We start from the raw sequence: 56,740 nt of genomic DNA, 5'->3' as shown, positions 1-56,740 counted from the left end.
CGCTACTCCGGCTTTGGTAGCGATGATGGAAGAAGCCGCAGTGAGTGCGCTGACATTGTCAGAAGAGCAAAGCAGTGTCGGTGTATCCCTGGATATTAAACATACGGCAGCCACTCCTTTGGGCATGAAAGTGTGGGCTAATGCCGAGCTGGTCGAAGTCGATCGTCGTCGCTTGGTCTTTAAACTGGAAGCATACGATGATAAAGAACTTATCGGTTCCGGAACCCATGAGCGTTTTATCATCGATGTGGAAAAATTCATGATCAAGACCCAAGCCAAAAGCGGAGAACGGGAGTAATTGACGTGGAAAGCTATGTTACAGTCTTCGAAAGTTCAACATGGGAGCAAGTCATTGAGAAATCCCGTTTCATTGGGGTTGTTCACCCGGTACAGAACCTGGAAGAGGTGGAGCAAAGACTTCATGATATCCGTCAAAATTACCCTAATGCCCGGCACTATGTTTATGCCTATCGCTTGCATCAAGGAAAACTGGAAAAATCCACTGACGACGGAGAACCTCAGGGCACCGGCGGCCGACCAGTGCTTGACGTTCTGCAATATCGTCAGATCTGGGATGTACTCATTGTGGTCATTCGGTATTTTGGAGGCGTTCTCCTTGGCGCGGGCGGATTGACACGAGCCTATGGAGGGACGGCACGCCAACTGATGGATAAGGCCTCCATAGGGCGGCTGGTACCCCATCTTATCTACGAGATTGAAGCAGGCTATGATTGGTATGAGCCGTTGAAATATTGGTTTAAACAGTTTTCCTGGGCCACCGGCGAGGAAGAATTTCTGGCTACCGTCAAGCTTCAAGTTTACATTCCCTGGGAGGAGAATCAGCGCTTTCGAGAGTGGCTGGCTGATTTTGCCGATCAGAAAATTGTTCCCCGGGAAATAGGGAACACCTTGTGTCCGCTGTCCAATGAACTTTAAGGTTCATGGGGCTGCGGTCTTTTTTTCTCAAATTCCCAAACGTTTGGGAATTTGAGGCTGTACAAATCGTCAGACTATTTTTAATATAAGAAAAAAATAACTTTCACTTGTCAATGCATTTGTTTTCACATATAATATAACTAAAGTTAGTGCATTAAATAACGAAGTTTATATAGAACACCTTGTCACTACTTAAATAACCAAGTGGAGGAGGCTGAAATTATGTTAGGTTGGATTGCCATGTTCATTCTGGGTGCGTTTTTATTAAGCTGCGGAGTGGCTGTTTTTGCATCTTGTCGTCAGATCTTTAATGTGACTTTTAATTCCTTTAATACTCCAAAAAGAACCAAAAAGTTTGTTAAGCCCGCACAAGCTTAACTATCAACTGAAAAAATAGGCATAGGCCGTCCTCCCAAAGGACGGTCTATTTTTGTTGCCCGCTCTCTGTCCTTTGACGCATACTTCCTTTAGCCAAGTGGTACATTAAGGGGATAAGGAGGAGAGCCATGCTTACTTTAGCTCATTGGGTATTCCTTTTCTTTATTCTGATGATTATCGTAACCTTATTCTTTCGTAAGCCCCCGATTCTTCCGGCAGCCATCGGCTTATTTGGGGTGGGACTGGCGGAAAGCCGCAATGGGATCGAGGCGGTTCAGATATCTTTTCGAGCCCTTATCCTGGCCACAAGCAATCTTCTCGGGGTCATTGTATTGATTGGGCTGGTGGTCGCCCTTACCCAATTATTGCAAAAAACCAAAGCAGATCAAATTTTAGTGCGGCCTCTGCTGAAGATAAAATCCATGAGTTTGGCCTATTGGGCGGTGGGGATCACCATGTGGGTATTGACCCTCTTGATTTGGCCAACTCCGGCCTTAACTCTTTTAGGCGCAGTTGTGGTGCCGATTCTGGGGAGAATTGGCATTCATCCTCTGGTGCTGGCAGCAAGCTTAGCCATCTTCGGCAAAGGTATAGGACTGTCCGGTGACTTTATCATTCAAGGGGCCCCTTCCTTAGTGAGCAAAGCCACGGGAATTCCCGTAACGGTTCTGCTTTCAGCATCTTTTCCGGTGGTCATCTTGAGCGGAATCTGCGGAGCGGGTTTTGGCTATATCGCTTTAAGGTTTTTTTTAAGTGGGGAACAAGGGGCGGCAGATTACCCAAGGTCCGAACCCGGCTCTGAACCCTTACAGATTGCCCATGAACGTGGCCGGCTGTTGGCTGGAATAATGGCTTTAGGATATACAGGAACTGTCTTCATGATTCTAATGTTTAAGATTCACGGTGATGAAGCCAGTGGGTTAATTGGTGGGGTTACTCTGCTCATCTTATGCATTTGCACTGTGCTTACGGAGGGAAAGAACGCTTTCAGTCAATTTATTAATTACGTCAAGGACGGCTTGCGTTATGCTATGGGAGTCTTTGCTCCGATTGTGATGATGGCCGGTTTCTTTTTTATGGGAACAGCCGCGGGGAGTGAACAGATTTTTCTTAAGGAAGGAGCGGGTTTCTTTTATGATTATACAATCCTGCTTGCTGAATGGATCCCGCTCACTAAGTGGACGGTGGTTGGGCTGGTCACCTTTACTGCGGTCCTTGCTTCCTTGGATGGGTCCGGCTTTTCCTGTCTGCCTCTGGTGGGGGGAATGGCGATAGCCCTAAGCCAGGTTTCGCAAATACCGGCTGTTCCTTTAGCCGTTCTGGGCCAGGTGGTCGGAATCTGGACCGGTGCGGCATTAATTCCCTGGGGATTTGCAGCCGTGACATCTGCAGTCGCAGGTGTGGATGTCCAACGGCTCATGAAATATATCCTGCCAGCCTATCTTGCCGCAATTCTCACGGCTCTGGGGTGGACTCTGTTTCAACTATGATTTGAGAATTGTACAAAAGAGAAGGAGAAACTAGGTTTATGTCGAATATACGAGATAGTATAAGATAATGAGGGGGGAGCAGAAGATTTCGTTATATTGGACAACAGTAATACTTGTCAGTGCTCCCTTTATCGTAATCACGACTCGGATGGCCTACAGATTCAATTTAAAAAAATGGGAAGCTGCATTGGTGTCGTTTTTGATGATCGCTTTTGCTCTGGTTTTTCCCATTGTTCTTCGTCGTGAAAAAGTTCTTCACTGGCTCTTTGGCGCCTGCGGCCTTCTTTTGTTCACCGTGGGGATAACAGCCATCAGAAACCGCTCCCAATCTCCGCCTGAAAGCAGCATCATTGTGGATGAACCGAAAGAAGACGATATGTTCTGTCCGGACGAAGCTGCTATATCCCACCAGGAGGAAGTTGCCATATCCTATCAGGAAGAAGATACGGTATCCCTTTCCGCGGAAGACGGCCCATCTGATCCGGTGGAAGAAAAGAGAGCCGACACACCTGAGGTTCTGCTGCCGGAGCATGAGCAGGAAGCAACTGAAGAAGAAGCTGTTAAAGAAGAAGCCGGTGATGCTGAGCCTATGGAGATTTTCGTTGAAGATGAAGAATCTGTGGAAACAGAGGCGAACCGATGCGAAGAGGCGAGCTTACTTGAAGAAGTCACCAAGCTTGAAGAAATCAGGCCTGAGGAAAAGAGCATAAACCACGACATTCCCTTGGCCTCCGAGCCGGTTGAAAAAACTGAGCCCCCGCTTATACATATGAAGGAATTCAGCCTGCAAGAGTTAATTGAAAAAGGGTTTCAGGCCAAAGAACAGGAGCGTTTCCACCTGGCGGCGGAATGGTTTATATTGGCCTTAGACCAAAAGCCATCCTATGATATCGCTTTTTACCTCATTGTGGAGACCTGTGAGCATTGGAAGAATGGCTCCTCTATTTATGATGCGTTGGATAAGGTTGCCCCTTATATCAATGAGTATATTCAAAATGCACCCCCGGAGTGGAGAACCCAACTGATGGAATGGCTGGACAATGAAAATCTACCTGTTCCAGGGGAATTTAGGAAGGATTGATTAAGTAGATGAAGGCAAGTGTTGAAATCAAAGGTTTACGGATTATTAGTATATCAGAGGGCACACAAGTGGGGACAGTTAAGGACTTCATTTTAAACCCCCAAAAGGGAAGCCTGGATTTTTTTGTCGTCGATCAGCCCTCTGATTATTTTGGGGCGAAAGTCATTGCTTACGCTGATATTGTTGGTTTAGGGGAGTTTGCTTTGACTGTTCCTAATCCCGACGTGATTCAAAGTGTGGCAGGCAATAATGTGGCTCAGGAACTGATTAAACAAGGTGTAGAAGTCATCGGAACAAAAGTGCTGACCAAAAAAGGAGCATTGAGCGGCGAGGTTAAAGAGATTCTCATCGATGAAGAGACCGGAAAAATTGCCCAATGCCTGTTTACGGATAATCAAGGTGAAGAGCATCAGGTAGCCGGAGAGCAAATCATTACTTATGGTAAGGAACTTTTAATTATCGAAGGGAACCCTGGTGAAATAAAGGCAGAAGCAGTAAGCGAACCTGTAAGCACTGTAAATGTTGTAAGTCCTGTAAGTCCTGTAAGTGCTGGTCCTGTGGAAGAGCAGGTGCCTCAGGCAGTCGCTGTTCCAGTTGAAGAAACTGTGACGGAACAGCAAAATGAAGTAACGGAGTTTAACCTTTTTGAGCAGCGTCAATTACAGTATTTTGTGGGTAAAGCCGTAGTTCAGGATATTGTTTTAGATAATGGTGAACTTTTGCGCGCCGGTGAGCCTATGACTGAAGAGACAATTCGTCAGATTACCACGCGGAACAAATTAATGGAAATTACATCGTTACTCCATAAAAACTAAGTTGTGGTTATGCTATGTTAAGAAGGAAACCATGGGTCTTTCTTTTGGTAATTTTATTTAGTCAGCTTAGCTTATCTATACTTTTGGGGGCTACGGTAACCTACGGTGCGGGTTATGCGAAGGCACCCGAGGGGTTGACGGTTTGGGAAAAAGATCTGGGTGGGATGACCAAGGATGAGGCCTATGCAGTCCTTGCCGAAGTAATCCCCAAGGCAGTCGTCTATGACCGGACGGTTTATTTCTTGGAGCTAAACCAAACCGATCAAGATCTAAAGGACTATCTGGCAAGTCAATACATCATTTCCACCGGAAATGTTATTACGGATGCCTTTGAGTACCTGCACAGAATGTCAAGGACTATCCCGTCTCCTGAGTTACTCAATCAGGAGGAAGTTCTTGCTCAGCTCCGCAAGTTCGCCCTGGATATCGATCAGCCGGGTAAGGCGGCTGAAGCCTATTATGAGAATGGCGAGATCGTCATCGAAGAGGGCAGTTTGGGAGTCAGACTTGATGTGGACAAATCATGGGAACAACTGCAGCAAAGCATAGGCATGGAGACGGTGCCGCTTGTTACGGAGGTCATAGTGGTTCACCCTACTACGGCCGAATTAGAGAAGGTCAAAGATCCCTTGGGGGATTACACCACCTATTTTAACCCTTCCTTTCATGAACGGGTTACCAATGTACGGCTTGCGGCTGAAGCGATCAATGGACTTATTCTTCCGCCGGGTGGTGAATTCTCCTTTAATGATACGGTGGGAAAACGTGAGCCTGAAAGAGGGTATTTGCCGGCTTTAATGTATATGGGCAATAGAGTTGTCACAGATGATGGCGGAGGGATTTGCCAGGATTCGACCACTCTTTATCAAGCGACCAAACAGGCCAGGCTGGAAGTGCTGGAAAGATACAGCCATTCTCTGCCGGTTTCCTATGTTCCGTTGGGGCAGGATGCTACGGTTGCTTATGGAGCGCTGGATTTCCGCTTTCGGAACACGACTCAGGGTTATTTGCTGCTTAATGCAGCTACAGGCGGCAATTGGATTCGGGTAAGAATTTTCGGTGTGGCCGATTCTGAACACCCTGCCCTTGACGAACCGGACGGTTATCCTGTAAAACCCAGAGAATGGTCAAAGTAATAAGCAATATAAAAAGTTAATGATACAAAAGCCGCCCATTGTGAGCGGCTTTAATGTTTAGGTTCAATTACCTGTAGTTTTCAATCATGAGTTTCAGGGCAACCAGCAGAGACATGGTGATAAAGATGGGTTTAATCAGGGCGCTGCCTTTACGAATGGCCAGAGTGGTACCGATTCGGGAACCCAAAAACATGGATAAGGCCATCGGGATTCCGTAAGCATAAATGATCTTGCCGCTTATAGCGAAGAGAATAAGTGAAACAAGGTTGCTCACGAAATTAAGGACTTTGGCATTGGCCGAAGAGACAATGAAATTAAAGCCATAAAGAGTGATATAGCCAAAGATTAGAAAAGCGCCGGTTCCCGGACCGAAAAATCCATCATAAAACCCCAGTGCAAAAGCAAAAAGGAAGCCCCAAAACCGCTTTAAGGGAGTTACTCCTTGAAATCTATCCTCAACCCCCAGATTCTTTTGCCACAAAGTGTAAAAACCCACTAAAAGAATCAAAACCGGAACGGCTTTGGTTAATAAATCAGCAGAAAGGTGCAGGACAGACCATACCCCAAAACAGGTTCCCATTAATGTAAAAGGAATCTGCCATTTAACCACGGAAAAAAATACTTTTCCAGAGCGGGCATAGGTCATTGAGCTGGTCAGAGAACCTATGGTTGAGGCAAATTTATTGGTTCCCAAGGCATGATGAGGAGGAACACCAACCAGCAGCAAAGCGGGGAGGCTGATTAATCCTCCGCCTCCGGCAATAGCGTCGATCAGAGCGGCTATAAATCCGAGGATACAGAGCAGGATAATGTCGTCCAACATAAAAGTCCTCTTTCTTATGAGAAAATTTTGTTCCGATATACCGCTTCAGGCGATTTAAAAAAAACTGCTAATAGTGTAGGATGAATAATAAGAAGGTGTTCAAAAGGGGGAGACTTAGTGCGTCAGGTCAGTGTGAATTCCCTAAAAATCGGTGACGTTTTGGGTAAAACCATTTATTCAAGCAATGGGCGGGTCTTATTGGGAAAAGGGGTCAAACTTACACCTCTTTATATCAGTAAGATGAGAGATATGGGAATCACCATTGTTTATATTGAGGACGATCGTTTTGAGGATGTTATTCCCGAAGATGTTATTGATGAGGAGAACCGCCGGGAGGCTATGGCAATCATTGAGCAAGCTTCCCAGGCGGTCCGCCTTGGGAAAAATCTGGATGATTTTCATTTGCGCAATATCGTCAGCAAGATTGTCGAAGAGATTCTGTTTAAAAAAGATATCCTGGTGAGTATGATGGACATCCGCAGCAAAGACAATTACACCTTTGCTCATTCTGTCAACGTATGTGTCCTGGCCACGGTTCTGGGCAAGGTGATGCATCTGGATAAAGAAAAGCTGGAAACCCTGGCTATCGGCGCTTTACTTCATGACATTGGTATGGTTCACCTGCCCCAGAATATCCTGGAGAATCACGAACAACGTACAGAAGAAGAGGAAGAAGAATACAGGACCCATACCACCTTGGGGTTTGAAGAATTGAGGAAGCGCAAGGAGCTTAACCTTGTGGTTGCCCATATAGCCTTTCAGCACCATGAGTATATTGATGGAACCGGTTATCCCCGTCAGCTTAAAGGTGATGAAATTCATCCTTTGGCTCAAATTGTGGCCATCGCCGATCTTTATGATAAGCTGACCTCCGATAACAGCGGGATGAAACGAGTTATGCCTCATGAAGCTTGTGAAATCCTCATGGGTCTTGTGGGTAAACAGTTTCCCTTGGAACCGGTCCGCCTATTCCTGCGCAATATCGCCGCTTATCCTACCGGGAGCACCGTTCGGCTTAATACGGGAGAAATCGGTGTGGTGGTGGATCAGAATCCCAGCATTCCTACCCGGCCGGTGGTCCGTGTTTATGATGAGATGAATTATGAAGCCGGGCAAGGCAAAGAATATAATATGGTTGATAACCGAACCGTCTTCATTAATGAGGTTCTGGTTTAAACTGAGGTTTTGGTTTAATCCTGAAGGAAGTCCCGTTCAAGCCGGCAATAATCTGCTGGGGCATAGTGGTGACAGGGGGCATTCCGGACATTTGGGGTTGCGGGCGGCACAGATTCTCCGTCCGTGCCAAATGAGCCAATGATGGGCTTGAATCCATTGGGAACAGGGAATACAGCTCATCAACTGCTTCTCGATCAGATCAGGATTCGTCCCTGAGGCCAGCCCTAACCGGTTGGAGACTCGTAAAACATGAGTGTCTACGGCCATGGCGGGGATATGAAAAGCATTGCTGAGTACCACATTGGCTGTTTTTCTTCCCACACCGGGGAGTTGAGTCAGAGCTTCCATGGAGCCGGGGACTTCTCCGCCATAGTTCGCAACTAAGATATGGCAGGTAGCTAAAATATTTTTAGCTTTATTATGATAAAGCCCCAGCTCTTTGATAGCCTGTTCCATTTCCGCTAAAGACATGGTTAAGAACTGTTCAGGGGTTTTGTAATCTCTAAACAGTCTTGCCGTGACTTGATTTACTTTTTTATCCGTAGCCTGAGCGCTCAACATCGTGGCAATCAGCAGCTCAAATGGGGTGGAGAAATTGAGTTCACAATGGGCCTCGGGATAGGTCGCCGCTAAGATGCTGAGAATAGAGTTTACGTTGCTCATGTTAGCCTCCTATAGATAGTTGATGATCGAGAGATGGTTTGCGATCAAAAGATAGTTTATGATCAAGATTAGATCGTGTAGAAAGGAAAAGGGTGCGATGCAGTACATTAGATTTTCATATGAGGATAGAATTTGCTTTGGTCAGCTTCAGGGGGAAGCCATTGCTCTTCTTGACCGCTCTTATTTGGAAGCAGGCTGCCAAAAAACAGGTCAGATCCTCCAGGCAGATCAGGTTCGCTTGCTGGCACCTGTTGAGCCGACCAAGATCGTGTGTATTGGCTTGAATTATGCTAAGCATATTGAAGAATTGGGCCATGATTTTCATGATGACCCTGTCATCTTTCTGAAGCCCGTCACTTCCTTAGTGGGGCCGGAGGATGAAATTATCCTGCCGGCGATGAGTCAGCAGGTCGACTATGAAGCAGAGCTTGTGGTGGTTATAGGTAAAACAGCTAAAGATCTTGCTGAAGATCAGGCTGAAGACTATATTTTCGGCTTCACCTGCGGCAATGATGTTACAGCCAGGGATCTGCAAAAGAAAGATGGGCAATGGACCCGCAGTAAGGGGTTTGACACCTTTTGCCCTATTGGGCCCTGGATCGTCAGAGACCTGGACTATAGAAATGTGAAGATTCGTTCAGTGTTGAATGGGGAGGTAAAACAGTCTTCCCAAACCAGCCATTTAATTCATTCTGTTCCTAAATTGGTAAGCTATATTTCCAAGATTATGACCTTAAACCCTGGGGACTTGATCATGACTGGGACTCCCGAAGGCGTAGGGCCCATGAAAACCGGTGATGCAATTGCCATTGACATCAAAGGCATTGGCCGGCTGCACAACCTTGTCCGTTAGGAACGCCATGTACTGGGTTTATATTCTTCACTGTGCCGATCATACACTCTACACCGGATCAACGCCAAGGCTGGAACGCCGAATTCAAGAACATAATCAAGGCAGCGGAGCGAAATACACCCGGGGACGGCGGCCGGTATCCCTTAGGCAGGCCTGGATTGTGGAGAACCGGAGCCAGGCACTGCGGCTGGAAGCTTTTATAAAAAAGTTAACACGCAAGGAAAAGGAATACTTAATCGACGACCCCCAAGACCTTCTGCGCCTGGCTAAAGAGAAGGGCTATGACTTCGTCATAAAGATCGGGGATAAAAGCGATTGAACCGCTTTAGTAGATCCCGCCGCCAATAAACTCCCGCAAGATAGAATTAAAGGGGACTTTGGCTATATCCAGGATTTCAAAGTGGTAAAGCACTCTTAAGAGATGGGAGGCGGTGGCGTAATAGGGATGATCTTTAGGAATGCTGATTAAAAGCGGTTCAGCATAAGCCTTAAGAGCGTTTAATTCATAGAGCAGGCTGGAATTGAACATAACGTCCGCTTCCTCTTGATAGGGAAATATATTGTTGTTTTCCCCCCGCCGCACGCTGGACCATTGATTGAGGGTTTTTTCCGGGTTGATGCCACGATATTTGTCATCACGAACCAGGCGGCGAATCAGGCGTACGTCCGTTGTGGAGATACGATTATGAGTATCGATATTGGGTTGAAAAAGAGCGCTGATATAGATTTTGAAGAGATGGGAGCGCTCCAGGGAAGGCAAAAGCCGGGGGTTGAGGGCATGAATACCCTCCATGACCAATATTTCATCAGGCTCTAATTTCATGCGTATACCCTCGGGTTGACGACGGCCTGCCACAAAATCGAAAATAGGGCACTCAATCTCCTCGCCATGGATTAAGGCCTTGACATGCTGGTTCAGCAAGGGGAGATCGAGAGCCTCGAGAGCTTCAAAGTCATATTGTCCATACTCATCAAGAGGCGTGTGTTCCCGATCGCAGAAATAATTATCCAACGACAAAGCAATAGGGCGGATGCCATTAACCTGAAGCTGTGTGGACAGACGTTGGGCAAAGGTGGTTTTCCCGGAGGAAGAGGGACCGGAAATGAGAATAATGCGGAGGTTCCTTCGCTGTTCGAGAATGCGATCAGCGATTAAGGAAATTTTTTTCTCATGCAAGGCTTCGGCTAAAGAGATTAATTCTGTGGTCTTGCCTTTCCGGATATTAAGGTTAATAGAACCCACCTTATCCAAATGTAGGTTTTCCACCCAACGCTGGGACTCCAGGAAAGTAGCGGCTAATTTTTCCGGTGGTACAAAATTGGGCAGCTCGCAGGGATGCTCAGGATTGGAAAAGAGCAAAATAAAGCCGGGATGATAGAAGATGAGGGTAAAAGGATAATAGGTATCTGCCGGATGCATAGCGGGATAAAGAGACTTGACGAAGATATGATTGACCTTCGTGTGAAAGAAGCCATCTTCTTCCGCACAGGACATGATCTTCGGCTTAGACTCCAACCAGTGATGGAGTTTTTCCTCGATTTGCGCTACTTCCCGAGGCGAAAGAGGTGAGTTCTCTAACTCGCAATAAATACCATCCAAAATGGAGTATTGAATCTTTATTTCCTCCTGAGGAAAAAGCTCCTCCACAATCCTAATCAAGCCAAAAATAAGGGTCTGACGATATTGACGATGGGTCGTTTCCATGACGCTCATTGGGGCACCTCTTTTCTTTAGAGTCTGTCTTAAGGTTAATTCTACAGAGGAATCCTTCCTTCCTGTTACTTTTGAGAATGATTTTAAAAAGATATGGTATACTGGAGAAGGAAAAATATCCATCTCTGGCGAATACAATTCGGATAATGTCTTGGGGAGTGAATGCATGTTGTACGAAAGCACGAGAGGGAATTTCCCTGATCAAACTGGAAAAGAAGCGATTGCCTTGGGCATGGTTCCGGTAGGGGGGTTATTTGTTCCGAAAGAACTTCCGCAAATTCACTGGGAGGAAGTTCGCGGCATTTCCTATCCAGAACTGGCCCAATTGATTTTTAAACGCTATCTACCCGATTTTCCGGAGGAGAAATGTGTTGAGACTTCAAAAATATACACGGATGGAGTTTTCGATTCGGATAATCCGGCTCCCCTGGTGAATGTGGGAGATATGGGAATACTGGAGCTATGGCATGGTCCTACTGCCGCCTTCAAAGATATGGCCTTGCAGGCTTTGCCCCATCTTTTGGGAGAAAGCATGCAGGTTCTCACTCACACCGACAAGGTGCTGATTTTGGTCGCTACGTCAGGAGATACGGGAAAGGCCGCCCTGGAGGGATTTAAAAATGTTGAGGGTACAGAGATCATGGTCTTTTATCCTGAACATGGAGTGAGCACTGTTCAGGAGCAGCAAATGACCACAACTGATGGGGTCAACACTAAAGTAGTTCCCGTCGTCGGTAATTTCGATCAGTGTCAGTCCGCTGTGAAAGAGATTTTTGGCAATCCTGACTTAAGAGAAAAATTTAAAGAACAGGGCATTGCCTTTTCTTCGGCAAACTCTATTAACTGGGGAAGGCTTTTGCCGCAAATCATCTATTACTATTGGGCTTATTTACAAGGGGTGGAATCGCAACGAATTCGTCCCGGAGAAAAAATGAATGTGGTGGTACCCACAGGGAACTTCGGCAACATTCTTGCCGCTTATTATGCCAAGGAAATGGGATTGCCTATTCATCAACTCATTTGTGCCTCCAATGAGAATAATGTGCTGACAGATTTCTTCAGCCAAGGAGTGTATAACCGCAAGCGTCCTTTTTTCGTGACCTCTTCTCCTTCGATGGATATTTTAATATCCAGTAATTTTGAGCGCTTCCTTTACGAAGTTTCCGGGAGGGATGGGTCAAAGGTAGGAAAGTGGTATGACGACCTGCAGGCCCTTGGCGAATTTACTGTGGATTCGGATACTTTAGCCAAGGCCAGGAAAGCAGTCATTGCCGGATGGGCCGGTGAGGCGGATGTGCTGGCGGTCATACAATCCGTATATAAAGAGCATGCCTATGTTCTGGATCCCCATACAGCCGTAGCGGTGAAAGTATATCAAGATTATCTTCGGGAATCAGGAGACAACACCTTTACCATGATCGCCTCAACAGCCAGTCCCTTTAAATTTGCCAAAACCGTCTTAGAGGGCATTGATGCAGATGCCTTAGAAGATGATGAATGGGCGAATTTGCGGAAGCTGAGGGAGATTACCGGCTGGAGCATACCCAAAGGTCTCCAGGGGTTAGAGGATAAAGAGACTTTCGGTTTGGAGCCGGTACAACCTGAGGAGATTCCGGAACTCATCCAGAAGGTTTATATACCCAATAGATAGGCTATTGCACAGATAGGATATATCCGACTGCTTGTTGGCATTTTCGGGGTTTATCACCAGATAAGCCCTTTTTACTTTCTCTATGAAGAAAAAGTTTTCAGAAAAAAGGAGATAACCTGTTCATGCCGAACAATGAAATTTGGCAGAGGAGAAAAATCTTGACAAGGGAGAAAGTGGTGATAGCATGGGTTCAATTCTACAGTTTGTTTTAATCATCATTACTATTAATATAACTTATGTGACCTTAACGACCATCCGCTTTATTTTAATGATTAAAGGTATGCGGGTCTATGCTTCGCTGTTGTCTGTGCTGGAAGTCTTCATCTATATCATGGGACTTTCTATTATCCTGGACAACCTTGACAGCTATTGGAATATTGCGGCTTATTGCTGTGGTTATGGCGTGGGGGTCTATCTCGGCAGCCGAATCGAAGAACGGTTGGCTCTCGGCTATATTATGGCACAGGTCATCGTGGAATGCGAATACCAGGGGCTGGCAGGGGAACTGAGGGACGCCGGCTTTGGGGTGACGAGCTGGCTGGGGGAAGGAAAAACCGGGCCGCGTATGGTCATGATGGTGTTGGCCAAGCGCAACCGCCAGAAAGAGCTGTTAAACAGGATCGACAGCCTGTGCTCAAATGCCTTTGTCATTTTTGAGGAACCGAAGAATTTCCGCGGGGGATTCTGGGCGAAGAAGGTTCTGCATTAACCGGGCTATTCCTTGGCCGAAAGCTTTGCCTTAGGATAGGAGCCTAGTAGTTTAGTGCTGACTCCTTTGTCTTTCAGTGCCCATAAAGCCTCCTGGATCGATGGGGAGAAGACATACCCATCAATATCCACAAAGAACACATACTCTCCCAGCTTTTTCTTGGAAGGGCGGGATTCAATACGGCTTAAGTTAATATTGCGCAGGGCAAATTCCTGAAGGGCATGGGCTAAGGCGCCGGGGGTATCTCCGGTAATGATTAAAAGGGATGTTTTATCCTCTTCATTCATTTCGGCAAGATGATGCCCTACGAAAATAAAACGGGTGGCATTGAGCATGGAGTCCTGAATTTTTTCCGATTTACAGTGTAAATTATAGATTTCGGCGGCACGCCGGGGTCCGATAGCAGCCCAAGGCTGATCGGGATTCTGGGCTATTTTCGTAACTGCTTCAGCAGTGCTGGGAGAAGAGTGTTGTTCTGCCTGAGCCAGATGAGTTTCCAGAAAATCACGGCACTGTCCCAAGGCCTGCTCATGGGAATAGACCTGTTTTATTTGCGCTAAATGAAGGGGCTGAGCGGTGATCAGGCATTGATCCACGGGGAATATAAATTCTCTCATAATATACAGACTTTCCGTCTGGCCCAACATATCCATGGTTACTCCCACCTGGCCTTCGGTGGAATTTTCCAGAGGGACAAAGGCCCCTTCGATCTCCAGGTTTTGGCAGGCTATTAATAGTTTGGGAATCGTCGTAAAGGGAATAAGGTTCAGCGGCGGTTCCAATAAATCGGATTGAGTCGTTAAAAAGAGTTGAAGCGCTTCTTCAGAAAAGCTGCCTTTCGGTCCTAAATAGCCAATGTTCATCATCTTATCCTCCTCGTCTTGCTCTCATTGTAAATAAAAAAAGACTTACCTCACCCCCAAATAAGGGACGAGTTAAGTCACGCGGTACCACCCTTTTTGCTGTATGTACAACAGCCACTCACATGATCCTGGAATGAATCAAGGCTCTTAACGGAAGCGGCCGGCATTCCCTACTTTGAGTTCAGGAATGCAACTCCAGAGTGAATCTCTGTTACCAGCAACCACTAAAGCTTTCAGTCTCCGACTTTAGTTCCCTGAAGGTCTGGGCTAACAGATGCTCTCTTTCATCGTTGTTCGTTGATTTGGAAATTCGATTTTAACAATTATATCAAGAACTGGTGCAATTGAAAAGCAAAACTTAGTAAATTCTTGATTTTTAGATATTTGTACACTTTAAACTTGCAGAAACCTTACAAGCAAGTTAAAATAATGTTTGGAAGGTTGGGGAACCTTCCTGGGAGATAAGGTGGACGAGGTGGCAGAAACAGGCAGTGGAACGTACGCTGCCTGTTTCACTTTTTATAGGTCATTAATTTTGCTAAATTTTCCCCATCCTGTGTATAATAAGCATTAGGGTAAGTCAATAAGGAGGGAATGCTTATGGAACAAGCTAAACTAAAAACACGTTCAGAAATCCCTGAGCAATATAAATGGCATCTTGAGGATATTTTCCCCAGTGATCAAGCTTGGGAAGAGGAATTTCTTAAAGCCGAAAAGCTTTTGGAACGGGCTGAATCATTCCAGGGGCATTTGGGGGATAGTGCCGAGGCTTTGTTAACCTGCTTTGACTGGATGGATGAAGTGGGGCAAAGTGTAGGTGAAATCTACACCTATGCACGGATGCGCCGGGATGAAGACAACCGGAATGCTCATTATCAGGCTTTGACGGATCGGGCCGGTGCTCTTTCTGTCCGGGTGGGGAGTGCTTTAGCTTTTGTAGTTCCGGAAATTCTCGCTTTGCCGGAAGGAAGGCTCCAGGAATTTCGCCAAGCGAATGAAAAAATGGCCCTTTATGACCACGCCTTAGAAGATATTTTGCGTAAACGTGAACATGTACTAAGCTCTCAAGAGGAAAAGTTATTGGCTGAAATGGGCGAGATAGCTGAAGGCCCCAGCACCATCTTTGGCATGGCCAATAATGCCGATCTTAAATTTCCCAGTATTAAGAATGAGCAGGATGAGGAAGTCGAGCTCACCAAAGGAAACTATATTCAGTTCATGGAAAGCGAAAACCGAAGGGTGCGGCAAGAGGCTTTTGAAACCCTTTATGGCACCTACCAAAAACAAATTAATACCTGGGCAGCCATCCTGAACTCCAATATTAAAGGGGATGTTTTTTTTGCCAGGGCCAGGCGTTACCCTTCGGCTATTGAGGCTTCCTTACATGATGATAAAGTTCCTTTAGGAGTCTATGATGCCTTGATCGATACCGTCCGTGAGTTTTTACCGGAAATGCATCGTTATGTCAAGCTGAGAAAGAAGGCCTTGGGGCTGGACGAACTACATATGTATGATATTTATGTTCCCATTGTCTCAGAGGTCAAGATGACGATTCCTTATCAGGAAGCCGTGGCGATGTGCCGGGAGGGGCTTAAACCTTTAGGCTCCGACTATGGCAAGGTTTTGGAAGAAGGATTCACTTCCCACTGGATTGATGTCTATGAAAACCAGGGCAAAACCAGCGGTGCCTATTCCTGGGGGACCTACCGTTCCCATCCTTATGTGCTGCTCAATCATCAGGATACTTTAGATTCGATGTTTACGATTGCTCATGAGATGGGGCATTCCCTCCATACCTATTTTTCCAACCGCACTCAGCCTCATATCTATGCCGGTTACAAGATCTTTGTGGCTGAAGTGGCTTCTACCCTCAATGAAGCTTTGGTGATGGACCACTTGCTCAAAACCACGGAAGATCCCAAATTATTGGCCTATTTGCTGAATCATTATCTGGAGCAGTTCAGAGGCACTGTTTTCCGTCAGACCATGTTTGCGGAATTTGAAAAGAAAACCCATGCTCTGGTGGAACAAGGGGAGGCCCTCACTGCGGAATTGTTATCCAGCACTTATCTTAAGCTCAATGAGGACTACTACGGACCGGATGTGGTGATGGACCCGCAAATTGCTATTGAATGGGCCAGAATCCCTCATTTTTACAATGCTTTCTACGTTTACAAATACGCTACAGGGTTCTCGGCAGCCACAGCCTTAGCGAGGAAAATTCTCGACGAAGGGGAACCGGCAGTGGAGCGTTACCTTAGATTCCTATCCAGCGGCAGCTCCGACTATCCGATTGAGTTGTTGCGTGAAGCCGGTGTGGATATGGAGACGCCGGTGCCGGTAAGGGAGGCCTTGCAGGTCTTTACGAGCCTGTTGGATCGGTTGGAGGGGTTGCTTTAAGCTGAGTCTCCAAGGTAGGGGTTCTCGAGGATTCTCCGGGGTCATCCGGAATTCTCCAGGATTTTGATTTACACTGGTCGCTCCATAAGCTGCGCGGACAAAACTAACGCGAAAAGCCCCCCGCTCCGAAAGGTGCCCCGCCAAATCGCTCCTGCTCAATGGCGGGTTGGAAACGTCCTGTTTCCAACCTTTCTCCGCAGCGTGCTTTTCGCGAAGTTTTGTTTCCGCTCGCTTAAATTCGCTTCCCTTGTGTAAATCAAAATCCTTGGGCCGTTTTTCGGGTTTAGCTGAGCAGGGCGTTGTAGGATATGTGGAGTAAGTGGCTCTATTCAAGCCGCCTTTTCCGTCTTTACCGACGCCGCTTGGGCGGCAGGGTCGGCGATCTGTAAGGCTCTGAAGAAGGCTCGAGCTGATCCTGGAAATGCCTTGCAAAGCCTCGCAAAGAGTCCAGGCACTGGGGCTCCAAAGGGAAAGCTAAAAGTCCCCGCAAGCAGTAGTTTTGCGCACAAAAGCGAAACGGATTTAGCGGAGGGGCGGTCAGGTCAACGAGACTTTCTTAACGTAGCGGAGCCACGGTTCACATCAGGTATTACCCTGAGGTTTGGCGTAGCTGTTAAGAAAGCGAGTTGACCAGCCCTGGAGCTATGGAGTGAGCGTTGTGCGTAAAGCTACGCGACCCGGGCGACCCGGACAAATCGGACAGATTAGACAAACAAGCAACTGCTTCCCGTCCTCTGCCGATGCCGCCCCATTAGGCACAAACACCCGCCCTAAAATCTATGCTATAAAAGAACTCAGCCTTACACGCTGATTCTCAGAAAGAAAGGAAGAAAAGATCATGAGTGACGCCTGCGGCTCCTGCCCATCGGCAAGTTCCTGTACTACAGGAAGCTGCCCTTCTACACAACCGGAGAAAACCAAAGCCCAACAAGCTAGCAATATCAAAAATGTCATCGCGGTCATGAGCGGCAAAGGGGGCGTGGGGAAATCCTCCGTTACCTCCATGCTGGCGGTGAGTTTAATGCGCCAAGGCTTTAAAGTGGGTATTTTAGACGCGGATATAACCGGACCCAGCATTCCGAGAATTTTCGGACTGAGGGATAAGGCCAATATGAATGAGGTAGGGGTTATTCCTGGTGAAACCTCTCATAGAATTAAAGTGATGTCCCTCAATCTCATGATTCCTAACGAAGACGATCCGGTGATCTGGCGTGGTTCCATCATTACCCAGCTGGTACAGCAGTTCTGGACAGATGTCGTTTGGGGAGAGCTGGATTATCTGCTCATCGATTTGCCGCCAGGAACGGGAGATGTCCCCATTACTGTCATGCAATCCTTGCCCGTATCCGGTGTGGTCATCGTAACCAGCCCTCAGCAGCTGGCGGGGATGATTGTTCGCAAGGCCATCAATATGGTCAAGAAATACGATGCAACGATATATGGCTTGGTGGAAAATATGGCCTATGTTGCCTGCCCTCAGTGTGAGGAGCGGATTGAGATTTTCGGAAAACCCCATGGGGAAGCAGAAGCTGCTCAAAATGAGATTCCCTATCTTGGTCAATTACCCATTGATCCGGTCTTGGCCACCATGTCGGATCTAGGCAAGATAGAGGATTATGAATCCGCTGGCTTTACGCAAATTGCCAAGAATTTGGCTGAAGTTATACAGGAAAAGCAAAAGTAAAAGCAGAAAAAAGAAAAGGTAAAATTAAAATTGAAAGAGGGGGTGACCTGGCTTAGCCAGGATAATATGGAATCAACGATTCGGGACATCGGATTGGCACCGCAAGGACAATTAAAAATCGATTGGGTGCAGGCCCATATGCCGGTTCTCAACACCTTAAGAGAAGAGTTTGAGAAAACCCAGCCTTTTCAAGGCAAGAAAGTGACCATTTGCCTGCATTTAGAAGCCAAGACAGCTTATCTGGCGAAAGTGGTTCAAGCGGGCGGAGCTGAAGTTACTGTGGCGGCCAGCAACCCTTTATCCACCCAGGATGATGTGGTGGCTGCTTTGGTAGCCGGCGGTGTCCATGCCCATGCCTGGTATGGTGCTACCGATGAAGAGTACCATCAGCACCTGCACAAGGCTTTGGATTTTGAGCCGGATTATATTATTGATGATGGGGGAGATTTGGTATCCACCCTGCACAAGGAGCGCCGGGAGCTGCTGCCTAAGGTCCTGGGAGGTGCTGAAGAGACCACGACAGGCATCCTCAGACTGCGCGCCATGGAGAAAAACGGTGAATTGGCCTTCCCCATGATGGCGGTCAATGATGCTGAGATGAAATACCTTTTTGACAATCGCTATGGCACAGGCCAATCGGTCTGGGATGGGATCATGCGCACCACGAATCTGGTGGTGGCCGGCAAGACGATTTGCGTAGTGGGCTATGGCTGGTGTGGCAAAGGTGTGGCTTTACGGGCCAAAGGCTTAGGTGCCCGGGTGATTATCTGTGAAGTCAATCCGATTAAAGCCAATGAAGCTTGGATGGATGGCTTCGAAGTGATGCCCATGTTGGCTGCCGCTCCCTTAGGCGATTTCTTCGTCACAGTAACGGGAAATAAGAATGTCATCTCAGGTGAGCACTTCCAAGTCATGAAGGATGGAGCAATCCTCGCCAATGCCGGTCACTTCGATGTGGAGGTCAATAAAGTCCAGTTGGCGGCTATGGCCCAAAGTTGTCATGAGGTTCGCCGCAATATTGAAGAATATCTGCTTCAGGATGGGCGGAAGATCTACCTCCTGGCAGAAGGACGCTTGGTCAATTTGGCGGCAGGAGACGGTCATCCCGCCGAAGTTATGGACATGACCTTTGCTTTGCAAGCCTTGGCCTTGCATTATCTTGCTACAGCAAAAACCCCCCTGGAGCCTAAAGTTTACTCCGTCCCCACGGAAATGGATATGCGAGTGGCCGAGTTAAAATTAAAAACCTTAGGTTTAAGCATCGATCAATTGTCTGAGGAACAAAAAAGCTACCTCGCCAGTTGGCAGCATAGTTAAGAAGAGCCTTTTAAAACAATTCAATATTCAGGTCCTGATGATCAACAGTCATGAGGACCTTTTTGTTGTTTAAAAACATTGTAAAAGAGTGAAAAATAGCTTTTGTTCTATTCTGTTATAGTATACAATAGAAACAATACATTGTATTAGCATCAGATAAGTCTTGGGTGATTGTAGGGGGGATAGATATGCCGATGTTTCTCGTTCGTTCCTTGAGTCAGGATATCATCGGAGAGAGCAAAGGGCTGCGACAGGCCGTTGAGGGATGTCGAAAAGCTGCTAAAGAAAATGCCCCGGTTATGTTTCAGGGTGAGGTCAGCACGGGTAAACTACTTTTAGCCGGCTTTCTGCATAAAGAGAGTAAACACTCCCGGCAGCCCTTGCTTGTGGTGGATTGCATTAAGGACGAGGACATGATTCACGAACTACTTGCTCCCGGTTTTGAGTGCAAGCAACTGGACCGTTATGAGGGAGGCAGTATCTATTTTCGTGAAGTGGCAACCCTCAGCCTTGGCAAACAGAATCAGCTCTATAAAGCTCTTGAAAAGATAGAAAAGAGAAAAATCAGAGCATTTCTGAGTTCATCCCAAAATATTCATTTAATGAGAATGGAAAAGGCCTTTGATCCCGATCTCTATGATTATGGCAGTCAATGGGAGATTGCTGTTCCCCCCCTACGGCAAAGAAAAGAAGATATCCTTCCCCTAGTCCGGCATTATATCGGAGTATTTAATTTGAAATTAAGAAAGTCTATCCAGGGGCTGACTCCACAAGCAGAAGAAATTCTTTTAGCTTATCGGTGGCCGGGGAATGTGGATGAACTAAAGCAAATTATCAACAGAGCCATGCACCTGTCCAACGAATCCCATATCTCCCAGCGTCATCTTAGCGACAATTTGGGAATATCCAAAGAAGATGGCTTCAGCCACGGGGTAATGCCTTTGGAGCGAATGGAGGAAATCCTTTTACGAAGTGCTTTGGAGCGCTATGGATTTACACTGGAAGGCAAGAAAAGAGCGGCAAGAGCTCTTAACATTTCCTTAGCAACACTGTACAATAAGCTTAAGCGGTATAATCTTAATCCATAACCAACCATACCAAGGTTGCGTAAGGAGGATACAGGGTGAAACAGACCTTTCCGACCCACAAGGGGGAGCTTATTGTTGAAGGGCCGGTTACGGCAGAGAGCTTAAGTCAATTGAGTTTTGACGATGATTTGAGGGCATTCCGCCCTCCGAAGCGCCAAAAAGAAGCCTTGATTGAAATCAGTGAAATTCCTGATGGCCGCATCATTATTGCCCGAATCGAGAATGATATTATGGGCTATGTAACCTTTCATCCCCCGGATTGTTTTGAACGGTGGGCTAAAGGCCCTCCGGAACTTTTGGAATTAGGGGCCATCGAGGTTTCCCCAAAAGTCCGGGGACTTGGGGTGGGGAAAAAACTGCTGCAAGTCGCTTTTTCTGATCCCGCTATGGAGAATCATGTCGTCATAGCTACAGAGTATTATTGGCACTGGGACTTGGAAAGGACGGGGCTGCGGGTTTGGGAGTACCGTGAAGTAATGGATCGTCTTATGTCAAGCGCAGGTTTGCACATAAGGGAGACGGATGATGAGGAGATATGTTCCCATCCGGCCAATATGCTTACGGTACGCTATGGTAAAAACCTTTCCCAAAGCAGTATCGATCATTTTGAAAAGATTTTGTTCGCAAATTCCGAACGGGGGGATTGCCTTGCCGGAAACGAATCAAGACCCTCTAAGCCAGGTAATTAACGCTGTGCAGGGAATTTATGGCCGTAAAGATCAGGCTCATGATCTGGAACATGCTCTCCGGGTCAGAGCATGGGGCAAGCAGATTGGGATACAGGAGGGTGCCGATCTATTGATTGTGGAGCTGGCAGCTATTCTTCATGATATTGGCCGCTCCGGAACCCTATCGAAAACCCATGCTGAGAGCGGTGCGGCCTTGGCCGGTGGCATCCTGCATAAATGCGGATACCCGGAAGACACTATTGAAGCTGTTAAAGCAGCTGTCCTTTCCCACTCACGGGAAGGCTATGAACCGGAAACGTTGGAAGCAAAGATTCTTTATGATGCCGATAAATTGGATTTTGTAGGTCCTATGGGGATTGCCAGGCTTTTTGTCTGGTTGGGGAAAGAAGGAAAACCTTTTTTTGGGCCGGATTCCTGTGAATCCTTTTACCGTGAAAGGATTCGTCACTACCATGAGCATATCCACACCCAGACCGCACGGGCGCTTTTTGAACCGCTCTTTTTGTATTCTGAGAATTTTTGGTCTGAGTTGGAAAAAATGAGGCTTAAAAAAGGCTAAGCTGGTTAAACTATGGATATATCTTTTTTGAGGAAAGGAAGTATATCCATTGCGCTGGTTGGGACGTATTTTAATCATCTTCATTTTACTTATGGCAGCTAAAGGCTTGTTTGCTCCAGAACAGCCTCAAGCCTATATTTCCGCACCGCGAACTCAGGTTTTATTGGAGGAAATCCACTGGCGTTCTGTTCAGATTCAACAAGCAGCACGGGATTTGCCCGGAAGTATCGAAGTGATGTTGCGAAAAATTTTTTCTGACGGAAAACCCGCATCTGAAGCCAAATCAGTTTGATAAACACCATTGATTTTGCCGGTATTGTTTTAATAAGCCAAAAAGAGAGCGCAAAGCTCTCTTTTTTGAATTTGTTGCTTTTTTTCATTCATTATCAAAGGCAATCGAGAATATGAATAGGCAAAGGTCGTTTTAAAAATTGTTCGTTTCGGTGTACAATAAGCGATGTAATCTTCTTTGAACTAGGGTGCGCTATTCTAGTGCGTAAAATGACTGTCGAAGGCGGGCCTAAGAATCCGCTAAGGGCATACCGATGAAGTTCCTGGTGGTGGCTTTCGACGCCCAGTCGAGGGTTGCTGCTGGGAGTTAAGGATGAGGGGGATCTGCAATGGCATGCGGGCGATACCCTCTTCCGTGGAGGCCTAAGTTCGTGGCTGCTTTTGGTTACGGCTTGGGGTATGAACCTGCATTAGGAAGGAACTTAGTGCAGTGTAGCCTGCCTTGAGGTGGAGAAGTTGGGAGGGCTGAAGGAACTTCTGTTCATTGGCCGATGAGCTTAAGTTTGCCTGAAATTCTTTTCTGCAAAAGAGGCTAGACCGTCACGGAGCGTGAAGGAAAACTTCTAGAGCGAAAACCAACGAGGATTAAAGTGCGTTCTTAGTGGCGATCAAGTGCTGGAAATGGTGACATTCTGGGCTGAGGGAAAAGGGAAACCGCCTGTCAGGAAACTGCAGGAGCTCAGTGGGAAAACCTACTTGACCTATGGCGCAATATTTATTCGTTGGTGTCCTAAGGTTCAAAGAGCAGCACCTCTCGTGAGAGAGGTGTTTTTACTTTTATCTTACTTTCTTTAGGCACAGAAAGCCAATGAGTGAATAGTCTGATATTAATAGAATAAATTTCCAAAATATATCACTTTTATAATTAATTGTGTGAAGGATTAAAGGCATTTTTCGCGAATACTACAATGCATAAGAAATGTGGGCTGAATCCGGACCGTGTGTCTGGAACGGGGGATAATCTTTTGGGGTGAATCGCAGTCATGCGTAGGGCTTGCACCTTTTTGCCCGAATCCGTCAACTAACCTCGTAAGCGACGAAAGGTGGAAAATTCATGGACTCTTCCTCTAAAAGGGGATGGGTGGCCAGTGTGGTGTTATCCGGCACCTTATTGGTAAGCAGCCTCCCGGGCATCTATGGGCCTGGAAGTGCCGCAGTGCCTGTGACAAGCTCCGAATCTATTCTCTTAAGGAACGCTTCATTATTTCAGACTCAGCAGGCTCAAACTCAAACTGTTGCCGATACGGTACTCTCCCCTGAGGTTCAAGCAGAAAAAAAGGATGTGATCCGGCAACCTGAAGCAGCAGCAATGGCCTTAGCTTACGCTTCGGTATCTGTAGCTGCCGATACGGATAGTCAGAGGGAATCACAGCAATTTACAGAAGAGGCTCAGGAAGATATCGTGTCTACCCCTGAAGAAACGATGGCAGCGATGGACATCGAAAAGCTTTCCCAAGAGCGGGCTTTGCGACAAGCTGCGGCTGCTCCTGTTCAGGAGATCTCCCGTGGCGGTAGTTCCAAAGTCGAAGAAATCAGCGACAATGCCCAAAAGCTGATCGGTACCCCCTATGTGTTTGGCGGGACGACTACGAATGGCTTTGATTGCTCCGGTTTTACTCAATATGTATTTAAAGGTTCAGGAATTGACTTGCCCCGAACCTCATATGCTCAATATGGAATAGGAACAGCAGTCAGCAAAGACGAGCTTCAGATCGGTGATTTGGTCTTCTTCGCCACTTACGATAGCGGAGCGTCCCACGTGGGAATCTATATAGGAGAAGAGAACTTTATTCATGCCGCCAGAAGCGGTATTAAGATCACCGGCTTATCGGACAGTTATTATGCTGGTCGTTACCTTGGAGCCAGGAGAGTTTTCTAATTCATAGGCTTGTCAATAGGGACAAAGGAACATAATGGGGAATATACTGAAGGAGTATCGCCTCATTGCTTTTTTAAAGCAGTGAGTGATACTCCTTTTTAGCTCTCCCAGCTCTGTTTCCGTCTGCTAAATTAGGCTATGACCATCTTTTCGGATCGGAAGCAAATTACCAACCGGTTGGTAATTTGGCTTTAATCGTCAATAAGGCAGCCAGGGCACCGGCAGATAGCTCTTGCATTCCCCGCCGAGCTCCGCCAATGTCCGGTTGTGGATATAGAGGTCCGTCTTGGCACATTGTTTCATCCGCTTATAATAGCATTGGCGGCAGAGTTCAACACGGTAATTAAGAATCATGGTTTTCCTCCTTATGAGAGTTGAAATGTTGATAGACCGCCGCAGCTGCCGGGGCAGGAAGGCCGGATTGCTGCAGTTCCTCAAGGGTGGCCTGGCGGATACTATCTATGGATTTAAAAAACTTAAGGAGCTGTTGTCTGCGCTTGGGACCGACCCCTGCTATGCCGTCCAATTCAGAAAGGGTCATGCTTTTAGCCCTTTGCTGTCTATGAAAGGTAATAGCGAAGCGATGGACCTCGTTTTGAATCCGTTCCAGCAAGCGAAAACCGGCGGAACGGCGATCCAAGGAGTGAATGCGGTCCATAGCGTCGATTAACGCCGAAGTCTGGTGCTTGTCGTTTTTGACCATGCCGGCAACAGGAATCGCAGCGTTTAAGCTGTGGAGAGCAGCCAGGGCGGCATGGATCTGTCCCTTGCCTCCATCCACCAGGATCAGATCCGGGAGCGGCAGGTTTTCTTGCTGGAGTCGGGCATAACGGCGCTCAATCACCTGGTGCATGGAGGCCGTATCATCCATATTCGGCATGGGTTGAATCTTGAATTTGCGATACTGACTACGATTAGGTTTGCCATCAAGAAACTGAATCATTCCTGCTACACTATGGGTACCGGCAATATTGGAAATATCAAAGGACTCGATGGTACGGAGGGAAGGGATGCCTAAGGCGTTGCCGATTTCCGCCAAAGCTTGGGTGCATTCCGTCAAGTTCCGTATTTCGATGGAAATCTGTTCGTGTAAAGTGGTTTGAGCATTTTCCATGGCCATTTGCACCAGATCCCGCTTTTGACCTTTTTGCGGCACGACCATGGGGAAGAGCTTTGTTAACACACTGATATCCAGGGGAGGGAGGAGGATTTCTTGAGGAAGAGCAGAACTCTCTGTGTAGAACTGAGCCAGAAAAGAGACAAAAGCTTCTTCCGGTTCCTCGTAATAAGGGAAAATGAAATTATCCCGGGAGAGCAGTTTGCCCTGGCGCAAATAAAAGATCTGAATACAAAGTTGATCTTGAGTATAGGCATAGCCCACCACATCCCGATCGACGAAGTCGTTTAAGGTGATGTTCTGCTTTTCCCCAACTTTTTTGAGATCCTCCATCAGGTCCCGGTATTCTTTGGCTCTTTCGAATTCCAGATTTTCCGAGGCCTCTTTCATTTTTTTCTCCAGGGCTTTAAGAATGGCTCCCTGGTCTCCTTTAAGGAAAGCGGCCGCTTCTTTACGGATTTTGTCATAGGCTTCTTTGGGGACGTCTACCTGACAGGGGCCTAAGCATTGCCCAAGATGGTAATAGAGACAGGGTTTGTTGGGGATCTGCCGGCATTTGCGAAAAGGGAAGAGGCGGTTGAGCAGTCGGGCCGCTTCTTTAGCCGCTGTAGCATTAGGGTAGGGACCATAGTATTTTCCCGCCCCTTTTTTGACTTGTCGTGTTACGAGAATCCGCGGATGTGCTTCATCGGTAATGGTTATAAAAGGATAAGTTTTATCATCCCGCAATAAAATATTATATTTGGGGTTATGTTTTTTAATCAGATTGCACTCTAGGAGTAATGCCTCTACCTCGGAATCGGTAATTATCGTTTCAAAATCCGCAATCAGGCTGATCATCAGCTGGGTTTTGCCATTATGGGATCCCGTAAAGTAGGAGCGGACTCTGTTTTTGAGAACCTTCGCTTTTCCTACATAGATAATTTGGCCGGATGCATCTTTCATCAGATAGACACCCGGTTTATCCGGCAGTAAGCTAAGTTTTTCCCGAAGTATCTCCATATTTGAACACCTCGGTATTATTCTAGTCGGAGATGGCCGGTAATGCAAGCTAACTTTAATGACCCATCCCCCTCGGGGACAAACATATCGGACCTTGTTCGTTCGTATAATTAGTAGTGATAAGGTCATGGATAAGAAAAGGAGGGGTACATATGCCGAATTCTTGGGGGCGGCCTCCGCGGAATGAACTATGGCAGGATATACAGGCTTTGGCCTTTTGGGTACTCATTATTGGCGTAGGAGCGTTTATTCTTTTTCCCAATTTTTTCAGTGATGTTTATTCACGCCTTACCGATCCCGTGAGCAAATTGGCGGATACAACCGTCGGAACCTATGATCCCGGTTATGACGGATATGTTGCGGATGATCCCTATTCCATAGATCCTTACACGAATACAACCTCCAACTATCTCTATTCGGCGGGGAATACGTATGGTTCTTCGCCCACATCCCTTTATCTCGGCAATGAGGTCGCCACCGGCTATTGGGTGCTTTTTGTGGCAGATGGAGATTTTAAACAGTTTTCTGTGAACAGCGAGGGGTATGCTTTTCTTTTGCGCTTAATTGAACGTGATCAAACAGGAGAAGGAAAAAATACGCTCATTTTAGCTGCCAACGGTCAGATCCGGAAGTTTACCGTAACCAATGAAATCTACCAGATCGTTACCAATATGGCAGCTATTGAGACACGGGCGAAAGCAGGATGAGAGCCTGGCGACGCCATAGGGTGGATTATTTAAAGGGTGGCTTAACTAAAGAGGAGCTTTGCGCCGGCGGCAAAGAACAATAACCCAAGGAGTTGCCAAGGATTCCAGGCGAGACGTTCGGCGCCGAAAAGCCCCAGATGATCGATGATGAGTGCGGCTCCTACCTGGCCGATGATGATCGCTGTGGTCGCATTGCATACGCCAATCTTGGGAATGCTTAGGGCGACCAAGCCGACAATCACTACACTAAGAACTCCGCCAAGATAAAGATACCAAGGAATAGATAACCAATTATACTCTAAGAGGGGGACTCTGGCGACCATTACGGCAATCAGTGCAATCACGGTTCCAATGATATGTACAACCAAAGTGGCGGCTAAAATCGAAGTTTTTTGATAAAGTTGAGAATTCAAAGTGCCTTGAATGGCCATTGTAATGCCGGAAATAGCGGCGATAACGGCCGGTAGCGATAAAAATTTGTTCATGCAAACCTCCAAAATTAAATTTTGATGGAAATGGTCATCTTCACCAAGTTCGACAAGAAGTAGTTCGTATTTCAAACTGATCTGAAGGGGAAAATGAAATTGTAAAGAAAAATGAAAAGAGGTGGCGTCGTGGAAATCGACTATAATTTGGTACAACGGGCCCAGATGCTGCTTACTCTCGATCACCCTCTTTCTCAAGTAAGGGATATTTTACTTAGAGAGGGATATCCTCAAGAACAAGTAATAGAGCTGATCGATGCCACTGAAGAGGTGCTTAACTATTTAATCCCTCCGGAATATGATGAAAACAAAATAGGGATTGATATTTTGCATCCCGGTGAAGCGACAGAGGGAAGAAAGCCCGGAGTCGATATCCTGATCGATAAACATACAGGAAAATTAAGCTTAATCACTCCCCAATATCAAGAAACCTGGAAGGTCGCCAATGAAGTGCGTAAAGCGATTAAAAAACAACAGTCCATAGGCAGATATTATCACTAGATTTCCCTCCAAGGCGGGCTAAAAGCTGCGCCTTTTTCTCACTGTCAGCAAGTATAAGTACAGTTAAATGTTATTGTTTTCTGTATCACCTTAAATTATGTTATAATTTTTGTTAAAGATATCTTTTCTGAAAAGGCTCCTTGGGCATCTGTGGCGATGCTTTTTATTTGATTGAAATATAATTAAGGATAACCGAGGTTCGACATGGCAAGCTTACATAAGAATAATTCTTTATACCGGGCTTTTCCAGCACTCAGTCATTCCCCGTTTCGGTGGTTTTGGGGTGGACAGATTATTTCGCTTATTGGGACATGGACCCAAAATATCGGCCAGGCCTGGTTGGTCCTGCAGCTGACAAATTCGCCGTTTTTGCTCGGGTTGGTGGCCGCTATGCAGTTTGTACCGACCATGCTGTTCTCTCTGCAAGCCGGAGCTTGGATCGATCACTTGCCGAAACGCAAAGTATTGATTGCCACCCAGACTGTGATGATGATCCTAGCCTTTGCCTTAGCTTTTTTAGTAGGTTCGGGTTCCCTTCGCTATTGGATGCTTCTTGTGATGGCCTTCATTCTGGGTGTGACCAACACTGTAGATGTCCCCACCCGCCAATCCTTTATTATTGAATTGGTAGGAAGAGAGCATTTAGCCAATGCCATCGCCCTCAATTCGGCGATCTTTAATGGTGCCCGTTTAGTTGGCCCTGCCATAGCCGGAGTGATTATGGGAATCTGGGGACCCATGTGGTGTTTTTTGATTAATGGCTTGAGCTTTATTGGTGTTTTGGCAATTTTAATTTTTGTTCCGGCTATTCCTCATCAGGAAAAGATCACTCCTAAAAAAGAAACCTTGAGGAAAGATATCCTCAATGGTTTGAGCTATATAAGAAAAACTCCCTCCATTCTGATCGTCATGATGATGATGGGTTTTCTGAGCACTATCGCCATGAATTTTAATGTACTGGTCCCTGTTCTGGCCAAAATTGATTTGCAGGCAGAGGCCCTGGGCTATGGGCTTCTGATGAGCGCTTTGGGATTGGGCGCTCTGATCGGCGCTTTAACCGTGGCGATCAGAAGTGCAGAAGGCCCGCAACCTCGTTTGCTTTTGGTGGGAGCCTTTGGATTGGGAATGTTTAATGTGGTTGTAGGATTGCAGAACACCTATTTTTTTAGTGCCTTTTTCTTAGCTTTTCTTGGTTGGTCCATGATTGTTTTTTCAGCTTCAGCCAATTCATTGATCCAGATTACAGTGGACAGTCAATATCGGGGAAGAGTCATGAGTGTTTATAATCTGGTTTTTGGAGGTATGATTCCCATAGGAAGCCTTTACGCTGGGACATTATCCGATTTATGGGGAGCGAGGATGACCTTTATCATCAGTGGAACCATTACCTTACTGTTTATGGGTGGGATAGTTTTTTGGCTAAGGCGTTATCGAAAGGATGAAGGTCATGAGAATAGCAGTTTTGTCTGATACCCATTTAAGGGGTGGCCAGACCTTGCCGAAGTGGGTATGGGAACAATGTGAGGTCGCCGACCTCATTATTCACGCCGGAGATGTGGGCTATCCAAGCCTTCTGAGCGATTTGGGGCAGATTGCTCCTTTGGAAGCAGTTCAGGGTAATTGTGATGGATGGGAGTTAGCACACTTACCCCACCACAAGATCATCACCTGTGGAGAGATTAGGATCGGAGTGACCCATGGCGCTTATGGGCCGGGGCGTTCGACTCCCGAGAGGGCTTTGCGGACCTTTGATCAGGATAAAGTGGATCTGATAATTTTTGGACACAGTCATATTCCTTACCAGGGAAAGCAAGGAGAGATCCTCTTGTTTAATCCTGGCTCGCCCACAGATAAACGAAGGCAGGCTCAGTATTCTATGGGGATGATTTGGATTGAGGGAAAAATTATCAAAGCCCGGCATATTTATTCTTCAGTCAGATGAAATGATGGGCTAAGCCAATGCCTGCAAGTTTCCGATATAATACCTAGGGGGTAATGAAATTCAACGTCGGGAAAGAGTAATTCATTGGGGAGTGGGATAATTCGTGGAACTGCAAGGTCTAGGGTCAATCAATCTACCACTGAAAAATCAAGGTATTCAACCTGGTCAGAGATTTCTTATCGAAGTAATCCATAGAGATCCCAGCGGAAAAGCCCAGATTCGCATCGGAGGACAGGTTATCCCGGCTTTGCTGGAGACCTCTGCTCAGCCTGGAGAGAAGTTTTTGGCAACAGTACAAAGGATCGATGCAAGTGGTATTGTACTTGCACGGGATAAAAGCACTATTGGAGATAAAGCCGCTTTATTAGATCCTCAAGGAATAGAGCGTTTGTATATTGAGTTTGGACAAAACAAAGAGAATTCACTATCGAATTTGTTACGGCAAATCCTCAGTGATGGGAAGGGCACGTCGGTACCTAGCGATGGGAAGGGTGTACCGGTACCCAGCGATGGGAAGGGCACGCCGGTACCCAGCGATGGGAAGGGCACGCCGGTGCCCAATGATGGCAAGGGTGCGCCGGTACCCAGTGATGGCAAGGGTACGCCGGTACCCAGTGATGGGAAGGGTACGCCGGTACCCAGTGATGGGAAGGGTACGCCGGTACCCAGTGATGGCAAGGGTACGCCGGTACCCAGTGATGGCAAGGGTACGCCGGTACCCAGTGATGGGAAGGGTACACCGGTACCCAGTGATGGCAAGGGTACGCCGGTACCCAGTGATGGGAAGGGTACGCCGGTACCCAGTGATGGGAAGGGTACGCCGGTACCCAGTGATGGGAAGGGTACGCCGGTACCCAGTGATGGGAAGGGTACACCGGTACCCAGTGATGGGAAGGGTACACCGGTACCCAGTGATGGGAAGGGTACACCGGTACCCAGTGATGGGAAGGGTACGCCGGTACCCAGTGATGGGAAGGGTACGCCGGTACCCAGTGATGGGAAGGGTACGCCGGTACCCAGTGATGGGAAGGGTACACCGGTACCCAGTGATGGGAAGGGTACGCCGGTACCCAGTGATGGGAAGGGTACGCCGGTACCCAGTGATGGGAAGGGTACACCGGTACCCAGTGATGGGAAGGGCGCATCGGCACCCGGTGATGGAAAGAGTACACCGGCACCCGGCGATGGGAAGGGTGCGCCGGTACCCAGTGATGGGAAGGGTACACCGGTACCCAGTGATGGAAAAGGCACACCTATACTCAGCGATGGGAAGGGCGCGCCGGTAGCCAACGATGGGAAGGGCGCACCAGTGCTTAGTGATGGAAAGAGTTCCCCCGTACTCAATGAGGCAAAGGTCGTACAGTTAAGCGAAGGTAAAAACCTGAATGCCCCAGGTAGTGTTCAAAATGATTCTGATGCTGAGAGAATAGGCCTTACAAGCAAAGAACTCATTGCTTCCTTTGTAAACAACACTGTCCCACAATGGTCCAGTTTAAGCAAAGATGGTTTTATGCAGCTCTTTCTCCTCTTTCGGGGGCTGGGTTTAGACTATGAGCGCAGGCTTAAGAATTTAGATAGCTCTAAGGATCCTGAAAAGAGCAATTTACAGGCGGAGCTTAAGAGGAGTCTTAAAGGAATTCTTCTCTCCTTACTTACAAGAGGTGGTGGCAATGGTGATGAGAAATCTCTTGCCACTAATCTTCTTGATCGCTTAACCGGACAGCAGATCCTCTTGCAGGGTGGGAATTCCGAAGCTCCCTTTTATCTTATGGAAATCCCTCTTCAATCTGAAGGAGAACTCTATAATCAGACCTTAGCCATTAAGGCCTCTCGGAAAGGTAACAAACTGGACTTGGATCATTGCCGCCTGGCCCTTCGTGCCGAGACCCCCACTTTAGGTGAACTGGGCTTGGAAGGATGGATCTATGAAGCTCAACTAACCCTTAAGGTGTTTAGCGATAATCCGGAGCGTTTGCAGTCTTTGGTCGAAGAAAATTTTGCCCACACCCGTGAAATTTTTAATCAGATGGGAATGAGCCTGCATCCTATCACGGTGGGACCGCTTGAGACAGCCGATGAATTCCATCGTTTTCTTAAAGGAGAACTGCGTGAGGGGGTGGATTATCAAGTATGAGAGAGAAAGCCGCTGCTCTGGCCTATGATCAAAGCGGTGCACCTAAAGTGGTTGCTAAAGGCACTGGAGAAGTTGCTCGCAAAATTATTGAACAAGCCATTGAATATGGAATCCCCATCCAAAAGGATGAGGTTCTTGTGGAAACCCTCATGAGAGTAGAATATGGGGAAGAAATTCCTCCACAACTCTACCAAGTTGTGGCTGAGCTTTTAGCGTTTGTTTACCGTCTGGATAAACTTGCCAACGATCGTACAAAGAGTTGAGGAAGATGCGTATAAGGGCATACAATCAGTTCGTAATTCTGATTGTATGCCCTTATATTCATGAGTTGAAAATTAGCATAGTCTTTTGAAAAAGACAAAAAACGATATAATGCAACAATTGATTAGGCATCGACCTGCTGTTTTTTAAGGTTTAATTGTCGCTTGGCCAAGACGGCAGCCACTTGCTCCGTATCTCCAAGTTGGACTCCGTTAAGACGCCACTCCCGGAATATCTGCCAAAATTGCTGTTCGGAAATACGGCGGGTATAGCGCTCAGATTCATCATCATATGGCCAAAAAACATCAACCCAAAGGGTTCCCCGATTGGTAAGTACCAGTACAAAATGATTCAATTCGGGGATGGGGGACTCAGTATTGCGCATGAGGATATGGGATCGACCGTTCGGGAAGTCTGTTTTTAAATAAACTAACTTCATCAGGATCCTCCTTGTCACACATTGATGCGATTCACAATTCAAGTATAGCACTTTAAGAAGCAAAAAACGATGACTGTAAGAATTTTCTTCACCATGATCGAAAAGCCTTGCAGTATAGTCTATGTAAGACACGGAAAAAAAGTGAAGCGTTCATAATTATTGCATGATTGATGAAGGGTTGGGATAAAATAAAAAACAAATAAATGGTTGTTCAGGGGAGGTACCAGCATGCTTACTATCGTTCATACTTTTGATGCACCCGATCGTGACCGGTTATTATCGGATATTCGCAGCGGTCTGGACACGTTAGAGCAGGTGGGCGGATTTAAATACGCCAGCATCAACGAACAAACCAATTCCAATGAGATTATGGTGATGACCAAATGGGATGATCTCAACGCATACGAAAATTGGGCGGCCGGAGTTGGCGAAAACAAAGCCTTTAAGCAGGCTACCCCGCAGATGTTTGATGTCATTGATGAGAGATATTAAAAGAATGATGTAAGCAAAAGGTTGAAGGCAGAAAAGGAGATAGAGCAGGATCTCCTTTTCTTATACCTATCAGGGACGATAGAGTTTTATCCTCACAGGGCTAGAAAGCACAAAAATTTTGTAGTGAATTATTAAAAAATTTAAAATATTGTGAGGATTTTTCTTTACGATTTGTGTATAATAGGGATAGACTCAAGAGAGAAACTATGGAGGTGTTTAGATTTGAGGGTAGCTTTAGTGGTCAATCCTGTAAAAGAATGCCAAAGCTGTACACAGCGTGATGAGCGGGAAGTATCTGCCCATATTCTTGCCTACCAAATCGCTCACCAGCTTCTGTCAAGTGTACCGGGACAAATTCAAGTGGATGGAAGTCGGCTGATTGTCAATCTCCAGGCACACGACCCCCTCCATTTTGATTTGCGCTCGGGATCTTTATATACAAAAAACTTGAATATACCCCTTGAACAACGGTACCGCAAGGAAAAAGGCCTTGAGGAATTAGCAAGACAAATAAAGGAAGAGATTCAAATCACTCCCCTTGATACGGAACATCACGTTGACCCTTTGATGACGTTAATTGTCAAGCTCATTGAAATTTACCATGCTCGATGCGGGCTTCATATTTCGTCAGTGCAATGTCAGGAAAATAAAACGATCTGGGAAGTCAGATTACATGAAGATGGCCCTAGCGGCTGGATACAAAGTGACGGGGTGCTGCGGAATCGTTTCGGTGAAGAAATGAACCTGTCAGAGTGGATGCATTTGCGACCAGAAAAATTAGCCATGTATGTCTTTGGTTTCAATCGATTCTGCCGCCATTTTCCCAGTCCGGTTAAAGCCAACCCTTGATAAGTGATTTAAATGATCTATAAAGACAACAAGAAGCCGCTGTCAAGCGAGCTTCTTGTTTTTCAGTGGGCCGAATGAGTTTTAACCTGGGCGTTGCCAGGTATTTGTTCGGTTTTCTGCTGCATCTTTAAATATTCTTCAAAAGCGGATTGGAGATTCGGATTAGCAATTCCTTGCAGGACGATGCTTTGGTTCAATAGGACCCGACTGGGATGATTACCTATGACCTCAATCTGAATAGACGATATATGTAGAGTCTTGAGCTCATTATCAATGAGAAGCTCAAAGGGCTTTACCTCAGGAAAGGTTGCTTCCAAAAGGACGGTCCCGGTAGGTTCGCCGGGCAGGCTGCCTGGAGTTTCATCTGCAGCTCCGCCATCGCTGACATTTGGGGTAGCTTGGCCATCCTCTTTGCTCGCGGGCGGGTCCTTTGCCGGTTCTAAGGCATCGGCAGTAATAGTGGCTCTTTCTTCAGATAGAACAAGAGCGTCTTCCGACTGTTGAGGTGGGGCTGATGCAAGGTCACCTTGGGCCAAGGCTTCACCGGGCTCTGCTTCAGGAATGGAATGGAGATCGCTTAAAACAAAGGAGGCTTCGAGGAGAAGTTTTTGCATGACAGCGATATTCGAATTCCAGGTTAATTCTATGGGTGTTCTTTGTATAGTATCCTCTGCAGAAACGGAGACGATGCTGTAAGTGCCCTCTTTAGTTAAAAAAGGTCTATCGGCGCAGCCGCTCAAAATAAAGAGCAGCAGAATAAGGCACATCAGTGAAGATATCCTGCGCAACTTAATCAAGTTTATTTCCTCCTGAACACTGCATTAATGTCAATTACTATTAATTCGCTTTAAAAAAGCTAAACCCTTTTTTTGAAGTCCTGCATTGATTCCCTGGGCAAATATGTGTAAAATGACTTTCAGAAAGGGGCTCACTAATGATTAAAGGAAAAATAGTAGTTATTGATATTGAAACCACCGGATTTGATATCTATAACGATGAAATCATAGAATTTGCTGCCCTGTGCATTGAAGAGGGGGAGGAAGCGGAGGCTTTCAGCGTTTTAATCTCACCCCGGAGGCAAGTTCCGGAGCGGATTTTACGACTGACGGGTATCTCTCCGGAGGAACTAAAGCAAGCCGGTTCCCTTCAGGCTTATCGTGATAAAATTCTGGATCTCTTCCAGGATGCCATTATCGTGGGGCATAATGTGGAGTTTGATTTAGGGTTTCTCGAGCAGGCCTTAACTATTCATTTTGAAAACACTCTCTGGGATACATTGGAGATTGCCCGCATCCTTTACCCGAATATGCCCAAATACAAACTGGGCGACTTAACCAAGAGTCTCGGTTTGACGCCCCTGGAAAAGGCCCACCGGGCATTATTTGACGCCCGGGCCGCTTGGGAGCTGCTGCAAGCCTGCTGGGAAAAAGGGTTGACTTTGGATTTGGGTTTCTACCAAAGAGCCCTTGCCCTTGCCGGTAACGCACGGGTGGCCGGCTTTTTGCGGGAATTAGAGAAAACCGTCAAGCGAAAATTTCCTGAACGCCTGATTCGAACCGACCTAGTGCTTTATGAGCAGGATTTAGGCCTTTTTGAAGAGTTAGAGGAGGAAGAAACCTTCTCAGAAGACGTGGGATGGATTGAATCCTGCTTTTCTTCAGGGGGCATTCTGGAAAATAAACTTAAAAGTTATGAAAGCCGTCTTGGCCAGCTGCAGATGGCCAAAGCCGTGGGTGAGTCCTTGACAGGCTCGACTCATATCGTCATCGAGGCTGGAACGGGTACAGGGAAATCCTATGCCTATTTAATTCCCGGCCTGTGGTGGTCTAAAAAAACAGGCAAAAAAGTCGTGGTGGCTACGCATACCATTCCTTTACAGGAGCAGATTTTTAAAAAAGATCTTCCTCTGCTTGCTCAGGTCCTGCCCTTTTCTTTCCGTGGGGCCTTATTGAAAGGAAAATCAAATTATATATGCTTGAAAAGATGGTCTTTTACCCTGGGCGTCACTGCGGAATTAGCTCCAGGTGAACGGCTGGCGCTGCTCAGCGTTATGGTGTGGCTTAGGGAAACAACCACCGGGGATTGGCAGGAGGTCTCCCAAATTCCCAGCCTGAACAAGCTATGGGGGAGCCTGAATTGCGAGGAAGAGAGCTGCATCCCTGGAAAATGCTCTCACGCCAATCGCTGTTATATGCTGCAGTCCCGTAAACGCGCCGAAGAGGCCGACTTGATCATCGTTAATCACTCTCTCCTCTTTTCGGATATCAAAACAGAGAAGAATATCCTGCCCGAATACCATGAATTGATCATAGACGAGGCCCACCATCTCCATCAAGCGGCTTTGGAGCAATTAGGCAATGAGATCAGCCTGGAACAGATTTCCCGGGTCCTGAATTTGCTCAGCCGTTCTATGGCCGGCAGTTTCTACGGGAATGTCAAAGCAAGGGCTCAAGTCTGGGAACGCCTTCTTTCCGTGGCTCTTTGGGAACGTTTTCGCGGCTATCTTGAGAAACTACCGGAAGCCTGTGATGAACTCTATCAACAGGCTGAAGAACTTTTTGCCACCTTTGCCCAAATAGTGGGAAATGAACTTTCCTATCGCTTAACGGTTCACTGCCACCAGGAAAGCTGGTGGCCAACTGTCGCCGTGCAAATCGAAAATTTGTTAGGGCGGCTTAAGATCATAACGGATTTATTGAAAGCCATGCTTAATCTTCTGGATGCTCAGGATGATGAGGATTCGGCAGCTCTTGCCCATGAGATTTCAGGGCGAATACGGAATCTTGAAGAGATGCGAGAGTGTTTCGTTCTTGCTCAGCAAGTGGATCAGCCTACCCGGGTCAGTTGGCTGGAACAAAGCAATCGGATTCTGCTGAAAACCTCGCCGGTGGATGTGAGCAACCTTCTTAAGGAGAAACTGTTTGCACCCCTGGACTGCGCTGTTTTGACTTCCGCGACCATCAGCATTGCCAATTCCTTTCAGCACTTTTTGCGGGAAATTGGTTTAGATGAAAGTACGCCGTCTTTATTGGTGGATTCTCCTTTCGATTATGAGCGTCAGATGCAGCTTCTGGTCGTAAAGGACTTAGTGGATGTTAAGCATTGCGATTTGTTCAATACAGAGGAAGTGGCGCTTTTTATATCTGAGGTAACTGAGCGTATGCAGGGGAGAACCCTGGTGCTTTTTACCTCCCATCGCTTTTTACGGGAGATTCACTTGCCTTTAAGCCGCTACCTGGGAGGCTCAGGAATTGAACTGCTGGCTCAAGGTATAGACGGAGGACGTCAGGCCATTCTCGAAGCATTTCTCAACAACTCCAGGAGTGTTTTGTTGGGGGCCAGTAGTTTCTGGGAAGGTATTGATATCCCTGGAGATGCCTTGTCCTGTGTTATTCTCGTAAAATTACCTTTTGGCCCGCCTAATCGCCCGCTTATTGCAGCACGGTCGGAGTATCTTGAAGCACAAGGGAGAAATCCTTTCTACGAGTTTCTTCTTCCCGAGGCTGTACTTCGGTTTAAACAAGGCTTTGGCCGCTTAATCCGCTCTAAGTCGGATCGAGGGCTGGTGATTCTATGCGATGGCCGGGTCATTCATAAGCGCTATGGGAGACATTTCTTGAGTTCCCTGCCGGTCAAAACTCATATTCGAACCAGCAGGTCGCAAATTCTCGACAAAATTGATCTGTGGTTTGACGAGGAATATCAAAAGGAACTGCTTTTATAATTTGTGAAAAGATGATACACTTAAGCATAATTGCAGTCAAGCTTCCTGGGCCTTACCAAGGTGCATGGATGAGATGTAAGATGTTCTCCCATCAGCTGGAGATAAGATGAAGCAAAGTCAGGTTAGTAAATGTTGGGAGAGTGACGTTGTGTGAGTGGCAAACCCATTAAGATGGATATGATTCCCAGTTTCTTTACCTTAGGGAATTTATTTTTTGGATTTCTGTCCTTGCTCTGGACGATGAATGGCGGATATAAAATGGCTGCCGGGTTTATTCTTTTATCTGTGCTTATGGATAGTATGGATGGCAAGGTAGCCCGTAAACTCTCCGTGAGTTCAGATTTCGGCAAAGAGCTGGATTCTTTATGCGATGTGGTCTCCTTTGGCGTGGCGCCGGCGATTTTAACCTATCAGCTCGTGCTGGCCACCCATATGGGAGTTTGGGGCATGCTTCTTGCTGCCGCTTTTGCTTTATGCGGAGCAGTCCGCTTGGCACGGTTTAATGTTCTCAATATCAGCACCCATTTTTTGGGCGTGCCGATTACCTTTGCCGGCGGGCTGATGGCCTTAATGGTCCTTTTTTACAGAAATCTGCCTTGGTTGGTTTTTCCTGTGGCTCTGGCAGTGTTGGCCGTTCTCATGGTCTCCACGTTCAAAGTTCCTAAGTTGGGGAAATAACAGGTTTTAATGTCCGTACAGCCAATGACAAAGTGTTTGATCTTATGCGGGTACAGAGTATTGCTCTGTATCCTTTTTTTTCACCTTTTTCACCCATTCAAGGATTTTTGCATATAGTATGGCACGGAAACACTTGTATGGAGGGAAGAGCATGGATAATCAACAAGTGAATTGGGCCAATGTGGGATTAAGAATGGTGCAGGGATTAACAACCGTTATTGATGCTATTCGGCAGCTCGACGCCCAAGAGGCTTCTTTAGTTATGAAACTGCTGGGAAAAACCTGTATGAGGACTATGAAAGAAGGGGTCGGTCATCAATTTGGGATCGCATTAGTAGAGACCAGTGCCCAATTAGCTATGAGTGAGAAACTCGTTGTTGAGGATGTCTTAAAAATCATCAGCTCCATTATCGGACGGCTTTATTTCACAGCCAGCAGCGAAGAGGAAAAATTACTGGTTGCTCAATTGGAAGACGCAGTGAAAAATTACCAAATTATTTGAGTCCCATCAGGTGGCCTATTGCATAAAGTAATAAAGAAGGAAAGAGGTGATCTGAATGAAGGTTTACTATGTCCGTCTGCCTGAGTTCGTACTCAGCTTCCTCCGCAAGGTATTTAATTAGTCAAATAAAAATTACTTAAGACATGACATGAAAGAGAGTTCCCTCCTATAGAATAGAGTAGGAAGACAAGCAAGGAGGGAAAACATGGCTAGAAGTCGTTATGTCTGGATCATGGGAATTACACTCGTTTGTTTACTGGGGATTGTTGCCTGGAAATCTCCCCAATCTGTTATGGTGTCTCTGACCCAACCCCACTATGCGGATTCGCCTCAGGCAGCTGTACAGCGTTTTTGGGGTTATCTGGACACGAGACAACTGGAGCTGGCAGAACAGCTGCTCATGGCTAAGGAACTCAATCCACTGGGGCAGCAGGAATTTGAATTATGGAAGGCTCAGGTTAAAAATAACCCCCTAATCAGCCTGAAGAAGATGGAATTAGCAGATTCTCCCCAGCCCAACAGCGTTTTGGTCAATGTAGAATGGACCTCGCCGGCCAAGGAAAAAATCGTGCAGACTTATGTAATGGAAACCCAAGCCACCTCTGAAGGTTGGAAAATCATTCAAATTCAAAAGCTGGATGTTCAGTCCCTAGCTCTTCAATAACTTACGCGCCTTGGAGCGCGTTTTTTTATTGTCAGAAAGCATAAATTTGCGTTAGATACTTTCTAAGTATATTTCCGTTCAGAACGGTTTAAACTGAGATGTAAATCCTGAGCGTGTTTCAAAAAACACACTTAGGAGTGCTGTAGGTCACATCAGCAGGAATAAATTTTTGTTAGACTTAAGCCATCATTATAAAGGGGGATATGAACATGGCCGATACGAAAAAAGAAAACATTGAGCGGGAATGCTCACATTGCGGAACAACCAGTGAGCTTACACCTGTTATAACTTATGTACATCAAGGGGATGAAAAGCACGTTTGTGTGCATTGTCTGCCGATGTTAATTCATGGCTAAAGGATATCGAGGTGTTTAAAATGAAATTTACATTAGAAATGAAACTCAAGGACATCATGGCCGCCAACCCTAAAACGGTTGAAGCAATGCAGGAATTAGGGTTGCATTGTCTGGGGTGTCCTTTTTCGGTAAATGAAACCCTGCTTAATGCTGCTCAAATGCACAAGCTCGACCCTGAAAAGCTTCTGGAGGCTGTTAATTCAGTGGAGCAAGGGGAGATGTCTGAAGCTGCCAAAGCTAAAGCTCAACCCAAGGGTGCCATTCTACAAATGGATAAAAAGACCTTCGCTATTGCCCCCCATATTCCGGCAGGGGTAGCTACCCCCGAAATATTGCGGAAAATTGCTGATGTAGCGGAAAAATACAATGCCGCCGCAATTAAGGTGACTTCCGCCCAACGGATTGCTATCGTTGGCTTGAAGCCGGAAGTTATCCCGGCTGCCTGGGATGATTTGGGGATGGATCCCGGACATGCTATAGGACTATGTGTCCGCAGTGTCAAAGTATGCCCTGGTATGACTTTCTGCAAGCGTGGTCTCCAGGAAACCCTGGGTATCGGAATGGAAGTGGATAAGCGCTACCATGGTATGTCCCTGCCTGCAAAGTTTAAAATCGGGATTGCCGGCTGCCCCAATAAATGTACGGATTCCATGAATGTGGATCTGGGAATCATGGGAACCAGCAAAGGATACCATGTCTATGTGGGCGGAAATGGCGGCGTCAAACCCCGCCGGGGAGATTTGCTTCTGGAGAATCTCCAATCCGATCAGCTCATTCCCGTCATTGATGCAGTGATGGAGTATTTTAAAGAGAATGCCAAGCCTCAGGAGCGCCTGGGCCGGCTTATTGATCGCGTAGGCCTGGAAGGGTTGCAAGAAGCTGCTCAAGACGTTGTGAATGCCTAAAACAGACCACAGATAAATAAATATGAGCAAAATACCAGGGGGGCGTATCGAAGTGATACGCCCCCCTGTGATAGTATAGAGTAGTATTAGTCAAGGTGGATGGCATCTGTGGGGCAACCATCCGCAGCTTCCTGGGCAGATTCCTCCAGTTCACTGGGAACGGGGTTTACATACGCTTCAGCAAGCCCCTCGTCATTCATGCGAAATATTTCGGGGCAAATGGATGCACAAGCACCACAACCAATGCAATTTTCATCTACTGATGCAGTCATTATTAAATAGACCTCCTTTGCTAAACTCAACACTCAATGTTCCCTTATTCTGGAGATGTTATACATATTACGGAAGGATGAGAAAGAAAAATGGCATCACAATTTATCCTGCGCCAAGCCCAAGTTAAGGATTTGGAACGAATCAATGCAATATATAATTGGGCTGTCCTCAACACGGTTGCAACCTTTGATCTGGAAGAGCGCTCCTTGGCGGCGGCAGAGGTCTGGTTTGGTAATCATCAAGACCCTTATTATCCTGTCTATGTGGTGGAAAACCAGGGACAGGTTACAGGGTGGGGCAGTCTGTCGCCTTTTCATCCCCGGGCGGCCTACAAACAAAGCGGAGAGTTTTCCATCTACATCGCTCCTGAGTGGACCGGTCAATCCATGGGAGATGCACTGCTGAAAGTTCTTTGTCAGGAGGCGAAAAAATTAGGCTACCATACTCTATTAGGCCGTATTACTTCGACCAATGAAAAGAGTATTTCCTTAGCTAAAAAGCATGGTTTTTGGGAAGCCGGGAAGTATCATGAAGTGGGGACGAAGTTTGGGCAATGTTTGGATGTCATGATCATGCAGATCATTTTTTAATAAGTATCTTTTTGGCAATCTCAACGCAGGGGATTTTATATGAATTTTCTAGCATATTCGTGAATAATCATGGGGGACTGACCCTTCTGGGGAAAAATGGAATAAAATAACGAGATTTAATTTACATTAATATCCAGAAAACCCCCTATTATAAGGACTTTAAGAATAATCGGTTAATTATGCGGTTTACTTATTTTTTACGATTTCGACATCCCAGCTAACGTATAATAAGGTCACCGGCAGAAGACAAGAGAGAATTGACATTATAGCAAGATAATAAGGACCGGAAAATTACCATAAGGCAGGATGATAAAGAAAATGGGAAGAAAAATCAAAATTGTCGTCGCTGACGATAACCGTAATTTGTGCCAAATGTTACAGGATTTTCTCCAAAGTCAGGATGACCTCGAGGTGATAGGGATAGCGTACAATGGAGTCGAGGCTTGGGATCTGATTCAATCTCAGGAACCGGATCTTGTCATCATCGATTTGGTTATGCCGAGTCTGGACGGGTTAGGTGTTTTGGAAAGAATAAACGGACGGACGACGGCTTCACGGCCCAAGGTTATCATGCTTACCGCCTTTGGTCAGGAATCCTTAACCCATCAGGCCATGATACTTGGCGTAGATTATTTTATTCTGAAGCCTTTTGATCTGGAGATTCTGGGCAAGAGGATCCGTAGTCTGACCCAAAGCGCACCCTCCTCATCGACTCCGATGACTTCGGCAGTGAATGCTGTGACCAACGCAGGCACAAGTGTTAATTTAGGGGCAGAAGTGACGAATATGATGCATCAAATCGGCATTCCAGCTCATGTCAAGGGATACCAGTACATAAGAGATGCGATTCTCATGGTCGTCGAAGATGTGTCTTTATTGGGGGCGGTAACCAAGGAGCTCTATCCGGCCATTGCCAAGAAATATGATACTGCACCCAGCCGTGTGGAGCGAGGTATCCGGCATGCCATCGAATTGGCATGGGAGCGGGGACATACGGAGACGCTAAAACGCATTTTCGGATATTCTATGAATATTGAACGACAAAAACCAACCAATTCAGAATTTGTTGCCCTTCTTGCCGACAAATTGAGGGTTATGAGTAAAGTAAGTTAAAATCAGCAAGGCTTTTTGTCCGAAGCACTCCTATTCAATCATTGATAGGAGTGCTTTTTTCCAACCCTCTCAAGGCTTCCATGGCCTTCGACAAAGCTCTTCTTGCCATAATAGCGATGCCAATAATTGGCTGAGTTGCAAGAGCTCATCGCTTTTCGGTGAAGAATGCCCATCGCTAAGAGAGCTCTCAGGCTTGTTCCGGTCGTAAATAGTGTCGTTCTTCAATGTTTTTTAAAAGCTGTCCTTGCTTTAGTATAAGCCTGCGCGAAGGTTTTTTGCTTTCCTATGCTAATTGACAAAGTCCACTTCGATTGTTAAAATTGAAACGCGTCTGTGTTGAAATTATATGAAAATTGGGGTTAGATGTTGTGAGCAAAAACTGGTGACCGGGTTCAGATTTATGAAAAGAGCGAGGGAGTATTAGTGAATGATTAAATACGTTATTAAGCGAATTATTCTGGCAGTGATGACGATCTTTGTGGTTGCAACCATAACTTTTTTTCTAATGAACATGGTGCCCGGTGGTCCATTTGTTGCAGAAAAGTCCATTAGTGCGCAAGCTCAGGCCGCACTTCATGAGAAATTCGGGTTGGACAAGCCGCTGATTGTGCAATACAAAAACTACATGCTGAGTGCTGCTCAGGGCGACTTTGGCTTGAGTTTAAAACAACGTGGCCGCACTGTCAGCGATATTATTGTCAGCAAGTTTCCGGTATCAGCCAAGCTGGGCGGTATCGCAGTACTTGTAGCCCTATCGATTGGAATTCCTCTGGGAAGCATTGCTGCTCTTAATCGCGGTAAATGGCTCGACGACCTGATCATCGTCATCGCTACCTGCGGCATTGCCTTTCCCAGTTTTGTTATCTGTACCGTAGGTATGTATGTGTTCGGTGTCTACTTAGGGGTATTGCCGACCATGGGTCTTACAACACCGGCTCATTATATCCTTCCCGTATTTGCCCTTTCCTTCTATCCGACCGCCTACATTACACGACTGATGCGCTCGTCCATGCTTGATGTGATTGGTCAGGATTACATGCGGACAGCTCGTGCCAAAGGTCTTTCTCAGATGAAGAGCCTTTTCAAGCATGCTTTGCGCAACGCCATCCTGCCTGTCATCACTTATGTAGGCCCTATGCTGGCCTTTACTCTGACCGGCAGTTTCATCGTGGAGAAAATTTTCGTCATTCCCGGTTTAGGCGGTCAATTCGTCAGCTCCATCGTCAACCGTGATTACACCGTAATTATGGGCACCACAATTTTCTTGGCGACGCTTGTTATTACCATTAATGCACTGATCGATATTCTTTATAAATTTATTGATCCGCGTATCCAACTCAAGTAGGGAGGGCAGAAAATGACAGAAAAAAATCCGCTTAGCTTACAATTAAAGGTTGAAGATTTTCTGCCTGCAACCGATGCAGAAAAGCAAAGTCTCACCCAAATGCGCCCCGGTGTCAGCTTTTGGAAGGATGCCATGCGGCGGCTCAGAAAAAATAAGGTGGCTATGATCAGCCTTACAGTCATTCTGGTTGTTATGTTTTTTTCTTTTATCGTGCCCAGCTTCTATCCTTATAAATATGAGCAGCAGATCAAGGGCTCTGAATATCTCAAACCCATGACCTACTCCACTCAGGAACAACTGCGCATTGATGCCGGAGAAAAAGTGTTTCCCCATATTCTGGGAACAGATAATTTGGGCCGCGATTATGCTGTCCGCGTGATGGTGGGCAGCCGCATCTCCTTAATGGTAGGCTTAATCGCTTCCGCTATCATATTGGTTATTGGTTCGACTTATGGCGCTGTGTCCGGTTTCTTTGGCGGCTGGGTAGATCTCATGATGATGCGTATCGTCGATATTATTTATACAGTACCGGATATTCTCCTGATTGTTCTGATCTCTTTTGCTATCCGGGATCCCTTGGGCATCCTGGCGACGAAGCCCGGTTTTGGATGGATTCAGACGGTGGGGCCCAACCTGATCAGTATTTTTCTGGTGTTTGCCCTGCTGTATTGGGTGGGTATGGCGCGGATTGTCCGCAGCCAGGTGCTGGCCCTTAAGCAGAATGAATATGTAACCGCGGCCAGAGCTTTGGGTGCCGGTACAGGCCGCATTATCCGCAAACATCTTCTCACCAACTGTATCGGGACTTTGATTGTTACCACCACGCTGCAGATTCCATCTTCTATTTTTACGGAGAGTTTTCTGAGCTTCCTCGGCTTGGGGGTTGCTGTTCCTTTGCCTTCTTTAGGTTCTCTGGCCAGTGATGCCCTCAACGGCCTGAACAGTTATCCTTATCTGTTGATGGCGCCGGCTTTGCTGATCAGCCTGATCATTCTTAGTTTTAACCTATTAGGCGATGGCTTGCGTGACGCATTCGACCCTAAGATGAAGAGTTAAGGAAGGAGAAACATAATGAATGAGTATTTAGTTGATATACGCAACGAGAGGCTCTCCTTCTTTACCCCTGCAGGTGAGGTAAAAGCACTCAATGATGTGTCCCTGCATGTTCGTGAAGGCGAAGTATTGGGGGTTGTAGGGGAGAGCGGTTCCGGAAAATCGGTTACCTCATACAGTCTCATGGGCCTGACGGCTCATCCTGGCCGCCTGATCGGCGGTGATCTTTATTTCAACGGACATCATATTAATAAAATGACGGAACGGGAACTCCGTGAGATCAGGGGAAATGAGGTATCGATCATTTTCCAGGATCCGATGACCAGTCTCAATCCGGTCTATACCATCGGCAACCAGATCCGGGAGGTCATTCTTCTCCATACCAAGAAGACCAAGAAAGAGGCCAACGAGCGTGCCCGGGAACTTTTGCAGTTAGTAGGCATTAACGAACCGGAAAAACGCTTAAAGCAATATCCTCATGAATTATCCGGCGGCATGCGTCAGCGGGTGATGATTGCCATCGCTTTGGCCTGTGAGCCCAAGCTGTTGATCGCTGATGAACCGACGACCGCTTTGGATGTGACGATTCAAGCCCAGATCATCGAACTTATGATCAATCTGAAGGAAAAAATGGGGATGTCCATTATTCTGATTACCCACGACCTGGGTGTTGTGGCCGGTATGTGTGACCGTATTGCCGTTATGTATGCCGGTAAGGTGATTGAATCCGGCACCGCGGATGAAATTTTCTATCAGCCATCTCATGAATATACCAAAGGCTTGCTGCAGAGCGTGCCCAATATCAATGATCGGGAACACAAGCAATTGGTGCCGATTGAAGGTTTACCGGTGGACATGCTCAATCCGCCGGCGGGTTGCCCGTTTGCTCCCCGCTGTCGTTCATGTATGAAAATTTGCCTGAGCACTATGCCGGCCTATACCAAGCTTAGCGAAGAACATTACAGTGCGTGTTGGCTTCTGGACAAAGCAAAATTCGAGGGACAGTCGGAGGTTCAACATGATTGATAATAATAAATTGCTGGAAATACAGCACTTAAAGCAATATTTTCCGGTGAAAAGTGAAAAACTGCTTGAGAAAAAAGTTGTCAAAGCTGTGGACGATGTGTCCTTCTCTATCAATAAAGGTGAAACCCTGGGTCTTGTCGGAGAGTCAGGCTGCGGCAAGACGACCACAGGGCGGACTTTGCTGCGGCTGCATGAACCCACCGGGGGTAAAATCTTCTACGCAGGAAAAGATATTACTCATGTGAATATGCTGCCTTACCGGCGGAAAATGCAGATTGTCTTTCAGGATCCCTATGCCAGTCTTAACCCGCGCATGACTGTAGGGGACATTGTGGGGGAGGCCATCGATATTCATCGTTTGGCAGCCAATGCTCAGGAACGCCGGGACCGTATTGTGGAGCTTTTAAGCCTGGTGGGCCTGAATACAGAACATGCCAACCGCTATCCCCATGAATTTTCCGGCGGACAACGCCAAAGGGTGGGCATCGCCCGTGCTCTGGCTGTAAATCCTGAGTTTATCGTCTGCGACGAACCTATTTCGGCGCTGGACGTATCCATTCAGGCTCAGGTAGTCAATATGTTTGAAGAACTTCAGCAGCGTATGGGATTGACTTATCTGTTTATTTCTCATAATTTGAGCGTTGTCAAGCATATATCTAACCGTATCGGCGTTATGTATCTGGGAAAGCTGGTGGAGCTGGCCGACAGTTATGAACTGACCTTTCACAGCGTCCATCCTTATACCCGCAGTTTGATATCGGCGATTCCGATTGCCGACCCCAAGGTTTCCCGCAGCACTCAGCGCATCGTGCTGGAGGGCGATGTCCCCAGCCCCGTCAATCCCCCCTCCGGCTGCCGTTTCCGTACCCGGTGCGTTTACGCCGACCAGCGGTGTGCCGCCGAGGAACCGGAATGGCGCGAGGTCTCGGCCGGTCACTTTGCCGCCTGCCATCATCTGGACCGGGTGCAATGATTCCGTCCTTTAAATTATTTACCGTGCCCATGTCACGGTGAATGATAAATATCCAAAAGAAAAAAGGAGGAAAAGAATGTCATGAAAAGAAAAAGTACCCTAATACTGGTCGTCACCATGATTCTGGCTCTGACGCTTACCGCTTGCGGTAACCCGTCCGCCCCTGCCCAAGCTGACGGCGACAAAAAGCCAAAACAGCTTGTGGCCCAGATTGGCCCTAACCCCGAGACCCTCGATCCCGCACTGAACAGTGCCGTGGATGGTGGCAACATGCTTTTGTTTGCCTTTGATTGTCTGCTCAATGTGGACAAAGACAACAAGATCATTCCTGGCGCCGCTGAGAAGTGGGAGACCAGTGAAGATGGTCTGACCTGGACCTTCTATCTCCGTGAAGGACTGAAGTGGTCTGATGGATCACCTCTGACTGCCAAGGACTTTGTCTACAGCTGGAAACGGGTAGCCGATCCTGCTACTGCTGCTCCCTACGGTGAAACCGTACTGGGCATGGTCAAAGGATTTGACGAAGCTGCCGGCGGCAATCCCGATGCCCTGGCTGTTTCCGCACCTGATGACACCACTTTCGTAGTTGAGCTGGCCAACCCCTGTGCCTACTTCGATAAGCTGGCCGCTTTCGCAACTTTGAGCCCTGTACAACAGGCTACCATTGAAGCCAACGGCGATGCCTGGGCAACCAAGCCCGAAGCCTATATCGGCAACGGCCCCTTCCAAATCTCTGAATGGGTACCCAGTTCCTATATCCTCTTCACCAAAAATCCTAATTACCGCGATCCGGACTCCATCAAGCTGGATTCCATCAAACTGCTCCTGATCGAGGATTCTAATGCTTCTTACGCCGCTTACAAGACTGGCGAAGCCATGATGATCAAGGATGTGCCCACTGCGGAGATTCCTTCTCTTCAAGGTAAGGATGACTTCTATATTGAGCCCCTTCTCGGCACCTATTATCTTGATTTAAACAATACCTTGCCCCAGTTTTCTGACCCCCGCGTTCGTATGGCTTTAAGCTTGGCCATCGACCGCAAATATGTGGCTGATACCCTGATGCAAGGAACCTATACCCCTGCCTCCAATTTCATCGGCACAGGCGTAGCCGACTGGGATGGCAGCAGCTTCATGGACAATGCCAACGGCGGCAAACCTTATATTAATATCGATGATCATGAAGGCAACCTGGCCAAAGCTAAGGAACTCCTGGCTGAGGCAGGTTATCCCGAAGGTAAAGGATTCCCGGCCATCACCTATTCCACTAACGATTCTGCTTATCACAAAGTGGTCGCACAATATCTCCAGCAGGCCTGGAAGGAATTGGGACTTACAGTGAATGTCGAGATCGTGGAGTGGGCCAGCTTCACGCCCCAGCGTCGTGCCGGTGATTATCAAACCAGCCGTGATGGATGGCTGTTTGATTACAACGATGCTTCCAATATGCTGGATCTGATGTACAGCACCAATGGCAACAACAATGCTAAATATAAGAGCGCTGAATATGATGCGCTGATGGATAAAGCTGCTGCAGAAGTTGATCCCGAGAAACGTTCCGGTTACTTGCATCAGGCGGAAGATCATATGATGGCTGATGCTGCTGTCGTGCCGGTGGCTTATTACAACGAGTTCTATCTGCAAAGCCCTAAAATTACAGGTTCCTGGCACTCTCCCTATGGCTACTGGTACTTCCAGTACGCTGACATCGTGGAGTAAAGAACTCTGATTTTAATCATATTCCAAAATGCAGGGGCCGCCGATTTCCGGCGGCCCTTCGGCTAAGGTGCCAAATGACTGGGAGGATGGAGTAAGAGTATGGGTAAACTCATTATTATTGAAGGTGGAGATGGGAGCGGCAAGGCGACCCAGACCCGGAAGCTATGGCGGCGCCTCGCAGATGAAGGGCTGCAAGTAAAAAAAGTGGAGTTCCCCAATTATTCCAGTCCCTCCTCATCTCTGGTCACCATGTATTTGGGAGGAGAGTTCGGCACGGACCCTAATGGGGTAAATCCTTATACAGCATCTACGTTCTATGCTGTGGATCGCTATGCTTCTTACAAAACCCTCTGGGGGGATTTTTACAGCCGGGGGGGGATCATTCTCTCTGATCGATATACCACCTCTAATATGATCCACCAAGCTGTTAAAATCAAAGACCCCGCCGGCTGGGCAAGCTATCTTGATTGGCTGAAAGATTTCGAATATCGCTTAATGGGTCTGCCTGAACCGGACCTGGTTATTTATCTTAATATGCCCCCTGACCTGAGTATCCAGTTTATTGCCGGCCGTGCCGACAAATCCTCGGTTACCAGTCAGGACATTCATGAGAAAAATAAGGGTTATCTTAAGGAGTCTTATGACAATGCCCAAAAAGTCCGGGTGCGGGAAAACTGGCTGACCATAGATTGTGTATCTGAAGGCAGGCTGAAGTCTATTGAGGAAATACACGAGGAAATCTATGCAGTCACCCAAAAGGCCATAGTGTTAAAGTAATTTGTTTTTTTAGACTTTCAAGTTATGTCTTGACAAAGCCAAGTACTTTTAGTAAAGTGATATAGCGGTTGTTTTCGAGCGCTCGTAGCTCAGGGGATAGAGTGACGGTTTCCGAGGCCGGAGGTCGCAGGTTCAAATCCTGCCGGGCGCACCATATGTTACAATGACGTCGCAAGGGATTGCGGCGTTTTTTCATTGCATAACCCAGGAGTATAATCAAAGGGGATTCGTCTCACTATAAGATGATAATCTCAACGATTGCCATCAATGTTTTGAATACATAAGATATATTGCTTTAACAGTCAAGGAAGAAAAGTTTCATGAGGGGTGGGATTTTTTTGAGCTGGAGAGAAGATTATCTTCGGGTGACGTGGGTTCACTTGAAAAGAATTGTGGCCATCATCATAGGAGCGGTGATCGTAGCTGCCAGTATCAACTCCATGATCATCCCCAATAAGATAGCGGACGGAGGAGTCACGGGGATCGCGATTATTGTTTATTATTTGTTCAATTTACCTGTCAGTAAAGTCGTGATTCTCTTAAATATCCCCTTGTTTCTCGTCGGGTGGAAAATGGTTGGACGAGTTTTTTTGGTGTATAGCATCATCGGCGTTGCAGCCTTTTCTTTAGCTTTAGAAGTAACTATGGCAATTCCTAATCCTACCGCTGATCCTCTGTTGGCATGTATCTTTGCCGGTGTTGTCAGTGGCATTGGCATGGGCATTATTTTCCGCAGCCGCGGCTCTTTAGGCGGCACAGATATTTTGGCTGTGTTTTTCAGCCGCACCACCTCTTTTAGTGTCGGGCAGGTTCTGATGGGCATTGACGCTTTGATCTTTATAGCGGCCGCTGTCTTTCTGGGCCCGGAGCGGGCCATGTATGCGATGATTTATATGTTTATAGCCACCAAAGTTATCGACATGGTCCAGGAGGGTCTGAACCCCTCTAAAAGCGTTCTGGTTGTCACTGGAGACCCCCATGGCATCGCTCAGGATATTATGGAGAAGCTGGATCGGGGCGTTACGCTTTTTCAGGCCAAAGGGGCTTACTCCAAAGAAGATAAAGAAGTGGTCTATTGTGTCATCAGCCGGACGGAAATGTCTCAGATCAAAGAAATTATCCGCACTCGCGATCCTAAGGCATTTTTGTCGATTTCCGATGTTCCGGAAGTGGTAGGGGAGGGCTTTTCTACATGGAAAGGACATTAAAGAGGAAGAAAATACCCCATCGCAACAAAAGAAAGCAGCGGGTTCTGCAAATCCTGCTATCTGGAATACTGATCTTGCTCCTCCTTTTGGCCGGTTTGCCCTATTTCCAACATGTCGGCGCCTACCGCGGTGCGGTAGACCGCTATGATTTTGCCGCTCTTACTCAGGAGCTGGCCTGGATAGAGAAAAATGCAGCTTGGTTAAAAAAGCTCCCCTTCATTGCCGAAGGGGAACTATGGCTAAAGCTTAATCAGGGTGAGTATGAGGCAATAGAGCCGGAATTAGTGCACCATGAAGATGATGGTCATCGCTTCTGGCTGTTTCAGCTTTATTTATTAAAAGATAGGCCCGACGAGGCTGAGAAGGTCATTGCCGTCCTTGACAATCCTGCTCTTCAGAAGCTGGCCCAGGGAATGCTCTGGGGGAAGGGCGAAGAACATGAGAAGGCGGTCAATACGTTATTAAGCATCAGTGAGGGAGACCTAAACTCAGAGGACCGGGTATTGAAAAACATTGCCTTGTCCAGAAGTTATCTGGCCTTGGGAAAACTGGAACAGGCTCAGAAATCATGGCAAATGGCGGCAGAGATATCCTCAACACATCCTTTGGTTTCGGAGACAGAGTATGACTTAGCTCTTTTCACAGGTCAATGGGGGAAAGCCAAGGAATTAAGCAGCCAGAGTTCGCCAGTCCAGGCCACCTCATATGGAGAGCAGGTATTAGTGAAAAAAGCCCTGCTGGCCCTTGTGATCGGGGATCGAGAGGGTTATGAGAATACCCTGAAAGCGTTGGAGGCCAAAGAAAACGGGGAAGCTTGCATCCAGTATTTAACGGGGGTTAAAGCCTATGAACGGGGTGAATTTGCTCAGGCGGCAGAGTACTTAGATGGAGCAATTCAAATGGGATTACCGGGTTTCATAAAAAAGGATGCCGCTCAGGCCATGGCACAGGCCAAGGAGCGTATTGAAGCTGAAGGGGCGTTGCAAGCCATAACGGGCAAGCGCTAACCCATCAGAGGCCATTCAGAGTGGTTTAAGAGGACCCTGTTTGCTCCAGTGGCGGGAGATTGCTTTCCGGCGGCCAGGTTTTGGTGGCGCTTTTCAGCAATTGGCTGACAGGGACCAGTTGATAGTTTTTGGCTCTCAGCTGATCGATCACCACCGGCAGGGCTTTAATCGTGTCCGGAGCGGAGTCTGAGGCATGGAAAAGGATGATATCCCCCGGCCCTGCACCATGCCCGTTAGGAAGACCATTCAGCACATTATGGATAACCGCTTCCGGTCCGGGACGTTTCCAATCCAGGGAATCCACACTCCATTGAATGACTTGATAGCCGAGCCGTTGTGAGACACTGATCAGTTTATTATCATAAGCCCCGTTAGGTGGTCTCAGCAAGGAGATTTTCTGACCGGTAATCTGTTGAAGAACTTCGTGGGCACTCATAATTTCACGCTCAATCTCTCCCGGGCTTAACGTGTTTAAATCAATATGCCGATTGCCATGGGAAGCAATTTCGTGACCGTCCGCCACCATGCGTTTTACCAGATCTTCATGTTTGGCAGCCCAGGGGCTGGATAAAAAGAAGGTAGCTTTGACGCCCTTTTCCTGCAAAATATCCAGAATCGGTTCCGGGGTTTTTTCTCCCCAGCTGATATCAAAAGTCAGGCCAATTTCACTGGTGGTAACTTCTGCTGAGTAAATGGGCTTGAGCTTGCTGGAAAAGACTGCTATAACATTTTCACGATAAGCAAGGACTACGAATAAGAGGATAGCCCAGAGCATAGCATTGCGCAAAGCCGGTCGTTTAAAGACAATAAATTTCATGAATTATCCCTCCCTCTTCAAAAGATATTCAAGGTCCGAACGGAACATGTAAAGAGAGGCTGTACTAATTCATCGAGATTATTCAGTGATAAAGAAAAAGCACCAGCCGGTGCTTTTAATAGTTTAATGTATGAACATTTCTTAACGGCTGAATCGTGTCCCCAGGATAAATCTCAGGAGATCATAGCCAAACAGGAGCTTAAGAAAAAGATGAAGGACCAGGATACTGGTGACAAAATAAACGGCAATACGAATGACTACAAAAGCGATGGAGAAAAACCAACCAAAAACATGACTCAGGAGTATCGCCGAAAAATAAAGGGCAAGGATCAAAAGAATAATTTTCAGGACAATAACCCAATTGGAAGACGGAGCAGGACGATAAGCGTTCATAACAACACCTCCTACGTAATTTAGATTAACATATTTCGACCTTACTGTCTAGATTGTTAAACAATTCGCCTATAGGCTTGTTTTCGCGCCAAAAAGCACCTCTCTGCATATGATGACTATGATACGGAGGGGATGCTGATGAACGATAACAGCTTGGAATTTTGGCGAACCCTAATGGAAAAAGGCACGGCCTATTTGGGCCAAACAGATTATGTGAAAGCGGAAGATTATTTTAAGAGAGCAGTGCGGATCGCCCACCATCTCGATGTACCCTTAGTTAAGGCTTTTTCCTTACGTTTACTGGCGACGGTTCAAGTGAAGCAAGGCAAGACAGAAATCGCGGAGAAAGGATTCCGGGAAGCTCTGCAAATCTGTGAAAAGGTCAATAACTATAAAGGAATGTCCGAAGCTTTAGCTGGTTTAGCCAGTGTGGCCGTGGAAAAAAACAATTTTGAAAACGCCCTGCACTTCTATCGCCGGGCTATTGAAGTATATCCTCCTGAGTCGCCGCCCCTTCGTTTGGCTATGCTGTACAGTGATTTGGGTCAGGCTTATTCGGCCCTGGAACGTTGGCAGGAAGCTCAGGATACTTACAGGAAAGCCATGAATTTGTGTCACAAGTTTAATTATCCCAAAGGAGAAGGGGAGTTAAGTATCCTCATTGGTGAAGTTCATTATCGATTGGAGGATAAAGACCAGGCCATACTATGTATACAACATTCCTGTAAAGTCTTCGCCGGGAGCAAAGAAGAAGTATCGCTGATCAACAGCCTGCAATACTACGCTTTTATGATGTTTGAACTGCAGAGACTTGAAGAAGCATTAACAGCACTGCAAAGGGCGGTTGTGCTGCAGATGAGAAATAATTTATGGGAAGACGTCAGTGAGTCGGTCTATTTTATGGCAAAAGTTCTGCAAGGCTTAGGAGACCTGGATGAGGCTCAGTACTACCTTGAGCTATCTATAAAATGCTGCCCCGATCATGAGCTCAGCCTGGCCCTGCGTTTACAAAGCATAGGGAGGCTTATGGTCAGAAAGGAAGAGTACGGCCAGGCTAAAAAGTACTTTTTGGAATCTGCCGCCATTTTTGAGCTTCTGGGAGACGATCTCCGCTTAGGTGAGTGTTATGAATATTTGGCCTTTCTTCTTGACGCCTTGGGAGAAGAGGAAGAAAGTGAATACTATCGGAAAGAGTCCAAACGGATGATTGCCGGTTATCATGCCCATTCCTTGAATGCAGTGCAGCGGTTAGCCGAATATTATGAGCGCCGCAAGCAATATCTGGATGCCTTGCAATGTTATTGGCAATCCATAGAGATTGCCCGGGACATCGGGTATGAGACCATGGATTTGGAACGGGCGGTACAAAGAGTTTCCCGCAAGGTTCGTCAGAAGAAACATTGATAAATTGTGCCGGAATACTAGGAAAGATTCCATTTTTCGGTTAGAATATGGATATAGCCAAGAGAAGGATATGTGAGGGATTGCTGTGAAATTAGAAGACATGCTCCTTTTGGAAAGCTTGGAAGATATCCATCAGGTGATCGAACAGTCGCTGAAGAAGATTTCTAAAGTCCGCTCCGTTCATGTCCATCATTTCGAAGAATGGGCAGAGGAAGTCAGGAACCATCGGAGAATATTCGAAGAAATTTCTATTCCGGCCCGGTTGATCATTGAACATCTCATCCATTGCCGCCATAAATCAGGGCAAGTATCATTGGAAACGGGCCAAATGTCCCTGGCTTTTTCAAGCATTGGCAGTATTAAAGTTGAACAGTTCGGAATCATTAAAATAAAATGTGGGGAACTGGAGACCTTGTGGCGGGACAGCAACACCAGCTATTATTTTTATCCAGACAAAGTGGAACTGCGGGCTGCCGATGAGAAATCAGCGATGAAGATACTTTTTACCTATGCTTTCACTCAGCAGATCGTCGAGAAGTTTCCGGAACTTATTCACTGCCCCAATGTGGCGTATATTCACCCCCAATTGGAACAATGGTCAAGGCAGGTGTAAACTTATGGCTAATCTGGAAAAGGGTTTAATTCAGATTTATACCGGTAATAATAAAGGAAAGACAACAGCTGCCTTAGGCTTGACTCTGAGAGCGGTGGGGCATGGCTATCATGTTTTTATCCTTCAGTTTATGAAGGGCCGTCAGGATTATGGGGAATTGCAGGGATTGAAACGTCTGGAGCCGGAATGCCGGCTTGAGCAATACGGCTCACCGGGATGGGTCTTTAAAGGACAAGCTGAGGAAAATGATCGCCGCGAGGCCCGGGCAGGTTTGGAGCGAGCCCGGGAGATCATGCTGTCCGGGGAATGGGATATCGTCATCCTTGATGAAATCATCAATGCCATCTGGTTTGAACTGATTCCCGAAGAGGAGGTCATAGAACTACTGGCTCAGAAACCTGAGCAGGTAGAGATTATCATGACAGGCCGCAATGCATCACCTCAACTGATAGAGAAAGCTCATCTTGTCACAGAGATGGTGGACATTAAGCATCCTTATGAGCTGGGGATCCAAGCCCGCAAAGGGATAGAGTATTAAAGGACAGTTTTTATTTTATTTTATTCTATTTGATTAATTATCGGAAATTTGAGAAAATTACCTATAATTATGACTAGATTTAAAATAAAAACTATGGTAGAATAAGAGCAAGAAATTACTTTCACATAAAACGGAGGTGTAAGTCATATGTATGCAGCAAAATATGAATCCATTAAGACGGGCATCCCGGATCGCTTACCAAAGTTTAAACGTGGCGACCGCGTGTTAACCTATAATTCAAAAATGGGAACCGTGGTACGCTTGGAAAAAGATGAACTCGGTGAGTATTTCGTGGTTCAATTAGACGTCTTTTCTGGAGAATATGCTTATGACGCCAAAGATTTGACAAGATTGCAGTAGTAATATAAATTCCTTGCATAAGTTTGTAATAAGTTTGTGATTAACGCTTGTGGAGCTGAAAAGCCGCAGGCGTTTTTATTTTGCCCTTTGAACCTTTGCTAAGGTTTCGCCAGGGGAGGAGAAAACTAATGTCTCTTCTTTTTAATTAAGGCATATATTTAGATTAAGCCTTGTAAGGTATGATGTATAGCGAAAAGGAGGACTACGATGGAAGTAATACAATGGCTTAAAAATTATCGGGATAGAGAAGCTGCCTTGGCATGGAACGGAACCTTTACGGAATATCTGTTAAAGATCGTTGAGAACCCCAAGCTTGCCATGCACGCCCATGCACGGATCTATGAGATGATTCGTAAAGCAGGGATTAAAGAAGAAAATGATCATAAGAATTATGCATTCTTTAATAAAGAACTCTTTGGCATGGAGAAAACCTTGGAGCGTCTGGTAGAAGAGTATTTTCATTCGGCAGCGAAACGACTGGATGTCAGAAAGCGGATTCTTCTGCTCATGGGTCCTGTCAGTGGGGGCAAGTCCACCATTGTAACCTTGCTGAAAAAGGGCCTGGAGGACTATACCAG

61 protein-coding genes, 1 tRNA gene, 1 riboswitch and 1 other annotated feature (2 of these 64 running past the window's edge) are annotated in these 56,740 nt (G+C 46.7%); of the genes, 50 read left to right on the top strand and 12 right to left on the bottom strand.

The annotated features are described in order from the left end of the window. The 7 genes from DHAF_RS15290 to vanW-I form a co-directional block, all read left to right on the top strand. On the top strand, positions 1-298 hold the 3' portion of the coding sequence (locus DHAF_RS15290; protein ID WP_015944360.1) for a thioesterase family protein. It extends 98 nt beyond the left edge of the window; 298 of the gene's 396 nt are visible here — the last part of the coding sequence; its start codon lies off the left edge, out of view; the stop codon is at positions 296-298. Between the two features lie 5 nt (positions 299-303). Further along, a complete protein-coding gene (locus tag DHAF_RS15285) occupies positions 304-936 on the top strand; it encodes a YigZ family protein (protein WP_015944359.1) in 633 nt (210 codons plus the stop codon). A gap of 222 nt (positions 937-1,158) precedes the next feature. Further along, a complete protein-coding gene (locus DHAF_RS26120) occupies positions 1,159-1,314 on the top strand; it encodes a hypothetical protein (protein WP_005813017.1) in 156 nt (51 codons plus the stop codon). A gap of 128 nt (positions 1,315-1,442) precedes the next feature. Then, positions 1,443-2,804 (top strand): hypothetical protein, encoded by a 1,362-nt coding sequence (locus DHAF_RS15280; protein ID WP_015944358.1) that lies wholly within the window; start codon positions 1,443-1,445, stop codon positions 2,802-2,804. Between the two features lie 190 nt (positions 2,805-2,994). After that, positions 2,995-3,885 carry an MFS transporter gene (locus DHAF_RS15275; RefSeq protein ID WP_242659890.1) on the top strand — a complete coding sequence of 297 codons (891 nt, stop codon included), beginning with the start codon at positions 2,995-2,997 and terminating at the stop codon, positions 3,883-3,885. A gap of 8 nt (positions 3,886-3,893) precedes the next feature. After that, positions 3,894-4,700, top strand: coding sequence for a PRC-barrel domain-containing protein (locus tag DHAF_RS15270; RefSeq protein WP_011459933.1), 807 nt, complete (start codon positions 3,894-3,896; stop codon positions 4,698-4,700). Between the two features lie 14 nt (positions 4,701-4,714). Further along, positions 4,715-5,836 carry a glycopeptide resistance accessory protein VanW-I gene (gene vanW-I, locus DHAF_RS15265; protein WP_005813024.1) on the top strand — a complete coding sequence of 374 codons (1,122 nt, stop codon included), beginning with the start codon at positions 4,715-4,717 and terminating at the stop codon, positions 5,834-5,836. 67 nt (positions 5,837-5,903) lie between these two features. Here vanW-I and DHAF_RS15260 read toward each other — a convergent pair whose 3' ends face one another. Beyond that, positions 5,904-6,659 carry a TSUP family transporter gene (locus DHAF_RS15260; RefSeq protein WP_005813026.1) on the bottom strand — a complete coding sequence of 252 codons (756 nt, stop codon included), beginning with the start codon at positions 6,657-6,659 and terminating at the stop codon, positions 5,904-5,906. Positions 6,660-6,776: 117 nt separating this feature from the next. Here DHAF_RS15260 and DHAF_RS15255 point away from each other — a divergent pair, with 117 nt between their 5' ends. Further along, positions 6,777-7,835 carry an HD-GYP domain-containing protein gene (locus DHAF_RS15255; RefSeq protein WP_015944356.1) on the top strand — a complete coding sequence of 353 codons (1,059 nt, stop codon included), beginning with the start codon at positions 6,777-6,779 and terminating at the stop codon, positions 7,833-7,835. Positions 7,836-7,871: 36 nt separating this feature from the next. Here the strand turns inward: DHAF_RS15255 and nth are convergent, their stop codons facing one another. Further along, on the bottom strand, positions 7,872-8,498 hold the full coding sequence (gene nth, locus DHAF_RS15250; RefSeq protein ID WP_015944355.1) for an endonuclease III: 627 nt from the start codon (positions 8,496-8,498) through the stop codon (positions 7,872-7,874). Positions 8,499-8,595: 97 nt separating this feature from the next. Between nth and DHAF_RS15245 the strand changes: the two genes are divergently transcribed. After that, positions 8,596-9,351, top strand: a complete 756-nt coding sequence (locus DHAF_RS15245) for a fumarylacetoacetate hydrolase family protein (protein WP_011459931.1) — start codon at positions 8,596-8,598, stop codon at positions 9,349-9,351. Positions 9,352-9,358: 7 nt separating this feature from the next. Beyond that, positions 9,359-9,670: a GIY-YIG nuclease family protein gene (locus tag DHAF_RS15240; protein WP_005813033.1), complete on the top strand. Its 312-nt coding sequence runs from the start codon at positions 9,359-9,361 to the stop codon at positions 9,668-9,670. A gap of 6 nt (positions 9,671-9,676) precedes the next feature. On the opposite strand, the gene DHAF_RS15235 is transcribed toward DHAF_RS15240, so the two are convergent. After that, positions 9,677-11,065 carry a uridine kinase family protein gene (locus tag DHAF_RS15235; RefSeq protein WP_015944354.1) on the bottom strand — a complete coding sequence of 463 codons (1,389 nt, stop codon included), beginning with the start codon at positions 11,063-11,065 and terminating at the stop codon, positions 9,677-9,679. A 166-nt stretch (positions 11,066-11,231) separates the two neighbouring features. Between DHAF_RS15235 and thrC the strand changes: the two genes are divergently transcribed. Continuing rightward, positions 11,232-12,716: a threonine synthase gene (gene thrC, locus DHAF_RS15230; protein ID WP_011459928.1), complete on the top strand. Its 1,485-nt coding sequence runs from the start codon at positions 11,232-11,234 to the stop codon at positions 12,714-12,716. Positions 12,717-12,900: 184 nt separating this feature from the next. Then, the gene (locus DHAF_RS15225; protein ID WP_011459927.1) at positions 12,901-13,425 is read left to right on the top strand and encodes a DUF2179 domain-containing protein; all 525 of its coding nucleotides are present in this window, start codon (positions 12,901-12,903) and stop codon (positions 13,423-13,425) included. Positions 13,426-13,430: 5 nt separating this feature from the next. Here DHAF_RS15225 and pheA read toward each other — a convergent pair whose 3' ends face one another. Further along, complete coding sequence (gene pheA / locus DHAF_RS15220; RefSeq protein ID WP_005813040.1) at positions 13,431-14,291, bottom strand: prephenate dehydratase; 861 nt, start codon at positions 14,289-14,291, stop codon at positions 13,431-13,433. 57 nt (positions 14,292-14,348) lie between these two features. After that, positions 14,349-14,585: a binding site (T-box leader), on the bottom strand. 303 nt (positions 14,586-14,888) lie between these two features. Between pheA and pepF the strand changes: the two genes are divergently transcribed. From pepF to DHAF_RS15180, 8 genes are all read left to right on the top strand, one after another. After that, positions 14,889-16,688 carry an oligoendopeptidase F gene (pepF, locus tag DHAF_RS15215; RefSeq protein ID WP_015944353.1) on the top strand — a complete coding sequence of 600 codons (1,800 nt, stop codon included), beginning with the start codon at positions 14,889-14,891 and terminating at the stop codon, positions 16,686-16,688. 838 nt (positions 16,689-17,526) lie between these two features. Then, a complete protein-coding gene (locus tag DHAF_RS15210; protein ID WP_011459925.1) occupies positions 17,527-18,372 on the top strand; it encodes an Mrp/NBP35 family ATP-binding protein in 846 nt (281 codons plus the stop codon). A gap of 30 nt (positions 18,373-18,402) precedes the next feature. Continuing rightward, complete coding sequence (locus DHAF_RS15205) at positions 18,403-19,689, top strand: adenosylhomocysteinase (RefSeq protein WP_015944352.1); 1,287 nt, start codon at positions 18,403-18,405, stop codon at positions 19,687-19,689. A gap of 188 nt (positions 19,690-19,877) precedes the next feature. Then, a complete protein-coding gene (locus tag DHAF_RS15200; protein ID WP_015944351.1) occupies positions 19,878-20,777 on the top strand; it encodes an AAA-type ATPase lid domain-containing protein in 900 nt (299 codons plus the stop codon). Between the two features lie 35 nt (positions 20,778-20,812). Then, positions 20,813-21,466: a GNAT family N-acetyltransferase gene (locus DHAF_RS15195; protein ID WP_015944350.1), complete on the top strand. Its 654-nt coding sequence runs from the start codon at positions 20,813-20,815 to the stop codon at positions 21,464-21,466. Beyond that, a complete protein-coding gene (locus tag DHAF_RS15190; protein ID WP_015944349.1) occupies positions 21,426-22,025 on the top strand; it encodes an HD domain-containing protein in 600 nt (199 codons plus the stop codon). The genes DHAF_RS15195 and DHAF_RS15190 overlap by 41 nt, the downstream gene beginning before the upstream one ends. A gap of 49 nt (positions 22,026-22,074) precedes the next feature. Then, complete coding sequence (locus DHAF_RS15185) at positions 22,075-22,317, top strand: hypothetical protein (protein ID WP_015944348.1); 243 nt, start codon at positions 22,075-22,077, stop codon at positions 22,315-22,317. Between the two features lie 913 nt (positions 22,318-23,230). Then, a riboswitch (cyclic di-AMP (ydaO/yuaA leader) is annotated at positions 23,231-23,367 on the top strand. 3 nt (positions 23,368-23,370) lie between these two features. Next, positions 23,371-24,195 carry a C40 family peptidase gene (locus tag DHAF_RS15180; protein WP_015944347.1) on the top strand — a complete coding sequence of 275 codons (825 nt, stop codon included), beginning with the start codon at positions 23,371-23,373 and terminating at the stop codon, positions 24,193-24,195. Positions 24,196-24,393: 198 nt separating this feature from the next. Here the strand turns inward: DHAF_RS15180 and DHAF_RS26115 are convergent, their stop codons facing one another. Together DHAF_RS26115 and uvrC are read right to left on the bottom strand one after the other, a co-directional pair. Further along, positions 24,394-24,549: a hypothetical protein gene (locus DHAF_RS26115; RefSeq protein ID WP_015944346.1), complete on the bottom strand. Its 156-nt coding sequence runs from the start codon at positions 24,547-24,549 to the stop codon at positions 24,394-24,396. Then, the gene (gene uvrC / locus DHAF_RS15175; RefSeq protein WP_011459922.1) at positions 24,539-26,362 is read right to left on the bottom strand and encodes an excinuclease ABC subunit UvrC; all 1,824 of its coding nucleotides are present in this window, start codon (positions 26,360-26,362) and stop codon (positions 24,539-24,541) included. Before uvrC ends, DHAF_RS26115 begins: the two co-directional genes overlap by 11 nt. A gap of 104 nt (positions 26,363-26,466) precedes the next feature. Between uvrC and DHAF_RS15170 the strand changes: the two genes are divergently transcribed. After that, entirely contained in the window at positions 26,467-27,021 is a 555-nt protein-coding gene (locus DHAF_RS15170; protein WP_015944345.1) for a hypothetical protein, read from the top strand. 41 nt (positions 27,022-27,062) lie between these two features. Here the strand turns inward: DHAF_RS15170 and DHAF_RS15165 are convergent, their stop codons facing one another. Beyond that, positions 27,063-27,506: a DMT family transporter gene (locus tag DHAF_RS15165; protein WP_011459920.1), complete on the bottom strand. Its 444-nt coding sequence runs from the start codon at positions 27,504-27,506 to the stop codon at positions 27,063-27,065. Positions 27,507-27,635: 129 nt separating this feature from the next. On the opposite strand from DHAF_RS15165, the gene DHAF_RS15160 reads away from it, so the two are divergent. The 5 genes from DHAF_RS15160 (at position 27,636) to DHAF_RS15140 (ending at position 32,346) form a co-directional block, all read left to right on the top strand. Further along, complete coding sequence (locus DHAF_RS15160; RefSeq protein WP_015944344.1) at positions 27,636-28,007, top strand: hypothetical protein; 372 nt, start codon at positions 27,636-27,638, stop codon at positions 28,005-28,007. A 204-nt stretch (positions 28,008-28,211) separates the two neighbouring features. Next, positions 28,212-29,477, top strand: a complete 1,266-nt coding sequence (locus tag DHAF_RS15155; protein WP_015944343.1) for an MFS transporter — start codon at positions 28,212-28,214, stop codon at positions 29,475-29,477. Then, positions 29,446-29,949 (top strand): metallophosphoesterase family protein, encoded by a 504-nt coding sequence (locus tag DHAF_RS15150; protein ID WP_018305840.1) that lies wholly within the window; start codon positions 29,446-29,448, stop codon positions 29,947-29,949. The genes DHAF_RS15155 and DHAF_RS15150 overlap by 32 nt, the downstream gene beginning before the upstream one ends. A 103-nt stretch (positions 29,950-30,052) precedes the next feature. Then, positions 30,053-32,083: a hypothetical protein gene (locus DHAF_RS15145; RefSeq protein WP_015944341.1), complete on the top strand. Its 2,031-nt coding sequence runs from the start codon at positions 30,053-30,055 to the stop codon at positions 32,081-32,083. After that, positions 32,080-32,346 (top strand): EscU/YscU/HrcU family type III secretion system export apparatus switch protein, encoded by a 267-nt coding sequence (locus tag DHAF_RS15140; protein WP_005811967.1) that lies wholly within the window; start codon positions 32,080-32,082, stop codon positions 32,344-32,346. The genes DHAF_RS15145 and DHAF_RS15140 overlap by 4 nt, the downstream gene beginning before the upstream one ends. Positions 32,347-32,468: 122 nt before the next feature. On the opposite strand, the gene DHAF_RS15135 is transcribed toward DHAF_RS15140, so the two are convergent. Further along, complete coding sequence (locus tag DHAF_RS15135; RefSeq protein ID WP_005811969.1) at positions 32,469-32,783, bottom strand: hypothetical protein; 315 nt, start codon at positions 32,781-32,783, stop codon at positions 32,469-32,471. A gap of 228 nt (positions 32,784-33,011) precedes the next feature. Between DHAF_RS15135 and DHAF_RS15130 the strand changes: the two genes are divergently transcribed. After that, positions 33,012-33,275 carry a hypothetical protein gene (locus DHAF_RS15130; protein WP_005811971.1) on the top strand — a complete coding sequence of 88 codons (264 nt, stop codon included), beginning with the start codon at positions 33,012-33,014 and terminating at the stop codon, positions 33,273-33,275. Between the two features lie 150 nt (positions 33,276-33,425). Next, positions 33,426-34,124, top strand: a complete 699-nt coding sequence (locus DHAF_RS15125) for a hypothetical protein (RefSeq protein WP_005811973.1) — start codon at positions 33,426-33,428, stop codon at positions 34,122-34,124. Positions 34,125-34,186: 62 nt separating this feature from the next. On the opposite strand, the gene DHAF_RS15120 is transcribed toward DHAF_RS15125, so the two are convergent. Further along, a complete protein-coding gene (locus DHAF_RS15120) occupies positions 34,187-34,921 on the bottom strand; it encodes a hypothetical protein (RefSeq protein ID WP_011459916.1) in 735 nt (244 codons plus the stop codon). 137 nt (positions 34,922-35,058) lie between these two features. Here DHAF_RS15120 and DHAF_RS15115 point away from each other — a divergent pair, with 137 nt between their 5' ends. From DHAF_RS15115 to DHAF_RS15095, 6 genes are all read left to right on the top strand, one after another. Continuing rightward, positions 35,059-37,848 carry a helicase C-terminal domain-containing protein gene (locus DHAF_RS15115; RefSeq protein ID WP_005811978.1) on the top strand — a complete coding sequence of 930 codons (2,790 nt, stop codon included), beginning with the start codon at positions 35,059-35,061 and terminating at the stop codon, positions 37,846-37,848. A gap of 150 nt (positions 37,849-37,998) precedes the next feature. After that, complete coding sequence (gene pssA / locus DHAF_RS15110) at positions 37,999-38,526, top strand: CDP-diacylglycerol--serine O-phosphatidyltransferase (RefSeq protein WP_011459914.1); 528 nt, start codon at positions 37,999-38,001, stop codon at positions 38,524-38,526. A gap of 151 nt (positions 38,527-38,677) precedes the next feature. Continuing rightward, positions 38,678-39,028 carry a recombinase gene (locus DHAF_RS15105; RefSeq protein ID WP_015944339.1) on the top strand — a complete coding sequence of 117 codons (351 nt, stop codon included), beginning with the start codon at positions 38,678-38,680 and terminating at the stop codon, positions 39,026-39,028. Positions 39,029-39,233: 205 nt separating this feature from the next. Further along, on the top strand, positions 39,234-39,692 hold the full coding sequence (locus DHAF_RS15100; RefSeq protein WP_005811984.1) for a hypothetical protein: 459 nt from the start codon (positions 39,234-39,236) through the stop codon (positions 39,690-39,692). A gap of 209 nt (positions 39,693-39,901) precedes the next feature. Next, positions 39,902-40,048 carry a hypothetical protein gene (locus tag DHAF_RS26110; protein ID WP_005811986.1) on the top strand — a complete coding sequence of 49 codons (147 nt, stop codon included), beginning with the start codon at positions 39,902-39,904 and terminating at the stop codon, positions 40,046-40,048. Positions 40,049-40,068: 20 nt separating this feature from the next. After that, a complete protein-coding gene (locus tag DHAF_RS15095; RefSeq protein ID WP_011459913.1) occupies positions 40,069-40,953 on the top strand; it encodes a DUF1858 domain-containing protein in 885 nt (294 codons plus the stop codon). An 86-nt stretch (positions 40,954-41,039) separates the two neighbouring features. On the opposite strand, the gene DHAF_RS15090 is transcribed toward DHAF_RS15095, so the two are convergent. Then, positions 41,040-41,225: a ferredoxin gene (locus DHAF_RS15090; RefSeq protein ID WP_005811990.1), complete on the bottom strand. Its 186-nt coding sequence runs from the start codon at positions 41,223-41,225 to the stop codon at positions 41,040-41,042. Between the two features lie 90 nt (positions 41,226-41,315). On the opposite strand from DHAF_RS15090, the gene DHAF_RS15085 reads away from it, so the two are divergent. The 11 genes from DHAF_RS15085 (at position 41,316) to DHAF_RS15035 (ending at position 52,037) form a co-directional block, all read left to right on the top strand. Further along, entirely contained in the window at positions 41,316-41,816 is a 501-nt protein-coding gene (locus DHAF_RS15085) for a GNAT family N-acetyltransferase (RefSeq protein ID WP_005811992.1), read from the top strand. Between the two features lie 318 nt (positions 41,817-42,134). Continuing rightward, positions 42,135-42,929, top strand: a complete 795-nt coding sequence (gene spo0A / locus DHAF_RS15080; RefSeq protein WP_015944338.1) for a sporulation transcription factor Spo0A — start codon at positions 42,135-42,137, stop codon at positions 42,927-42,929. Between the two features lie 427 nt (positions 42,930-43,356). After that, complete coding sequence (locus DHAF_RS15075) at positions 43,357-44,274, top strand: ABC transporter permease (RefSeq protein WP_005811999.1); 918 nt, start codon at positions 43,357-43,359, stop codon at positions 44,272-44,274. A 12-nt stretch (positions 44,275-44,286) separates the two neighbouring features. Further along, positions 44,287-45,330, top strand: a complete 1,044-nt coding sequence (locus DHAF_RS15070) for an ABC transporter permease (RefSeq protein ID WP_005812002.1) — start codon at positions 44,287-44,289, stop codon at positions 45,328-45,330. A 15-nt stretch (positions 45,331-45,345) separates the two neighbouring features. After that, positions 45,346-46,353, top strand: coding sequence for an ABC transporter ATP-binding protein (locus DHAF_RS15065; protein WP_005812003.1), 1,008 nt, complete (start codon positions 45,346-45,348; stop codon positions 46,351-46,353). Further along, positions 46,346-47,326, top strand: a complete 981-nt coding sequence (locus DHAF_RS15060; RefSeq protein ID WP_005812005.1) for an ABC transporter ATP-binding protein — start codon at positions 46,346-46,348, stop codon at positions 47,324-47,326. The genes DHAF_RS15065 and DHAF_RS15060 overlap by 8 nt, the downstream gene beginning before the upstream one ends. A gap of 81 nt (positions 47,327-47,407) precedes the next feature. After that, positions 47,408-49,045 carry a peptide ABC transporter substrate-binding protein gene (locus tag DHAF_RS15055; RefSeq protein WP_005812007.1) on the top strand — a complete coding sequence of 546 codons (1,638 nt, stop codon included), beginning with the start codon at positions 47,408-47,410 and terminating at the stop codon, positions 49,043-49,045. Between the two features lie 99 nt (positions 49,046-49,144). Next, complete coding sequence (locus tag DHAF_RS15050; RefSeq protein ID WP_015944337.1) at positions 49,145-49,822, top strand: dTMP kinase; 678 nt, start codon at positions 49,145-49,147, stop codon at positions 49,820-49,822. 78 nt (positions 49,823-49,900) lie between these two features. After that, positions 49,901-49,976, top strand: a tRNA-Arg gene (locus tag DHAF_RS15045). A 166-nt stretch (positions 49,977-50,142) separates the two neighbouring features. Beyond that, positions 50,143-51,030, top strand: a complete 888-nt coding sequence (locus DHAF_RS15040; RefSeq protein ID WP_015944336.1) for a YitT family protein — start codon at positions 50,143-50,145, stop codon at positions 51,028-51,030. Beyond that, on the top strand, positions 51,015-52,037 hold the full coding sequence (locus DHAF_RS15035) for a tetratricopeptide repeat protein (RefSeq protein WP_015944335.1): 1,023 nt from the start codon (positions 51,015-51,017) through the stop codon (positions 52,035-52,037). The genes DHAF_RS15040 and DHAF_RS15035 overlap by 16 nt, the downstream gene beginning before the upstream one ends. 25 nt (positions 52,038-52,062) lie before the next feature. On the opposite strand, the gene DHAF_RS15030 is transcribed toward DHAF_RS15035, so the two are convergent. Further along, positions 52,063-52,854, bottom strand: coding sequence for a polysaccharide deacetylase family protein (locus tag DHAF_RS15030; protein ID WP_005812013.1), 792 nt, complete (start codon positions 52,852-52,854; stop codon positions 52,063-52,065). 141 nt (positions 52,855-52,995) lie between these two features. Further along, complete coding sequence (locus tag DHAF_RS15025) at positions 52,996-53,247, bottom strand: hypothetical protein (protein ID WP_015944334.1); 252 nt, start codon at positions 53,245-53,247, stop codon at positions 52,996-52,998. A gap of 132 nt (positions 53,248-53,379) precedes the next feature. Between DHAF_RS15025 and DHAF_RS15020 the strand changes: the two genes are divergently transcribed. The 5 genes from DHAF_RS15020 to DHAF_RS15000 all read left to right on the top strand — a co-directional run. Beyond that, positions 53,380-54,651 carry a tetratricopeptide repeat protein gene (locus DHAF_RS15020; RefSeq protein WP_005812017.1) on the top strand — a complete coding sequence of 424 codons (1,272 nt, stop codon included), beginning with the start codon at positions 53,380-53,382 and terminating at the stop codon, positions 54,649-54,651. An 85-nt stretch (positions 54,652-54,736) separates the two neighbouring features. Next, complete coding sequence (locus DHAF_RS15015; protein ID WP_011459909.1) at positions 54,737-55,264, top strand: hypothetical protein; 528 nt, start codon at positions 54,737-54,739, stop codon at positions 55,262-55,264. A 4-nt stretch (positions 55,265-55,268) separates the two neighbouring features. Then, positions 55,269-55,802: a cob(I)yrinic acid a,c-diamide adenosyltransferase gene (cobO, locus tag DHAF_RS15010; RefSeq protein ID WP_005812021.1), complete on the top strand. Its 534-nt coding sequence runs from the start codon at positions 55,269-55,271 to the stop codon at positions 55,800-55,802. 147 nt (positions 55,803-55,949) lie between these two features. Further along, the gene (locus tag DHAF_RS15005) at positions 55,950-56,162 is read left to right on the top strand and encodes a hypothetical protein (protein WP_015944332.1); all 213 of its coding nucleotides are present in this window, start codon (positions 55,950-55,952) and stop codon (positions 56,160-56,162) included. A 207-nt stretch (positions 56,163-56,369) separates the two neighbouring features. Beyond that, positions 56,370-56,740, top strand: the start of a protein-coding gene (locus tag DHAF_RS15000; RefSeq protein ID WP_005812023.1) for a PrkA family serine protein kinase. It continues 1,531 nt past the right edge of the window; the window shows 371 of its 1,902 coding nt (coding positions 1-371); it begins with the start codon at positions 56,370-56,372; its stop codon lies off the right edge, out of view.

This window comes from Desulfitobacterium hafniense DCB-2, from assembly GCF_000021925.1.
Classification (GTDB): domain Bacteria; phylum Bacillota; class Desulfitobacteriia; order Desulfitobacteriales; family Desulfitobacteriaceae; genus Desulfitobacterium; species Desulfitobacterium hafniense.
This window is presented reverse-complemented; position numbering and strand designations above follow the sequence as displayed.

Bases quoted from the DNA above. Each gene is read 5' to 3' on its own strand.
- DHAF_RS26120 (WP_005813017.1), top strand. From the start codon at position 1,159: ATGTTAGGTTGGATTGCCATGTTCATTCTGGGTGCGTTTTTATTAAGC.
- DHAF_RS15280 (WP_015944358.1), top strand. From the start codon at position 1,443: ATGCTTACTTTAGCTCATTGGGTATTCCTTTTCTTTATTCTGATGATT.
- DHAF_RS15270 (WP_011459933.1), top strand. From the start codon at position 3,894: ATGAAGGCAAGTGTTGAAATCAAAGGTTTACGGATTATTAGTATATCA.
- vanW-I (WP_005813024.1), top strand. From the start codon at position 4,715: ATGTTAAGAAGGAAACCATGGGTCTTTCTTTTGGTAATTTTATTTAGT.
- DHAF_RS15260 (WP_005813026.1), bottom strand. From the start codon at position 6,659: ATGTTGGACGACATTATCCTGCTCTGTATCCTCGGATTTATAGCCGCT.
- nth (WP_015944355.1), bottom strand. From the start codon at position 8,498: ATGAGCAACGTAAACTCTATTCTCAGCATCTTAGCGGCGACCTATCCC.
- DHAF_RS15245 (WP_011459931.1), top strand. From the start codon at position 8,596: ATGCAGTACATTAGATTTTCATATGAGGATAGAATTTGCTTTGGTCAG.
- DHAF_RS15240 (WP_005813033.1), top strand. From the start codon at position 9,359: ATGTACTGGGTTTATATTCTTCACTGTGCCGATCATACACTCTACACC.
- DHAF_RS15235 (WP_015944354.1), bottom strand. From the start codon at position 11,065: ATGAGCGTCATGGAAACGACCCATCGTCAATATCGTCAGACCCTTATT.
- thrC (WP_011459928.1), top strand. From the start codon at position 11,232: ATGTTGTACGAAAGCACGAGAGGGAATTTCCCTGATCAAACTGGAAAA.
- DHAF_RS15225 (WP_011459927.1), top strand. From the start codon at position 12,901: ATGGGTTCAATTCTACAGTTTGTTTTAATCATCATTACTATTAATATA.
- pheA (WP_005813040.1), bottom strand. From the start codon at position 14,291: ATGATGAACATTGGCTATTTAGGACCGAAAGGCAGCTTTTCTGAAGAA.
- pepF (WP_015944353.1), top strand. From the start codon at position 14,889: ATGGAACAAGCTAAACTAAAAACACGTTCAGAAATCCCTGAGCAATAT.
- DHAF_RS15210 (WP_011459925.1), top strand. From the start codon at position 17,527: ATGAGTGACGCCTGCGGCTCCTGCCCATCGGCAAGTTCCTGTACTACA.
- DHAF_RS15200 (WP_015944351.1), top strand. From the start codon at position 19,878: ATGCCGATGTTTCTCGTTCGTTCCTTGAGTCAGGATATCATCGGAGAG.
- DHAF_RS15180 (WP_015944347.1), top strand. From the start codon at position 23,371: ATGGACTCTTCCTCTAAAAGGGGATGGGTGGCCAGTGTGGTGTTATCC.
- DHAF_RS26115 (WP_015944346.1), bottom strand. From the start codon at position 24,549: ATGATTCTTAATTACCGTGTTGAACTCTGCCGCCAATGCTATTATAAG.
- DHAF_RS15170 (WP_015944345.1), top strand. From the start codon at position 26,467: ATGCCGAATTCTTGGGGGCGGCCTCCGCGGAATGAACTATGGCAGGAT.
- DHAF_RS15165 (WP_011459920.1), bottom strand. From the start codon at position 27,506: ATGAACAAATTTTTATCGCTACCGGCCGTTATCGCCGCTATTTCCGGC.
- DHAF_RS15155 (WP_015944343.1), top strand. From the start codon at position 28,212: ATGGCAAGCTTACATAAGAATAATTCTTTATACCGGGCTTTTCCAGCA.
- DHAF_RS15150 (WP_018305840.1), top strand. From the start codon at position 29,446: ATGAAGGTCATGAGAATAGCAGTTTTGTCTGATACCCATTTAAGGGGT.
- DHAF_RS15140 (WP_005811967.1), top strand. From the start codon at position 32,080: ATGAGAGAGAAAGCCGCTGCTCTGGCCTATGATCAAAGCGGTGCACCT.
- DHAF_RS15135 (WP_005811969.1), bottom strand. From the start codon at position 32,783: ATGAAGTTAGTTTATTTAAAAACAGACTTCCCGAACGGTCGATCCCAT.
- DHAF_RS15130 (WP_005811971.1), top strand. From the start codon at position 33,012: ATGCTTACTATCGTTCATACTTTTGATGCACCCGATCGTGACCGGTTA.
- DHAF_RS15115 (WP_005811978.1), top strand. From the start codon at position 35,059: ATGATTAAAGGAAAAATAGTAGTTATTGATATTGAAACCACCGGATTT.
- DHAF_RS15105 (WP_015944339.1), top strand. From the start codon at position 38,678: ATGGATAATCAACAAGTGAATTGGGCCAATGTGGGATTAAGAATGGTG.
- DHAF_RS15100 (WP_005811984.1), top strand. From the start codon at position 39,234: ATGGCTAGAAGTCGTTATGTCTGGATCATGGGAATTACACTCGTTTGT.
- DHAF_RS26110 (WP_005811986.1), top strand. From the start codon at position 39,902: ATGGCCGATACGAAAAAAGAAAACATTGAGCGGGAATGCTCACATTGC.
- DHAF_RS15095 (WP_011459913.1), top strand. From the start codon at position 40,069: ATGAAATTTACATTAGAAATGAAACTCAAGGACATCATGGCCGCCAAC.
- DHAF_RS15090 (WP_005811990.1), bottom strand. From the start codon at position 41,225: ATGACTGCATCAGTAGATGAAAATTGCATTGGTTGTGGTGCTTGTGCA.
- DHAF_RS15085 (WP_005811992.1), top strand. From the start codon at position 41,316: ATGGCATCACAATTTATCCTGCGCCAAGCCCAAGTTAAGGATTTGGAA.
- spo0A (WP_015944338.1), top strand. From the start codon at position 42,135: ATGGGAAGAAAAATCAAAATTGTCGTCGCTGACGATAACCGTAATTTG.
- DHAF_RS15075 (WP_005811999.1), top strand. From the start codon at position 43,357: ATGATTAAATACGTTATTAAGCGAATTATTCTGGCAGTGATGACGATC.
- DHAF_RS15070 (WP_005812002.1), top strand. From the start codon at position 44,287: ATGACAGAAAAAAATCCGCTTAGCTTACAATTAAAGGTTGAAGATTTT.
- DHAF_RS15065 (WP_005812003.1), top strand. From the start codon at position 45,346: ATGAATGAGTATTTAGTTGATATACGCAACGAGAGGCTCTCCTTCTTT.
- DHAF_RS15060 (WP_005812005.1), top strand. From the start codon at position 46,346: ATGATTGATAATAATAAATTGCTGGAAATACAGCACTTAAAGCAATAT.
- DHAF_RS15055 (WP_005812007.1), top strand. From the start codon at position 47,408: ATGAAAAGAAAAAGTACCCTAATACTGGTCGTCACCATGATTCTGGCT.
- DHAF_RS15050 (WP_015944337.1), top strand. From the start codon at position 49,145: ATGGGTAAACTCATTATTATTGAAGGTGGAGATGGGAGCGGCAAGGCG.
- DHAF_RS15040 (WP_015944336.1), top strand. From the start codon at position 50,143: ATGAGGGGTGGGATTTTTTTGAGCTGGAGAGAAGATTATCTTCGGGTG.
- DHAF_RS15035 (WP_015944335.1), top strand. From the start codon at position 51,015: ATGGAAAGGACATTAAAGAGGAAGAAAATACCCCATCGCAACAAAAGA.
- DHAF_RS15030 (WP_005812013.1), bottom strand. From the start codon at position 52,854: ATGAAATTTATTGTCTTTAAACGACCGGCTTTGCGCAATGCTATGCTC.
- DHAF_RS15025 (WP_015944334.1), bottom strand. From the start codon at position 53,247: ATGAACGCTTATCGTCCTGCTCCGTCTTCCAATTGGGTTATTGTCCTG.
- DHAF_RS15020 (WP_005812017.1), top strand. From the start codon at position 53,380: ATGCTGATGAACGATAACAGCTTGGAATTTTGGCGAACCCTAATGGAA.
- cobO (WP_005812021.1), top strand. From the start codon at position 55,269: ATGGCTAATCTGGAAAAGGGTTTAATTCAGATTTATACCGGTAATAAT.
- DHAF_RS15005 (WP_015944332.1), top strand. From the start codon at position 55,950: ATGTATGCAGCAAAATATGAATCCATTAAGACGGGCATCCCGGATCGC.